The sequence below is a fragment of the Planctomycetaceae bacterium genome (genome assembly GCA_021371795.1).
In the GTDB taxonomy this organism is placed as follows: Bacteria; Planctomycetota; Phycisphaerae; order Sedimentisphaerales; family UBA12454; genus UBA12454.
Genome location: JAJFVK010000018.1, coordinates 1 through 54,105, shown reverse-complemented (window position 1 = coordinate 54,105; position 54,105 = coordinate 1). Strand labels below are relative to the sequence as shown.

Genomic DNA, 54,105 nt, shown 5'->3' with positions numbered 1-54,105 from the left:
GGTGCTTCGAGTGTCTAACGGTGCTCGGGTCGCTTCCCAGCGTTGCCCTATCCTCCGTCAGACGAGTACATTATAACGACATATGGTTTGTCGTGCAAAAAAAATACCCATTGTCGCGGGTATCCGATAGAATTTGATTTTGGAAAACTAAATTTTATACGGAGCCGGACAATGGGATATGGACATCTTAACATCGATGAGCGGGAAGTCATCTTAAAAATGAGAGCGCAACAGGCAAGTATGCAGATAATAGGCGACAGACTTGGCCGCAGCAAAGGTACGATTAGTCGTGAGCTGTCTCGTAATGTAAGTTCGACGCTCGATTACAGACCGCATCTTGCCCAGCGGTACTATGAGAAAAGACGCGATGCGTCCAAAGAGCCATATCGTATAGAAGAAGATTCGCTGCTGCGAAAATATGTTGAAAGGAAGCTGCGGCAATACTGGTCTCCAGAGCAGATAAGCGGCAGAATAAGCAATGACCACAAGATAGATATAAGCGTTATAACCATTTATAACTGGATATATCGCAATCGCGACGAAGGCGGCGAGTTCTACAAGTATTTGCGTCAGAACCACCGTCGGCGGCGTAAGCGACGAGGCAGTGAAGATTGCAGGGGTCAAATGCCGGACAGGCGTATGATCGACAAGCGTCCCGGAGTTGTCAATGAACGCAGGCGTATTGGCGATTGGGAAAGCGATACTGTCGAGGGCGGCAAAGGCAGCGGATTTATTGCCACACACGTCGAACGCAAGACGCGATATACGGTTGCGGTGAAAGTTGCTGACAAATCAGCCGACACAGTAACAAATGCGACGCTCGCGGCGATGCGGAAATTGCCGCCTGAAAAGATTAAGACAATGACGTTTGATAACGGCAAAGAGTTTGCGGGTTTTAAGGAATTGGAAGTCGGACTGGCAATGCGGAGTTATTTTGCCCATCCGTACCATAGCTGGGAGCGTGGCACTAATGAGAATACCAACGGCCTGTTGCGACAATTCTTTCCCAAGGGTATGGATTTTCGGGTGATTAGCGATTCAGATGTTGACAAAGCGGAAGGCTTATTGAATAATTGACCACGGAAATGTTTAAACTATCGGACCCCGACAGAGGTCTTCTGGAGCAAACCTGTATGTTGCGCTTCAGATTAAAATTTGGGTATAAAGCCAATCAGGGATTTTTAAATCTTTTTGCTGATACTCTTCCAGTGCCAAAGGCAGATTTCCCAATCCTGCCAGTGCTTGTGCGCGAACTCGTTTCAATACATCAGGGGGGAATTTTACAAAATTAAATTTACTAATCAGTTTTAATCTGTGTGCGATTTTCAAAACTTTTTCCCACTGATGCCAGTCTTTTGCCTTGTTTAGCTTGTCATAGTAAAGAGTTGGAAGGCTTATCCATGTGCGGAAAAACGGCCAGCCTATCATCAATATTATGATTGGGATGGGGAATTTACCATTAACCTGGTGATTTATTATAGTTGTTGAAATGCCTATCAAATAAATAAACCAACCCTGAATTATACTGCGAAGAAATGCACCTAATATCGTTCTTGGCCGTTTTAGATATTTTTTAAATAAGGAAGGCGTAAATTTTGTGTCCGATTTTTGAAAAACAAAATCTACGATTTCATCCGCTTGTAAATGTAAATCCGTGTATCCCTCGGCCTCTAATATCGCCTTTGATTCCCCAATAGTTTCAGCCGATATTTCTTTGACTACAGTATTTCCAGATTTATTTTTTACTGTCCAAACGAAATTTGCCATGTAACTTCCCAAAAGTTATGAATTTATTCTGGAGACCTCATTGCCGGCATCCTTTTTAATTTGATAAATTATCAGCCTGAATTTCCGGCGTTGCAGGATTAGGAATGACCGCAGCGGCAGCATGCATACTTTCAGCTTGTGCTCTTGCATTGATAAAGCCAAGGCCTCCGATAAGGCAATACAAGAAGAACGCATGAAACGCCAGACCCATCCATATTTTAAACACCAGAAAAATAAGTGTGTCCAGTGCGTACAATACCATTCCAATAATATATACTGTTTTGCTGCCCCTTTTGGAAAGGAACCAGATTAGAACGAAAACTCCGATTAAGATAAGATTAATCACAAAGCCGATGATTGTAATAAAATTTGCGATACCACCTTGGGTTTCCTGGCGTATGTGGGAAGCCAGGGCATCGATAAAGGTCGTTATACCAAGGCCGATTACAAAAGTCGTATCGCTTTTGGAAAAAGCCAGCACTGAATTGATAATTGAAAATATCGCGATGGCCCCAAACCATCCGCACGCTCTGTTCGCCTGATTGATTACTTCTATCGGCTCATACTGTTTCTTACCAATCTCAATACCCATAGAACCTCCTGAAAAAAAAGTTTATTTCTATCCCGGATACATAAATTCCGGCACGCGTCTTGGTTTACCGTTGTCATCGACGCAGGCCAGAATGCTTGAACCCTCGCAGAGCAAAAGGCCGATGCCCGGCCTGTAAAGTTTGTACGTATGTTCGATTTTTGCCGCCGTTACCTTCGTGCATTCAGTAACAAGCTCCAACTGCTCATCGTAAAGTGCCGGCCTGCGGTACTTGACGTGCAGCTCCGCAACCACCATATAAAAGCCATCGCGCTCAAGGTCTTTGTACGCCAAACCGTTAGCTCGGAGCAATTCGGTACGTCCCATCTCGAAATAAATCGGATAAACGCAGTGGTGAATCACGCCTGCCTGGTCGGTCTCGCAGTATCGAGGCACAATCGTGATTTTGTGCGATAAAACAGTAAGTTTTTCCGGATATTCCATAATGGTAAAAGAGCCTATCAAAATCCAAAAAAATTTCAAGTGAGAACACGGAATTAATCTACTGCGTCCGAAAAAATCGGCCTGTAAATTCACGGAACGAACACATTTTGGCGAATGTGAAGATAAACAAGATACCAAAAAATAAAAAAATTACCTAAATTGACATTTCCCCGGAAATTTGCTAATATATTGGTGTAACAACCATTTAGATTCGTATAAATAGTTGTTGTTAAGAACTGGAATTATTAGTATAAACTTTGTGAGGTAAGTATGAAAGTTAGAATTTTAATCAGTGTATTGCTTGCGGTGGTTCTCGTTGCGTTTGCGGTGTCGGTTTCCGGCTGCTCTGAACATGTCGGCAAGGCGACAGTCGGCACGCAGCGGGCGGAAAGTTCGATACTCGGCGGTCATGGTCTTGGCGAAACAGAGCATGAAAGAACCGACGACCATACAAGGCAGCTTCGTCTGAACGGCTCAATGATGATTGACGATATTGACGCCTGGATGATGACCGACAGAACAAGCAGACTTACAGAGTTCACTGTAAGATAAATACCAAATGGTATTATTGCTATCGCGTTGTGAAGTTTGTAACTTCTCTGCCGGCTTCGCTTTAACCCCACTGCGGGGACTGGCGCCGCGGAGAATATTGAGATAATTTATTAAATCAGTACTGTAGTTAAACACAACAGGCTTTAAAGGATTAATGCAAATGTGGATTGATGCGATTATAGAGTATCTTCAACGTGTCGCGACGTACAATCCATTTGTTGTCATTATTGAATTGCTTCTCATCGGCTTAGTCGTGTACTGGGCCGTAAATTTCCTCGAAGGTACTCGCGGCGAACGTCTGTTCAGAGGCGTTATCATTTTGCTGCTTGCCGGCTCAATGCTGCTCAAATTATTAGTCAACACTTTCGGTTTCGAACGGCTTCAGTATCTTTACAGCAGTTTTTTGATTCTCGTTTTGATTTTGGCTGCGGTCGCGTTTCAGCCTGAAATTCGCAGAATGTTAATCCGTATCGGCGAGACCGGCGGAAAATTCGGCACTTCGGGGCAGAGACAGCTTTCACAAACCGTCGAAGAAATCATCACCGCTGTTAATGAGCTTTCAGAAAAGAAAATCGGCGCGATTATTATAATCGAACGTCAGGTCGCTTTGGGCGAATTTATTGAAACGGGCGTGCGAATTGATGCGCAGGTGAAGTCTGCGCTGCTCGAATCTATTTTTTATCCCGGCGGTGCGCTGCACGATTTGGCTGTGATAATTCACGGCGACAGAATCGCCGCCGCAAGGGTGCAACTGCCGCTTGCTGAAATCGGAACAGTCAAAGGCGTACTCGGCTCAAGACACAGAGCCGCTATCGGCATCACAACAGGCAGCGATGCTTTCGCGATTGTCGTTAGCGAAGAAACCGGAATAGTCAGTATTGCCGAGGAGGGGAATTTAGACCGACACATTACCGAAGAAGAACTCCGAAAGAGGCTGACGAACATTATCGTGGACGCAGCAGGCATTGCCGCGAGATTAAAAAAACATAAAGAAGAAAACAAAAAAGAAAAATGTTAGCGAAGATAAAAAAAGCTGCGTTGGTAATTTTTATAACCTGTCTTATCTGGGTATGGGCAGACTTGTCTCTGGACAAAGACCTGACAGACCAGAGTATGACGATTGTCGCCAGCAAGGCCGACCCAAAGCGTTGGATTACAATTGAAGGCAAACCGGAAGCGATTATAAAAGTCGATTTGCGAGGACCCGTTGTCAAGATTAACGACCTGAACAAAAAAATCCAGGCAGGCGACGAAAAAATGGATGTCGTATTCGACCCCGTTAAGGAAAATATGGCGACTCCCGGCGATTATAGTTTGACGGACGTCAGAAAATTCCTTACCGAAAGCGACAAGATACGCGATTACGGTTTGCAGGTTAAATTCGCAAAGCCGGACAAACTGCAGAATATAAAAGTTGTGGCGCTTGCGGAAAAAACGCTTCCAATTAAATGCGTTGACGAAGCCGACAATGAAATTCCGGGTGCGAAAATGATGCCTGATATTATTACCATATATGCGCCGGATACCGTTACAGAGGCCAAGGTTAAACTGGCCTCAATTGCCGAGCGTAAACAGGCCAGAGGCGCACCGGTCACGAAAAATCCGTATATCGAACTGACAAAAACCGAGGTACGGTTTTCAGACGCCAATATCAAAATTGAATTACCTGCCGTCAGCGAAGATATGAAGCCTTATGCGATTAACGGAACGCTCGGCTTTATATTCAGTGCGAATCTTGCCGGCAGATACGAAGTTGAGTTTATTAAACGGCCTGAAGTCGGAAGCATTACGATACTTGCGACTCCCGAGGCCAGGGACGCTTATGAACTAACCCAATTCGAAGTGCTTTTGAGTATTCAGGATGACGACATCGGCAAACCGGAAGTTACCCGGCAGCTCATTTATAATTTCCCTGTGCAATATGTACGCGACGACAAAATACGTCTCAAGGGCGAGCCTGCTGAAGCCAAATTCAAACTTGTACCTGTTGCCGCCGATGTTAATCAGCCAACTCTTATTTTCAACCCGTAATTAAAGGAATATATCGTTATGGAGCCAGAAAAAATCATTCTGCATTTCAAAGAAGCGATAATTCCCTCAGCAGTTGTCGTGGTTGTTTTACTTGTCGGTTATATTGTTCGAGCAATCATATTTTCGAGAATAGCCAAATGGCCGGACAGTAAATTTGGCATTGGCAAACGTATAATACATATCATCAAATCCCCGATGTTGGTATGGTTTCTGATGCTCGGCATTTATCTTGCGCTGGAAATATCAAAATTGCCGCAGAACATAGTTGAGATTGCGGGAAAAACTCTGCTTACGCTTGGTTTGTTTTCGCTTACTCTTGTTGCCGTAAATATTTCGACGGCGTTTATTGCCAGGCATTCGGCTGCGATAGAAGGCGTTATGCCTATGACTTCGCTCACGCAGAACATCGCAAGGATAGTGATATTTGGCATTGGCATTTTAATTATTCTAAACACGCTTGGCATACCGATATCTCCAATACTGGCGACGTTGGGTGTCGGCGGCCTGGCAGTCGCGCTTGCGCTGCAGGATACGTTGAGCAATGTCTTCGCGGGATTTTATATTACTATAAGCAGGCAGTTGAGAATTGGCGATTACGTCAAATTAGATACCGGCGAAGAAGGATATATTGTCGACATAACCTGGCGAACGACTAAAATCAAGGCGTTGCCGAACAACATCATATTGATACCGAACGAAAAATTAACCAAAGCAATCTGCATAAATTATTATCTGCCTGAAAAAGAAATGTCTGTTTTGATGCAGGTTGGTGTGCATTATGGCAGCGATTTGGAAAAGGTGGAAAAAGTTACCTGCGAAGTCGGACGCGAAGTGATGAAGAATGTAACCGGCGGTGTTCCGGAGTTTGAGCCGTTCATAAGATTTCATACTTTCGCCGATTCGAGCATTAACTTTTCCGTCATTCTGCGGGCGAAGGAATTTACAGACCAGTATTTGATTAAGCACGAATTTATAAAGAGACTGCAAAAGCGTTACGCACAGGAAGGAATTACAATTCCATATCCAATTCGCGCGATTAATTACACGCAGGAAAAAGCCGCCGAGTAGTGTCGTTCCTGCGCCCACTTGTCACTCCCGCGAAGGCGGGAATCTATCCTGTTGTGCCGCTCTGTGCGTCAGGTACTCTCGGCTCTTATTAACTGAAATTATTATTAATCCTTATAGTCTTTTCTGCTTCTCGGTCTTACAAGCAGTCTGATTGGCACTTCCGCAAAACCCAGATAGTCGCGGAGTCTTCCTATTAAAAATCTTCTGAAATTCTCGTCGAATAATTCTATTTTGTTTACGAATAAAATAATCGTGATAGGATTTACAGAAACCTGTGTCGCGTAATAAATTTTTGGCAGACTTCCGCCCTTTGATTTGCCGCCCATTCGCTGCTCGGTAATCACTTCAATCGCCTTGTTTAATCTCGGAGTTGATACTTTCGTTACCGCCTGTTTGAAAAGTTCCTGCGCCAAATCGATGACAGCCTGAATATTTCTGCCTTCGCTTGCGGTTGTAAACGCTATCGGAGCGTAACTCAACTGCGGCAGCATTTTGCCCAGGTATTCGGTGTAATCGTCAGTTGACGCTTTGGCCTTGGCAAGGTCCCACTTGTTGACCACGAGAATACAGGCCTTGAATTCATCAGCGATAAACCCGCTTAATTTTTTGTCAACCTGCGAAAGCGGTTCGGATGCGTCGATTAAGAATAATACGACATCGGCTCTGGTAACTGATCTTTGTGCTCGTACAAAACTGTAAAATTCTATACTGTCGGCCATGCTGCCTTTTTTGCGAATGCCCGCGGTATCGATAACAATAAAAGTTTTTCCATCTTTTTGAAAGCGAACATCAATCGCGTCGCGAGTCGTACCGGGAAGTTCACTGACGATAACTCGGTCGCTTCCTGCGATTGCGTTGGTCAGTGTGCTTTTGCCGGCGTTGCGTTTACCGACGATCGCAAGACGCATTTCGACATCCTGCGGCCTTTCTTCTGCGTTTTCTTTTAGAAACTCAATAACTTTCTCGATAAGAATCTGGCTGTTGAGACTATTTGCCGCCGAAACGCACATCGCGTCGCCAAATCCGAGTTTGCCGAAATCAGCCGCGCGCGGAAACATTGGCGCTTCATCAGCCTTGTTGGCGACAAGCATCACGTTAAGATTATTCTTTCTCAAAAGTTTGGCTATCTGCTCATCGAGCGGCACAAGGCCGTCTCGAATATCTACGACAAAAAGTACAAGCGAAGCCATTTCGATAGCCTGATAAATCTGATTTTCGATATGGTCTTTAAGTGCGTCGGAATCGACAATACCATACCCGCCGGTATCGATTAGCTCGAAAAAACGGTCATTTCGTTCGATAATTGCGCTTACACGGTCGCGAGTAACGCCCGCTGTCGGCTCAACGATACTTATCATTTCGCCCGCCATTGCGTTAAAAAGCGAACTTTTGCCGACATTCGGCCTGCCTACTATTGCTACTACTGGTAATGCCATTGTATTTTAATCGACTAACCTCGGCCTTCGTGCCGAATCAACAATTTTGATATTTAAACTTTGACTTTTAATTTTAAGATGGGGATTATAACAGAATTGCTTAAACATTTAAACAACTATTGGTGAAAAAGAAAAGGGCAGGTTTTGCCTGCCCTTTTGACTGCTTTATGCGTTATTTCTGGAGTTCTTTTCCAGCTTTTTCCAACTCTTTGCCGGCATCTTCTTTTGCTGCGTCGGCATCTTTTGCGGCCTGATCAGCGGCCTGGTTGGCCTGTTCGGTTATTGATGTTGGTGTTGGTGCCGGTTCTTCTTTCTTGCAGCCAACGATTGCTATCATACTGACAAAAACGAGGACTAATAGAATTTTGCGTAACATTACCGATCTCCTTAAAAAAAATATGTTTCATTGTTCCATCATTATACACACGAATTACCTTAATTTACATCCTATTATTATTCTTTTTCTGGGACGTTGTCAACCCTTAATACTTATTAAAGTGTTTTGGTGCTATTTTACGATTGTCTGTTATAATACATATATTATACTATTTTTGTTGAAATAAGGACAATATAAGTACTAAATGACTGCGATTCCGACAAATGCGGAGAGAAAAAGAAGCCTCCCCTGGTGGCTGGCAGCCGGTATGCTGGACAATGTCAGGATTTCATTCGTTTTTGGCCCTGTACTCGTCCTTTTTCTGGATGCGCTGCAGTTCGGCAGGGGACAAATCGGTTTCTTATTAGCTTTGCCGCTGTTTTTCCAGGTATTGGCAATTTTTGTTGTGCCGATGATTGAGCGAATTGGCTACAAACTTTCGTGCATTATCTTTTTCGGAATGCGAACTACTATTTTGTTGGGACTGCTCTTCACACCTACGGTTGCAGCCGTCCACGGTACAAGCGGCGCGTTTTTATGGGTTGCCTTTGTAATGCTGGTGTTTTCATTTGCGCTAGTTGCCGGCCTGACCGCTGCGGGCCCATGGAGTCAGGAAATTCTGCCAACAAACATCCGCAGCAAAATCATAGCACTCAATACTTTCCTTTGCAGCCTTGTCGTTCTGACAGCTACCTGTTTTGCCGGCTTTTGGATAAAACGGTCTGACAATCTGTCAGGTTTTATGTTTCTTATCGGTACCGGCTCAATTATTGGTATTCTTTCAGTCATCTGCCACGGCTTTTTCCCCGGCGGCGGCAGCATAAAAAGAAAAGGCCACAGCAAAGAACATTTCCTGAATATGCTCAAAGCCTTTAAAGACAAAGATTTCGTCGGTCTGCTTTGGGGCATCGCGATTTTTATTTTCATTGTTCAAGGTGTCGCGTCTTTCATTCCGCTTTATATGAAGGACATCATCGGCATTGACGCCGGCGATGTTATTTATCTGACCATGTGGACTACCGCCGGAACTCTTATCGCCGTTTACTTTTGGGGCTGGGCGGCAGACCGCTTCGGCGGAAAACCAGTTTTCGTTACAGGTGTGATGTTCCATATTTTAATGCCGTTCCTCTGGTACGCGATTCCGCGCAACGCAGGCAATGCGAGTTTTTATTCCGCTGTCGTCGTCTCATTTATCGGCGGCATTCTTTGCGTCGCGTATTTAATTGGCATCGACAGATATTTATTCCTGACGATTTTCCCGCCGGACAAAAAAACTTCCTATCATTCCGTTTGGTTCGCATGGACAGGTTTCTTCGCGGGAATGGGACCTTTGGCTGTCGGCTTGGCTCTGAAATTTTTCCACGGACTCGATGCCTCGAACATTTCGCTGCTGCACATAAAGGTAAATTCATTTTTGCCGATATTTGCAGCTCACATAATAATGCCTGCCATCGCGATTTATGTTATCAGCAAAATAAAACAAGACAGTGAAACAACCGCAAAAACTTTTGTCGGCCAGTTATTCGAAAGTGTGCCGTTTGGTTTGTTTGGTTCGTTGAGTTCAATTATGCGTTACCGCTGGGCGGGCGAAGAGCAGGAACGCATCGAAACAACCCGCGACCTCGGCAGATTGGATAGTCCCTTCAACGCTGACGAACTTATCGAAGCGATTAAAGACCCCAGCTTCGATGTGCGATACGAAGCGATTGTCGCGATGGCATCAAGAAAGCCGAGCCATAGAACGGTTATGGCACTGACTGATGTGCTCAATGGCTTTGATATAGAATTGAGCGCAACGGCTTCGTGGGCGCTTGGTCAAATCGGCGACAAAGAGGCAATACCCGCATTGCGAAATCAGTTGGAAGCACCGTACAGAATTTTGCGAGCAAGAAGCGCACGCGCGCTTGCAGGTCTTGACGATAAGGAAATCGCGCCGCATCTGCACGAGCTTTTGAAAACAGAATCAGACCATGCACTCAAGACTGCGTATGCTTCGGCGCTTGGCACTTTGAAATATATGCCTGCTCTGCAGGATGTCCTTACGTTGTTGAGTGAAGCGAAAAATGAGACATTCAGAGGCGAACTGGCGCTTGCCGTCGCGAAAATCATCGGCAGCGAGCGGACGTACATAAAATTATACCGCAACGCTCAAAGCGACTGGTCAACAACCGTATATGAAGCTATGACGAAGATGAAAAAGCCTATGCAGAAATTAGATTTGAGCGAGGATTTGCTCGAACTGGTAACGATTTGTGCGGACTGCTTTGCCGCTGAAAAACCGAGTTTGAGCGATGAGCTGATGTGGCCGATTTTTGAAGCGCTGCAGAAAGATTCTATCGACAAAAATTTCAGACCGGTCTTTATGGAGTTGAGCAAGAGGCTCGAACAGTTCGGCACATCACGCCGCGAATATATTTTATTGGCGATTCACACCTGCGACGTCTGGCTGCGAACAAACATCGCGATAAGAACACGCGATAACTAAAATTATTGAAGAAGGAATATTGAAGATTTTAGATTGGCTGAATTCTTAATTTTGAATTTTAAATTTTTAATTAAAAATTAAACATTAATAATTTAAAATTAAATAAATCTTCAATCTTCTATCTTCATTTTTCAATTCTACGGATTACCGTATAGTTGGATATCATCGATATTCCAGCCGCAATACACGCTGTTGTCATCGGTTGTGCCCATCTGCCATCTCAAATAAACAGTCGGCTGATTATCAGCGACAGCGGAAATATCAATTTCAATTTTCTTCCATTCTGAATCAGCGGTTTCATCATTCGGATTTTGCCATACAGTCGTCCATTCGGTGCCGTCGCTGCTGACCTGAACAGTTGCGTGGTCGTAAGAATTTGACTCGACTCCCAGCCACCGCCGGAACGTAAGCTGCACATTGTACCATCCGCTGCAATCGATAGCGGTGCTGGTCAGATTTGTTTCCGCCAAACTGTTTGTGTAATCGCCGTCGAGATTATATCCATAAACGTTGTCGCCGGTAAATCCCGCTGTCGGGTCTGGTACGCCTGCTTCACTGCCGCCGCTGCCCGTTGGCTGTCCCCATTCCCACAATCCTTCTGTTGTCCAGCCCGGATTTGTGTCTAATGTTTCTTCGTAGAATTTTGACCATCCGAACGGATGATGAACAAAACCCGCCAGCCAGTCTTCGGCGAAAATCGCAAGGTCGAAAATATCCACGACAGTATCGTTATTCAAATCCGTTCCGCCGCAGAAATCAGGTCCCGTACAGGTGTCGAGCCATCTTGCCGCCAAAGCCGCGAAGTCGAAGAAATCGACATCACCGTCAGGCGACTGCGCAAATGAATCTCCGCAAATATCCGCCCATTTTTCGTTGAGAACCTGAACATCAACGTTAAGCTGTCGTGCGTAATACCCATCGCTGACCACTAACAAATAAGCGTCAATATCAAGATAATCGCCCGCCATCGCGCGAATATACATATTGCCGATGCCGTCAGATACCAGCGTGCCGTTGCGATAAACTTTAACATACGCCAATTCCGATGCGCCCAAATCCGTACCGCCGAGCACCGCAGCTATATGAACATAAGATGCTGAACCAATCGGTTTTGCAGGCGAAGGATTGATTTCGATGTGCATTTCCAATTTGCCGTTGGCATCGCCCGGCTCTTCGTATATATGCTGCCACTGGTCGCAATCCCACGTTACTTCGTTAACTTCAACGCATATTTCAGTATCGCAAATTTGACCGCTAACGCTGATTACGCCCTGATAAATCCCCGGCATCTCGGCCGCTGTCAGCGATACATTTGAATAAACGCCCTTATTGCCGTTTTTAGTTTCGCCGCCACCGGAACAGTATGTTTCGTTGATGTATGCCGATTCGTTCACGCCGACATCTTCGCCGAGTCTATTTGTCCACGCGGTCGCGACATAATCTATATTTAATAATGCCGATAACATTGGCGTATCTGTCTGCGCGAATTTCAAAACATAATTGTCTCCCATATGATAACTTATGCCCAGCGTATTATCCGGCATAACCGCAAGCGAAGAAAACATTCCGGCCTGACTGCCGTAATAGCCGTCAACGTCCATAGTTTTCCATGTTCCGTTATCATAGATTGCAAGTTTAAGACTTTCGTTGTAACCATCATAATATGAAATCGCTGGATTGCCGTTCGGCAGTATCGCAAGACTGCTGTATTTGCCGAAGTCGTTCAGGCTGTACGTTCCGTCATCGACGACTTGTATATCCCACGCATCCGTCTCGTTCAGAGCGGCATATTTCAAACGCTTGTAGGCCAGGTCATAATATGAAATCGCCGGCCGTCCAGAAGGCAGAATCGCCAAACTTGCGTATTGTCCGACTACCGCTGCGGATGAGTCCACGAGTCTTGTCTGCCAGATAGTTCCGTTGAACCAGGCATATCTTAATGTGTAATTATCATAATACGCAATCGCCGGATTTCCATCGGGCAGAGCGAGCATACTTGTATTCAAATTATATACGTTGGTTGCGATAGTTGTGAATTGCCACGCGCTTCCATCGAATCTTGCGTATTTGAGTTCTCGAGTCGTGCTGTTGTAATAACTTATCGCAGGTTGTCCGCCGATAATCGCAAGCGAAGTATATCTGCCGGTTACGCCAGTGCTTTCCAGAATTTCGTTGTGCCACGCCGCACCGTCGTACCAGGCATATTTTAAATTATCCTCCATATATTCCCAGTATGAGATTGCAGGATTGCCGTTGGCAAGCGCAGCCGGCGATGTGCTTTGAGCCCAAATGTTATTGTCATCGACAATTTCAATATTCCAACTGCTGCCGTTGTAGCGGGCGTATTTGAGTTCACCGTCGTCATCGCCCTGATATGATATTGCCGGCTGACCGTTGATGACAGCGAGTTTGGAATGTTCACCGCCGCCGTCGATGACATCAATGTTCCACGCTGCGAATACTGGGGAAATACAGAAAACAAGAATTGAAAATAAAGATATTGTGCGCCACATAATCCATCCTCCTAAAATGTTATATGATTAGATTGATTTTCACCGCAGGTAGTCTCTCATCTGAAAGTATATAAGATATACCACAATACCAGTTATTTGCAACTTTTAATAAACAAGGATTTACAGAAAAAAAGGGGACATTCTACTTTATTACTATACTAAATAAAGTAGAATGTCCCCTTTCCTGGGGTGGGGAATAAAAAATTTTACCACTTTTCACAAATTTACCTATTTTAACTAAAGTTTTAAGAAACGACGCTCCGATAGATAGTATATCTTAACTATCTTAACAAATTAACATTAAGATAGGGGAAATAGAAACGGATTTCTGAAGATACTGGTAAACAATGGTTAAATATTTTATTTTACGGAGAATATAAAATGAACAAAGAGACTTACATGCAACGTTATATGGAAGCGTTACTTATAGGCGACAGACACATTTGCCGCCAAGTCATAGAGGATGTTTTACATAATAATAACGCCTCGATTATCGGAGTTTACAGCGATATTATTTGGCCGATGATGCTCGAAATCGATAAACTCTTTAGAGCAGACACGATAACATCGATTCAGGAACACCTTGCCACACGTATTAACCGGACAATCGTTGACCAGCTACAGAACAAACTGCCCAAGCAGCCCGCAATTGAGAAAAAGGTTGTCGTATGCAGTTCAGCAAATGAAATTGGCGAACTGGGCGCACAGATGGTTGCCGATATGTTCGAGAGCAGCGGCTGGAACGTTCGATTCCTCGGCGGCGGCTTAACTAATGATGATATATTGTCTTACGTTAACGATTTCGCACCGGATGTACTGGTAGTTTACGGAACCGAACCATCGGATACGCCAATGGTTAGAAATATAATCGACCGGATTAAAGAAGTGAATGCCTGGCCGAATATGAAGATTATGCTTTGCGGCGGAGTCTTCGGCAGAGCCGACGGACTCTGGGAAGAAATCGGAGCCGACCTTTACGCTCCCACGCCGGCAAAAGCTGTCGAAACCGCTTCAGCACAGAGCGAAACTACTGAACCGGTAAGAACTATCAACCGCCGGAAACGCAAATATCAGCAGTTGGTTAAGGCCAAGAAAAAATAAAAAGCGATAATTTCTTTTTTGCGTTTAACATATCGAGAGAGCAAAAAAGAGGAGCAAGCCGGTCGAAAGACTGGTACCTTTGAATAGGGCGAAAAATCCATCGTACAACGGTGGATTTTTTGTAACTATACTTTTCCGTCACGAAATTTTTTGCCGATAAAAATAATGCGCAAGAAAAAATATTCGGCTCGAACGTAAAATAAAGACTTATATCAATTTTTCACGAAAACCAAAGTGCGCACGTTTCAGCGAAATTTTGACATAACCTCATATCAAAAAAACGATTATCAGAATTTTCAGTTTTCGTGTTTTTTGCAAAAAACAGCTTTAAAAGTGCGCACGTTTCAGTGAAAACACCCCAAAAACCTTTCAAAACCGTCCTAAAAATCAAATTTTTCGAAAATTCGCAAAATCGGCGCAGGTTTTCGCTTGCGCAAAATTTTAAATATACTACTAATAGTAGTCAGTAGCCAGTAGCCAATAGATAATGCGCGTTTTTACTTTAAATTTGCGCAAGGCGCAAGTTTTGATGGTAACAAAATGACACAAAAAGACAGTAAACGGCAGTAAAATCAACTGAAACGGTAGTAGATTGAAGTGAAATCGTCAGAAATCGTCAAAGCTGAAAATCGGCTCTTCAAAAACCTGCGGGTTTTTGAAAGTGAAGAACGAAGAGTTAAGAGTGAATAGTTTATGATTCGGCTTTCAGCCGAGGCTTTTTATCTTAAATTTTATGTGGGGATTATACTCTATTTCGTAGAAAAAATCAGATCGCAAATCGGCCAAAGACGGATACATTTAATGCGATAAAAATGGTTGTGATTGGAGGGAAGCGAGGTATAATCAGACAATCTGTTGAGTGCTGTTCAGGGAAATACAATCATATAACCGATACAGTAGTTATGAATTATGTTCTATTCAAAAACCTGTAAAAGGAATGAATCTTCTGCATGACATTATTTAATGACCCAATAAAAAAGCAAATAATCAAGGAAATAAGAGGTTGCGGTTATGGAGCCGGTCTTATAAAGGAAGATTATTGCTATTTTAATGGAAAAGATAATGTACCAGTAGATGTTGTTGGCTTTTACCAGTCAAATTATAATTCATCAACGGCCTGCATAGCTGCTATTGAAAGGACGAAGCTGCACAGTACACAATTTGAAGAAGAATTACAGCCCTATCGGTGGCTTGGCAGTCCCGTGTTGTTGGTCTATGACGATAACGAAATACAATTCTGGAAAAATTCAGGTATCAAAATAACACTTCAAGATAAGATTAAGCCGCAGAAGATAAATGTTCTTTTTTCTAAATACAAAAAAGAGTTTTCGCCGGAGAGCATATATAGAGCAAAAATAGGCAGTCGTGTCAAAAAAGATTATCAACTTTCGTTTGCTGATATTGGCGGCTTAATGGGAATTATTGAAGAAAAGGAGGGGCTGTATTTATCTGAGCTTGCTGTAAGGGTCATTAAATCTTTGAAGACATCCTGTAAAGGAGTAAAAGAGGATGAGAAGTATGGCAGGTGGCTTTTTCAATCGGCATTTTGGCTGATTGGCGCTAAAATATTAAAGGATAAACAAGTAGAGCGATTTAAAAGTCTCAAAATCTCAGATGTTGAGGATTTGATTGAGCGAGTGCAAAGACATTATAACGCATCTGAAACATTGGACGTTTCAAAGCCTATTCAAAGAAAAGCTTTTGCAAAAGCTGCGTTGGAAATTGTAGAACCTGTTTCAAGTTTTTCACATCTTACTACGGAGTCTCTTGCATACGTTTATGAAAATGCACTTGTAAGCAAAGAAACAAGAAAATTATTTGGTACTCATGCTACTCCATCATGGCTTGTAAATTATATCATATGGGAAATGATTGACTGGATCGAAGAAATACCGCAGGAAGACAGATTTGTTCTTGAGCCAGCATGCGGGCATGCTCCGTTTTTGACTGCTGCAACAAGGCTTTTGGGGTTTCTATACAAAGGGAGTGATGGTAATCGTCATGCATATCTTAAAAACCATTTGCAAGGAATTGAAAGGGATGGTTTTGCAGAAGAAATTGCCAGACTGTCGCTGACTTTGGCGGATATCCCGAATTCAAACGGATGGAAAATTGAAAATTCAGATATTTATGCAGATGAGGTTTTAAAAAGGGTAGCTCAAAAGGCAACAATACTATTTTGCAATCCGCCATTTGAAAATTTTAAACCAGAAGAAAACAAAATATACGGCAGTGAAACTGGAAATAAAGCAGCAGAAGTTCTCGCAAAAACATTACAATATATGCAGGATGGTTCAGTTTTTGGGGTTATTTTGCCTCAAGGATTGTTGCATAGGAAAAATATTGCAAAATTAAGAAAACTCATTTTGGATGAATTTGAATTAAGAGTTATATGTAATTTACCAGATAATGTTTTCGCCAAAGCTGGGCGAAACTCTACGGTATTGTTAGGTCGTAAGGTTAAATCCACAAAGGGTATTACATATTTAAACATAATCAAATCTGAACTTGAAAGTTTTAAGAATACATATCAGTCAAACAATAAAACGATTGTTTCGAAAAGGGAGCTTTACCAATCAAAATACTATAATTTTAGGACATTATCATTAAAGGAAATATGGGAATACTGTAGTAGCTTCCCTAAACTTAATAAGTATATAACGATCGATAGAGGTATTGAGTATAAAGCTGGTATAGGGATTGAAAAAAAAAGAAAATTTATAAAAACATCTGGATTTGAAAGAGGCTTTTATTCTTATGATGATAATGATTTAATCGAGCGAACGCCAAAACAGATATGGCTGAATGTTTCTGACAAATACATAAATAATCAAAGTTATAAAAATTTAACGAAACCGAAAATTCTTTTAAATTACATAAGAAGATCGCGTTCCCCTTGGAGGTTGAGTCCTTGGATTGACTCCAAAGGATATTACTGTACAAATGCATTTCTTTCTTTGACTCAAAAAGATAAAATGTCATGGTATTATTTATGGGCAATTCTTAATTCTCCAATGGCAAATGCATATATTGATGACCATTGCGCGAATCAGCATAATGATGAAAGTGCTATAAACGAAATACCGATCCCACCTGAAGGTCAAGATTTGTCCAAACTTGAGTCGTTGGTGCGAAATTATTTCGAATTTGATAATGCCGAATTCAAGTTAAAGGATGAAGAGGAACATAGGTTGGCTAAAAAACAATGCCTTTTGGAAATAGATGCAGAAATTTTGCGTTTATATGATTTGCCACCTCGTTTGGAAAAAAAACTTTTGGACTATTTTGAGGATGTTGAACGAAAAGGGGTGGATTTTGATTTTGACAGATATTATGAAAAGGGGTTGGGTTCGTATATACCCTTGCATATTTATATTTCGGATGAATTTAAAAACTCTACTGTTGAAAAAGTAATGAAATGGGTTGAAAAAAATAGAACTCCTGAAGTAATTGAAGCTTTAAAAAAGGCGGAAGAGGATTTTGAGGACGACTAAATGCAGGCATATCTTTTTGATACAAATATATGGTCTAAATGGTTTAGGTCTGAACCTTTTATATTAAACAAAATATGCCAGATAGATCAAAATTCACCGATATATCTCTCTGTTATAGTTTGGGGTGAAGTCATATATGGTGCTAAAGCCAGTAAAAAGTTTGATTTTAAATTGTATAGAGATTTTATAGATCAATCCAAACCGGTTATATTACCACTTGATAAAAGTGTTTCAGAGGTGTATGGAGAATTACGAGCATCTCTATATAAAAAGTACCCTCCTAATGGGAAAAATAAAAAACATCCTGAACAACTAATAGATACTGCAACTGCGACAGAGATTGGAATCGATGAAAATGATTTGTGGATAGTATCGCAGGCCATCGCCTATAATCTGACATTGATAACAAATGACAAAATGCAGAAGATTTTTAGTATAACCTCTAAAGAACTTAAATATGAAATATGGGCATAAAAAATGGAATATGCAGTAGGCAAAACTGGAAGGGTAGTTGCGGCGAGATTGTTTGAAGGTGAAAATCTATACGATTGCATTGAATCCATCGCTACAAAAGAGCAAATCAAATGCGCGGCTGTTCTAATCACCGGCGGTATCAGAAAAGCTGATGTTGTTGTCGGGCCGAAAACTGAAAAGCCGAAAATCGAGCCGAACTTTTTCAACTTTGTCGGCCCCGGCGAAACGCTTGGCGTCGGCACTATCTATTGCGATGGTGATAAGCCAAAACTTCATCTGCACGCGGGTATCGGCAGGGGTGATACGCATATTGTCGGCTGTCCAAGAGGCGGGGCTTCGATTTTCCTTATCCTTGAAGTTACCATAATCGAAATCGTCGGCATCAACGCAAGCAGAGAGGCTGACCCGGAAACTGGACTGAAGCTTTTACGAGTACGATAAAAATTAGCCACTAAGACACAAAGAAATTGAATATTGAATATTGTAGATTTTTATAAATATCACGCCGCAGGCGTTCCTTCTTCAATATTAAATATTAAATCTTTTTTATGCGGTGATGTTGATTTTTTCGATAACGCCGGGCAATTCTGATATTGCGGAGATTGTTGTAACGCCGGGCGGGGGAGTTTGATGTCTGTTAGCGCGTGTGCGTTTGAGTACCGGAATCATTCCTGCACCAATGCTTCCCTTAACATCATTATCAATCCTATCGCCGACATAAATAATTTCGTTCGGCGGAAGATTCAACTGCTTTGCGGCCGCCAGAAACATTTCAGGATTCGGCTTTCGTTTATTAAACAGATACGAATAATAAATGAAATCGAAAAACTTGAACATATCAAGCCGGCAAAGATGCTTGTTCAAAACCGCAGCGGAAACGAAAGTGTTTGATACTATCGCCAATTTTAAACCTCTGCTGCGAAGTGTTGTCAGCGTTTGATGGATGTCGTGCTCGATTGTAACCATGTCGGCCAGCGGTTCGTACCATAACCAGACGAGGTCTTCGTACTGCTGGTCGGTGAGCTGGTGTCCCATACTTTTGCCGAGGTTCTTCATGACCTGCATAGAATCGAAATCATGGCCGGTGAAGTGCGACCATACAATTCTTGAATGAATAGCCAGCAGACTTCGAACTGTATATAACCACTGGAAGCCAGTAACCTGTCCCTGTTCCTTGAGCCATTGCCAGGTTTTGGCGGCGGCTTTGAAAAACGGCTCGTGCGGGTCGATTTTCCCGTAGTTGAGAAGTGTATCGCCCAGGTCGAAGAGAACCGCTTTGATTTTGAATTCCGCCAATTTAAAATGCTCACCGTTAGAAAGTATAATTCGGTTTTTGTATCTCGTTATTCGTGAAGCGTGAAGCGGAAAAAAGCGTACAGCGTAGAGCGTTTAGAACTATACGCTATACGCTACAAGCTCAACGCTAAATACTGGCCAAGATGGGAGTCGAACCCATACGCCCTTATCGGACCCGGGATTTTAAATCCCGTGCGTCTGCCATTCCGCCACTCGGCCTACCAACTCAAATCAAATATCAAAATGCAAATATCCAATACCAACCCACCGAATGAATCAGCGGGCTAACAGTACAAATATTTACGAACCTTGATTTTAGTGGTAAAAAGGCGAAAAGTCAACTAAAGAAGTAAAATTGGCGATTCTGTATGTTAGGACTTGGAATTTGCGGCCGAAGCGGCTTGTTTGGCAATCTGCTTCCAGTCGCTGCGTCTCAAAAAGGCCAGCAATTTGTCAAAATGAGTCTGAATCTGCTGGTAAAGAGCAGTGTATTTGTCCTTTTCTTCGAGCCGTGCGGCGTTTTCGAGCTGTTTGCCCAGTTCGAATAGTATTGGGGAACCGACTGTTCCGCAGGCGCCTTTTATTGAGTGAGCGTAAAATTTGACTTCTGGTGAATCCTGTTTCCTCACAGCCTCGGCGAGCAGTTGTACTCTTCCCTCGTTGTCCTTGATAAAGACCGGTATGATTTCATCGACCAGCTCCTCATCTCCAATTCGTTCCATAAGAAGCGACCAATCAACCTCACATTCACTTGTTTGTACGTTTGTTTCAGCTAAATTCATTCTTGTTCCCTGTGTATTAGTAGTGTTATCTGTTTGCTCGCTCTGCTTGAGTTTGGCAGAGATATGTTTGGTTAAAGCAGCAAGAAGCTTCTTTCTGTCAACCGGTTTTGTGAGGTAATCATCACAGCCGGCAGCAAAACATTTATCATCATCGCCTTTCATTGCGCAGGCAGTCAGAGCGAGAACCGGTATTTCCGGATGCTTTGCTTTAATAAGCTTCGTCGCTTCGTAGCCGTTCATGACGGGCATTTGAATGTCCATAAGAATCGCGTCGAACTTTTGAGTCTCTACGCACTGCACTGCTTCATAACCGTTGTCAACGATTTTGGCTTTCAGGCCTGCCTTTTTCAGAATAAGCTCAATGAGCGTCTGATTTGTCGGGCTGTCCTCTGCGACAAGAATATTTCCGGTCAGCTTTGTATTGTCAGAAGCGGGCTTTGCATTGGCCGAGTTTGCAGAATCTTGCTTATTTTGCTGTTCGGCAGCGGTGCTTTCTGTCTGTGCAGCAGGCACAAATAATGAAAACGTAGAACCTTTGCCGTAAACGCTTGTTACAGTCAGTTTGCCGCCGAGCTTTTCAGCGATGTGGTGCGTTACCGCAAGGCCGAGGCCAGTGCTTGAAAACTGATGGTTAATCAGGCCGTCAGATTTTTCAATTTGTGAGAACGGCTCGAATATGCGAGTCAGGTTTTCCGTCGCTACTCCAATTCCGCTGTCTTCAATGTTAAACCTGATGAAATGTTTATTGTTTTCATGGTGATTCAGAACGCTGATTCTGACAAACCCCTTACGTGTGAATTTAATGGCGTTGCCGACGAGGTTCATAAGGCATTGTTTGAATCTTGAAGCATCAACGTTTATACATGCGTCATCGCTTATAAAGTCCGACGAACGGACGATTTCAAAGAGCAGGCCTTTTTCATTGGCGGCCTGACGCATAATAGAGTCGATTGACGAAAGCGCATTGTCAATGTTTACAATGGCGTTGTTATCAACTTCAAGTCTGCCTGATTCGATTTTTGAGAAATCAAACAGGTCGTTAATGAGGCGAAGCAGCGCTTTGCTGCTGTCTCGAATGATTTTGACCTGATTTTGCTGAACCGGCGTTAAATCGTCCTCGACCAGAATTTCGCTGAAACCGATAATCGCATTCATCGGCGTTCGGATATGATGGCTCATGCCGGCAAGGAACTCGCCTTTGGCTTTGTTGGCATCGGCGGCCTGCTGCGACATTGAGTTTGCGTATTTTACCGAAAGCTGGAGCTGTCGGTTAATCTGGTCGGCCTGAATCTGCGAAGTCTCAAGCTCGGAACTTAAATTTGAAATGTAACCCTTAAATTGTGTGAACTGCGATTTAATATGGCCGGATACAATCTGGAATATCGTAAGGCCGATAGAAATGAGGCATACGAATAAAACTATCAGGACAGATAAGTCAACGTTCGGGTTCTTTGCTCCGTTTGTAAACATCCACAGAACAAACATACCGCCCAACCCCAATACGATAGTAACTATCGTAATGATGTTCGAAGACTTTTTTGATATTTGGTACATTTTCAAAACTCCAATAAACTGCACAACCGGCAATTCTTGTCCATAACCCCTTATCGACAATGAATAAAGGTAACTTATTTTAAAGGGGCAATAAATAAAAAGCAAAACGGGCTGATTGTATAACTTGTGTAATAATAATGGGTTAGAGGGGGTGTGTCGGTTTACCGATTTTTTTAAAAATTAATTTTCGATTCTGTTCTTTGTGTTATGGGACGCAACAAAGGGTTGTCTAATTTGTGTTCCAATTCATTGACAGAAGAATGGTTTTAAATTACTATTCGGCGGTTAATATTAATTACGTGATATTTAGAAGGAAAGAAAATGCAGAATAAGGTAAATCCAGGTTTAAATGAGTTAGATGAACTTTGCGTTCAAACGATAAGATTCCTTTCAATGGACGGTGTTCAAAAAGCCAAGTCCGGCCATCCGGGTATGCCGATGGGTATGGCTCCGGCAGCATATACGCTGTGGACGAAATATATGAAGCACAATCCGACTAATCCGAAATGGCTCGGCAGAGACAGGTTCGTCTTGAGCGCAGGGCATGGAAGTATGCTTCTGTATTCTATGCTCTATTTGACCGGATATGATTTAAGTCTTGAGGATTTGAAAAACTTCAGGCAGTTCGGCAGCAAAACGCCGGGGCATCCGGAATATGGTCATACAGCAGGTGTTGAAGCGACGACAGGGCCATTAGGTCAGGGTATCAGTAACGGTGTTGGTATGGCAATCGCTCAGAAATATCTGGCTGCGTATTTCAATAAAGAAAATTATAATCTGTTCGATTACAATATTTACGTTGTCGCAGGCGACGGATGTTTGCAGGAAGGCGTTTCGTCCGAAGCTTGTTCACTTGCGGGACATCTTGGCTTAAATAAACTCATCGTTATATATGATGATAACCACATTTCAATCGATGGCAACACAAGTCTTTCGTTCAGTGAAGACAGAGCGAAAAGATTCGAAGCATATAACTGGTATGTTCAGGTTGTTGGCGGAGATGGCAATGATATGCTTTCATTTGAGAAAGCTCTCGAAAACGCACAGGCGGAAAAGAACAGGCCGTGCATTATCAATCTTCGCACACACATCGGTTTCGGCAGTCCACATTTTCAGGATACGCACACTGCACACGGCGCACCGCTGGGCGATGATGAAATTAAACTGATAAAGAAAAATTTCGGATGGGATACTGAAAAGACATTCCACGTTCCGGCTGAAGCTCTTGCTCATATGCAGAAAGAAAAAACAAAAGGCGCAGAGCTTGAGAAGAAATGGAACGAGATGTTCAAGAAGTATTCACAGCAGTATCCTGACCTTGCGAAACTGATTGAAAATCCGTATCCGGAAATTACGAATCTGCCGACGTTCGGCGCAGAGCCAATGGCGACAAGGTCGGCATCAGGGAAAACGCTCGATGCGCTTATGCCGAATATGTCGCTGATTCTGGGCGGTTCAGCAGATTTGACACCTTCGAATAATACGAAATTCAAAGGCGCTGAAGACTTCCAGAAAGATAAACCAGCAGGCCGATATATTCGCTACGGAGTTCGTGAGCACGCGATGGCGGCAATTATGAACGGTATCGCAACGAGCGATCTACTTCGCGCTTACGGCGGAACGTTCTTCTGCTTCTTTGATTATATGAAACCATCTGTTCGCGTTGCGGCGATGAGCGGTTATAAATCAATATTTGTTTTCACGCACGATACAATCGGTCTTGGCGAAGATGGGCCGACACATCAGCCTGTAGAACATATCGCTGCTCTTCGCGCAATCCCGAATATGCTTGTGCTGCGTCCCGCTGACGCGAACGAAACAGCATATTGCTGGAAAATCGCACTCGAACATAACGGGCCTTCCGCTCTGCTGCTGACAAGACAGAATCTGCCGACTCTCGACAGAACAAAATATCCGGCGGCATCGAGCATCGCAAAGGGCGGCTATGCTGTTGTAAAACAGGATAAGCCTGATGTCATCCTTATCGGCGTTGGTTCGGAACTTGAAATCGCGATGAATGCCGCGGAGAAACTCGCCGCTGAAAATATTAAGGCGCAAGTTGTGAATATCGTGAGCTGGGAACTGTTCGAAAAGCAGGACAAGGCATACAAAGATTCAGTTCTTCCGCCGAGCGTTAAGGCGAGAGTCGCGGTTGAAGCCGGTATTAAAATGGGCTGGGAAAGATACATCGGCGATTGCGGCGAATTTATCGGTATGACCGGATTCGGCATTTCGGCACCATATAAGATATGCTACGAAAAATTCGGCATTACGCCTGATGCGACAGTTGCGGCGGCGAAAAAGTCAATCGCAGCGGCGAAACGATAATTAACCACGAATTGACACGAATGAACTCGAATTGATTAAAATTTGATATGTAAATAGGCCCCGATGTGAGTCGGGGCTTTTTTTATGTAATTAGGAGTTGCAATGGAATTAACGAAAGCCGCTGAACTGGATTTAAGCAAGATACCTCTTTATCAGCCGAGGAAATTCGTGCCGGCCAATACAGATTTTTCCAAAGCACAGGAAGTTTGTGCTTTGTATCAGACGCTTTTAAAATTCTCCATCGATTCATGGGAGGCAATGGAAGTATTCATTTCGCAATGGTCTGAACTTGAAAGCGCAATCGGCGAATACAGTTCAGTGCTTTATATTCGAATGACCTGTCAGACCGACGACAAATCACGAAGCGAAGCATACAAACATTTCACACAGGAAATTCTTCCGGCAATCAAGCCGTTAGATTTCGAATTAAAGAAAAAACTTGTCGCGGCTTACAATTCAATCAAACCGAAGAACGATTATTATTTTGTGTATATCAGGAATATGCGGGCGGATGTCGAACTGTTCCGGCAGGAAAATGTAGAACTCGAAAAGCAGGAAAATCTTGCGATTCAGGAATATCAGACTGTATGCGGAGCGATGACTGTTGAATTTGATGGTCAACAACTGACGATGCCGCAAATCGGGCGGAAACTTTCCGAGCAGGACAGGGCCATTCGCGAAAAAGCGTGGCGGGCAATGATGGAACGGCGCAAGCAGGACGCTGAAAAGCTCGACGATATTTATGATAAAATGATTTCGCTGCGGCACAATATCGCAATCAACGCGGGATTCAAAAATTTCCGCGATTTTAGATTTAAGGAATGGTATCGATTTGATTATACGCCGGCGGATTGTTTCAAATATCATGAAGCGGTAACGCAGACGGTACGACCTGCGATGGAAAATATTTTTAAATCGCGGCGCGAAATTATGAAGCTTGATACGATTCGGCCGTGGGATTTCGATGTGCATCAGCCGGCAGACCCTTATGGCAGAAAGGCGCTGGCTCCTTACAAAACTGCGGCAGAACTTGTTCGCGGCATACGCAAAATGGTTGGGCGGGTTTGTCCAGATTTTGATAAGATAATCGCTGGAATGGATGCAGCGGGACTGCTGGATTTGGTCAGCAGAAAAGGCAAAGCGCCGGGCGGTTATCAATCGACACTACACGAGCGGCGAACGCAATTTATTTTCGGAAATACTGTCGGAAGCAACGGCGATATTTATCTGCTGCTGCACGAGGGCGGGCACGCTTTTCATTCCGAGGCGTGCAAGAATGAAAAAATTGTGATGTACAGGAATCCGCCGATTGAATTCTGTGAGGTGGCTTCGCAGACGATGGAACTGATAGGCAGCAGATACCTGACGGAATTTTACAGCGAAGCGGATGCCAAACGGGCATGGCGCGAACAGTTGGAAGGTGTTATTTATATTTTTGCCTGGATCGCGAACATCGACGCATTTCAGCACTGGATATATGAACATCCTGCGGAGAGCAAACAGGGACGGAGAAAAGCGTGGCTGGAAATTAACAGGCGATTCTTTGGCGAGCTGTACGACTGGTCGGGGCTGGCCGAATATCGTGAAATGATGTGGCACAAGCAATCGCACTTGTTTCAGTGTCCGTTATATTATATAGAATATGGGATTTCACTGCTTGGCGCGATAGGGATTTGGCTGCAATCACGAAAAGATATAAATCTGGCGGTTAATAATTATCACAAGGCTCTGTCGCTGGGCGGGTCAAGGCCGCTGCCGGAATTGTTCAAAGCAGCGGGGTTGAATTTTGATTTTTCAGTGCGGACGGTTGAACCGCTGGTTGCGGCGATAATGGAAGAATGGGAAAAAGTAAAATTGGCATAGTTGTTGCATTTTTATAATCGCAGATTACACTGATTAAACAACCCCGCCATAGTCCCCACAAGGGGGATTGTAATGTTGGCGGGGCTAAACAATTATTTGTGAAGGGTGAATAAATGGGTAACATCAAGACGATAGCGGTAATGACAGGCGGCGGAGATTGTCCGGGACTCAACGCGGTTATCAGGGCGGTAACGAAAACGGCAATCAATAAATATGGTATTAATGTCTGGGGTGTCGAAGACGGCTTTCTCGGCTTGATTGAAAATAGAATCAGGCCGTTGAGCTATAGGGATGTCAGCCATATTCTCGAAGTCGGCGGCACAATCCTCGGCTCGAACAATACGACAAATCCTACGAAGTACCCTGTGAAAAATAAAAATGGCGAAGTTGTATTCAAAGATATGTCGGCGTTTTGCTATCGTACGCTGCGGCAGAAAAAAATCGATGCGTTAATCTGTATAGGCGGCGATGGGACAATGACCAGCGCCGAAAAACTTGCCGGCAGGAATCTTTCGATTATCGGCGTGCCGAAAACAATCGATAATGACCTTTGGGGAACGGATTTTACTTTCGGATTCGATACCGCGGTTGCGACGGCAACAGACGCAATCGATAAATTACGAACTACCGCAAGCGCTCATCATCGGATTATGGTTGTCGAAGTGATGGGCAGATACGCAGGATGGATTGCTCTGTATGCAGGCGTTGCGGGCGGAAGCGATGTGATTTTGATTCCGGAAATTCCGTACAAATTGAAAAATGTCTGCGACTTCATCAATGAACGAAACAAATGGGGCAAGACTTATACTCTTATCACAGTTGCTGAAGGCGCAAAAGAGCTCGGCGGCGAAATGGTAGTTCGCAGAACTGTAGCGTACAGTCCGGAGAGTGTTCGACTTGGCGGAATTGCGAATAAACTGGCGGGGCAAATTGAAATGGGGCTCGGGCTCGAAGCTCGCAGCGTAACGCTTGGTTATATTCAGCGTGGCGGAAGGCCGACGGCTCACGATAGAGTATTAGCGACAAGTTTTGGACACGCGGCTCTGGAATTAGTTATGAGCGGCGCGAGGAATCGACTCGTCGTATTGAAAAATAATAAAATATCGAGTGTTCCACTTTCGCAGGTTGCAGGAAAGGTTCGTAAAGTGCCTGTCAATTCGCAATTGATTCAGGCCGCTCGCGAAGTTAATACGTGCTTCGGAGACTGATACGATTGAAAATTGAAGATTGAAGATTGAAGATTTGTGGAATTTCCTGTTTTAATAGATTTCCCTGCTGCGCTTCGCTTCGGTCGAAATGACAATGTCTGTTTTTTTTAATTTTTAGAGATTGCCAGAACGATTGAAAATTGAAGATTGAAGAATGAAGATTTTCAATCTTTATATAAGTAAAAGTGTATTTGGAAAATTTAAAGAATGCTCACGAGATAATCTCGCAGTTAAATGCCGCCCAGACAGGGGTGGTAAAAATTGCCGGGACGTGGGGATCCTTTGCGCCTTTATTAGCCCTGCATATTCATCAGCAAACCAATAAACCTATCCTATACATAAGCAGACATCTCGACGATGCAGATAATGCAGTCGATGATATTATCGCATTTGGCGGCAAAAATATTGAGACTCTGCCGGGCTGGGCGGGCGAGGAAATAGTCGACGCGACAGAGGAAACGTCATCCGCACGAGCAAGATTAGTTTTGAAAATCGTGTCGGATAAAGAACCCCGCCAAAGTCCCCGCAAGGGGGATTGTAATGATGGCGGGGCTAAACAAACTTGTAGGATAATTTCCACATCGATTCAGGCATTGATGGAGCCGGTGCCGAAGCCGGAGAAATTATTAGAGCAGGGGTTAACACTGGTTAAAGGGCAAGTCGTTGATATGGACGAAATTTGCCAGTGGCTTGCGGACAATGGTTTTGAAACTGTCGAGCGAATTGATATGCCGGGGCAGTTTGTGCGGCGAGGCGGCATCATCGATATTTTCGCGCCGGTGTCCCATTCGACAAGCTCAGGGCAGGCTGCGCATTCCAATCAGCCAATCGCGATAAGGGTCGAATTTTTCGGCGATGAAATCGAAAGCATTCGCACAATCGACCTCGACTCGCAGCGTTCGGCGACAAATATTGACAACATCACAATCACATCCGGCAACGCGGAAGAAACTAAAGAAAATCAAACGCTGTTTTTAAATATTCTTGAGCCGGACACGATTATTTTTATCGAAGAGCCGAGCGATGTGCAGGATGTCGCGGATGTTTTTATTCGCAGAGTTGTCGAGCCGGGGAAATTTTATAAGTGGGATGAAATTTGTAAAAAACTTTCCGAGTTCAAACAAGTACACATCAGCAGATTTGCTCAAGGCGAAGATAATATCGAACTGCGGATAAAAAGCACGCAGCAATTTGAAGCCAAAGGTGTGCCGGGGTGGACGGGACACAGGCAGTCTTTGCAGCAGTTGGCAGAACTTGCCAATGACGGATGGAATGTAAAATTATATTGTGAAACCGGCGCGGAAATAAAAAGAGTTCAGGAGATTATTGCGCACGAGATAAAAAAATTACCCCAAAAATTTTATCTTGTAACGGGATTTATTCATCGCGGGTTTATAATCGATGATACGAAAACGATTATCGCGACGCATCACGAGCTTTTCGGGCAGACGATTATTCGGCGGACGGTTCGGCCAATCAGTACTGCGGTTTCTATCGACAGCGCAGCGGATTTGAGCAAAGGCGATTACGTCGTTCATATAAATTACGGAATCGGGAAATTCAAAGGCATTGAGACGATTGAGAAAGACGGAAGCAAAAAAGAATTTCTCACGCTTCAATACGCTGACAATGTTTTGATTCATGTGCCAATGCAGAATATCGGGTTCGTGCAGAAATATGTCGGCACAACCGGACTGCGGCCGAAATTAAGTACAATCGGTACGAAAAAATGGGAACGGCAGAAAGAAAAAGTCGCACAGGCGGTGAACGACCTTGCGAGTGAGCTTTTGGATATGCAGGCGCGGCGGCAAAGTATGCCGGGGATTACTTACGGGCCGGATACGAACTGGCAACGCGAATTTGAAGAATCATTTCCTTATCAGCCGACGCCTGACCAGGAGACGGTGAACGAATATATCAAGACCGATATGCAAAAGGCTGTGCCGATGGACAGGCTGCTTTGCGGCGATGTCGGTTACGGCAAAACGGAGCTTGCGATGAGGGCGGCGTTTAAAGCGGTCGAGGCGGGCAAACAAGTCGCGGTGCTTGTGCCGACGACGGTACTCTGCGTTCAGCACGAGCGCACCTTTACGCAGCGGTTCGCGGATTTTCCGGTTTCTGTCGAATCCATTAATCGATTCAAAACCAAAAAGGAAGCGGCGGAAACTGTTCAGCGGGCAAAGCGCGGCAATGTCGATATTCTAATCGGTACGCACAGGCTTTTGAGCAATGATGTCGGATTTAAAGATTTGGGGCTGCTGATTATCGACGAGGAGCAGAGGTTCGGCGTTGAGCATAAAGAAAAGCTGAAAAAAATTCGCGTCAATGTCGATGTGCTGACTATGACGGCCACGCCGATTCCACGCACGCTGCATTTCGCGATGCTTGGTTTGCGGGATATTAGTTCGCTGACTACTCCGCCATTGGACAGACGCGCGGTTGTTACACACGTCAAAAAATTCGACAGGGAAACAATCAAACGCGCAATACTTTTCGAGTTGAACAGGCAGGGGCAGATTTTTCTTGTGCATAACAGGGTACAGACGATTAAAAAATTCGCCGACGAGATTCAGCAATTAGTGCCGGAGGTGCGAATCGATATTGCGCACGGACAAATGCACAGGCACGAACTTGAAAAGGCGATGGTGAAATTTGTGCTTGGGCAAACTGATGTTTTGATTTGCTCTGCGATTATTGAATCGGGAATTGATATTCCGAATGCCAATACAATTATCATAAACGACGCCGATAGGTTCGGTCTAGCGCAGCTTCATCAGCTTCGCGGAAGAGTGGGGCGGTTCAAGCACAAGGCTTACGCTTATATGCTTTTGCCGCAGCATCGGCCGATTACGCCGGTGGCGGTTAAGAGACTCAAGGCGATTGAGGAATATTCACAGCTTGGGGCGGGATTCAAAATTGCGCTGCGGGATTTGGAAATCCGAGGCGCGGGAAATATTCTGGGGCCGGAGCAGTCTGGGCATATCAATACCATCGGGTTCGAGTTGTTCTGTAAGCTGCTGTCTGATGCGGTACGGAGACTTAAAAATGAGCCTGTGGAAAAAGAGCCGACAGCGGTCATCGATTTGGGATTTTCAGTTTATATTCCGCGAAGTTATATTCAGGCGGATTCGCAGAGGATGAATGTTTATCGGCGAATCGCGGCGGCGCGGAACGATAAAGATTTGAAGATGCTCGAAGATGAACTCAACGACCTGTTCGGACGGATTTGTCCGGAAGTGCAAAAGCTGCTGGAACTGTCGGAAATACGGATTTTGGCTTCGGCGGCGGGAATTCGGGCAGTTACGCTACGCGGAAGCGATGTTGTTTTCTCCATAGAAAAAGACAATCCCAAAAAGGCTATCGATATTTTTGCCAAGGTGTCGGGGAATTTGCGGATTCCAGACCCGCTGACGGTATATATAGGGTTTGACAGGAAATATCTTGAGCCGGAGACGATATGCGCGGTGTTGAGAAAAATACTTCGCAAAAAGGTGTGAAATAGACTATATTTTAAAACAATTCGAACGATTGAGATTGCTTCGCCAACGGGCTCGCAATGATACCAAAAATACAAGGATGTAAGGAAATAAAATGGACATGAAAAAAATACTTATAGTTTCGCTTATAGCGGTTTTCGGGATGATGTTCTTTTATGGCTGTGAAGAGGCTGCCAAAGGGCCGGCGGTTGACCCGGCACGGTTAGATTCCATTACTCCGCCGAAGGAAATGCCGGATATGCCGGTGCCAACGGGAGGATTGGTGCTTTCGGTTGAATCGACGGCTGTTACCGCGGACGAACTTGTAGAGCCTGTTATCGCGAACTTCAGACAGCTTGCGAAAGAACAGGATTTTGAACATTTCAAAATCAGCGCACGACCTATGGTCGCGAATATGCTTTTGCAGAGAGTTGCGGATATTAAGTTATATCAAAAAGCAAAGGCTGCGCTGCCGGAAGGCGTTAGCGATGAAGTAATCGATAAAATCGTCGAAGAAGAAGTGCAGAAGTTTATCGCGCGATGCGGCGGGAATTATTCGGAAGTAGAAAAACTGCTGGCCAAGATGGGAACCAACTGGAAAGAATTTTATAGAGAACAGCGAAGAGCGATACTAATTCAGTCTTTCATTTCTGAAGAACTTAAAGATGAAAAGCCAATTACGCACTCTGAACTGCTGGCTTACTACAATAAAATAAAAGCTGACAATTACGAGCAGAAAGCACAATTGACTTTCCGTGTAATAGATATTTTGCCTTACAAATTATACGACGCCAACGACCCGAACGTAGGCGGTGATCAAAAGGCCGACCAACTTGCGGCGGAAATTATTGGTAAAATTAAAAACGGCGAAGATTTCAACGACCTTGCGAAAAAATATTCGCAGGATTATTCTGCTAAAGACGGCGGACTGTGGAAGCCGGTTGTGCCGGGGACGCTGGCGGCGCCTTATGATGTAATCGAAAAAGCGGCGGCTAATATGAAAGACGGAGACGTCAGCGAGCCAATTAAATCTTCAGGGCATATTTTTATCGTTAAACTCATAGATAAAAAAGAATCGATGAACAAGCCGTTCGAACAGGTGCAGGGCGAAGTCGAAGCGAGAATGCAGCTTGAAAAACGCAAGAAAGTCGTAAATGATATGATGGATAAAATTATTAAACAGGTCGATTTGACCTACGCAGACCAGTTTGTAGAATATTGTCTGGAAAAGGCATACAACGATTGCAGGGCACAATAACTTATAATGAAAATTTTACACGGTATAGATTTAGTTGATTGTCCGAGAATCGAGCAGATGCTTGAGCGGCACGAGAGCCGTTTTCTTGATAGAGTTTTCACGCCCGCTGAACAGAAGCAGGCGAACGAAGTGAAAAACCGTATCGAAAAACTTGCCGGCAGATTTGCGGCTAAAGAAGCAGTATTGAAACTATTGGGCACGGGTTGGCGCGGGAAGATTGCCTGGACTGATATCGAGATTGTAAATAATCCGCTCGGAAAGCCAATAGTAACGCTTAGCGGCGAAGTTAAAAGAATCGCCGACGAAATGAAAATCGGTGAAATAAATTTGAGTATCAGTCATACGGCGAATTTCGTTATGGCTTCTGCAATGGCACTGACAAAATAATTAACCACGAATGAACACGAATATACACAAAAAATGTAAGATTGAAGATTGTAGAATGAAGATTTGTAGAATACTGCATCAGATTTTTTTAATCGCTGATTACGCGGATTACACTGATTAAATATGTCTGGTGATATTAATAATTTTGATTGTATTGTTATTGGTGGGGGACACGCGGGGGCGGAGGCTGCGCATGCGGCGGCGAAAATCGGAGCGAAAACTCTACTGCTGACCATTAGCAAAGAAACCATCGCCAAGGCAAGCTGCAATCCTGCTATCGGCGGAATCGCAAAAGGCCAAATTGTAAAAGAAGTCGATGCGCTCGGCGGGATAATGGGAATCGCGACCGACGCGACCGGTATTCAATTCAGACTTCTTAATCGCTCTAAAGGCGCAGCGGTTCAATCGCCCCGCGCTCAAATTGACAAATATAAATATTCGGCCTGTATTATAAAACTTTTAGAACAAACTGAAAATCTTACAATCATCGATGGAATGGCTGCAGAAATCATCGTTGATGACAATCAGGTGCGGGGGGTTGTCTGCACTGACGGCAGAACGTTTAACGCAAGCACAGTAATCGTAACCGCAGGGACATTTCTCAAGGGCGTAATGCACACCGGTACAAAACAATGGCCGGGCGGAAGACTCGGTGAGCCGGCATCTAACGAGCTTTCGGATTGTCTGCGAAAACTTGGACTCGATGTGCAGCGATTGAAAACCGGAACGCCGGCGCGACTCGATGCAACGACAATCGATTATGACAAGACGCAGGTTCAATACGGAGATGAAAAGCCATCGCCGTTTTCGTTTTTAACTGATTCCATTACACGGCAACAGATTCCGTGCTGGATAACATATACTAATGAAAAAATTCATAAACTTCTGATGGATAATATGGACCGGGCACCGATGTACACGGGGCAGATTGCTTCAACTGGGCCGCGGTATTGTCCGAGTATTGAAACGAAGATTATGCGGTTTTCTGATAAGACGCGGCATCAGGTTTTTCTTGAGCCTGAAGATGAGGAGCAGCGCACGATTTACTGCAACGGAATAAGTACATCTGTGCCGGAGGATGTGCAGGAACAAATGCTCAAGCTTATGGCGGGGACTGAAAACGCGAAGATAGTTCATTATGCTTACGCGATTGAATATGATTATTGTCCGGCGATACAACTCAAACCGAGTCTTGAGACGCGAAAAATCAAGGGGCTGTTTATGGCCGGTCAGGTCAATGGAACGAGCGGTTATGAAGAGGCGGCCGGTCAGGGGATTATGGCGGGCATTAACGCGGCGAGACTTTTGGATAATAAAGAGCCGATAGTTTTGGGACGCGACCAGGCATATATCGGCGTTATGATTGACGATTTGCTGACACGTGAAATTGACGAACCTTACAGGATGTTTACATCGCGGGCGGAATGGCGAATGAGTTTGCGGAGCGATAACGCTGATAAACGGCTGACGCAAATCGGCAGAGATATCGGGCTGGTCGATGATTTGCGATGGAGCAGGTATCTGCAAACAGTTGAGCAAATTAAAACTCTGACGGAATTTTTGCAGAGTACTCGCAAAGGCGGTAAATCGCTTTGGGATTATTTGAAGCAGCCGCAGAATCCGATTCATCATGAAATTGCGGATATGCCGGAGCTGGCAGTGATGAATATTCGGGCGGATGTCGTCGAAAGCGTATTCACGGACGCTAAATATGAGGGTTATCTGGCGAAAGAAGCTAAAGAAGTTGTGCAGTATCAGAAAAATGAAAAATTAAAATTGCCTGAAAACCTTGATTATGATAAGGTTGAACACCTGCGAGCCGAGGCGAAAGAGAAATTGAGAAAATTCAAGCCCGCGACGCTTGGACAGGCAGGCAGACTCGGCGGTATTACGCCGGCGGATATTATGATTGTTCAAATTCATTTGAGAAAAGAAAATGCAAGACACACAGGCAATTGAGAAGTTAAAAGAGATTTCAAATCAAATCGGCATTAATATAAGCAACGCAAAAATCAGGCGAACATCTTCGCGTTTTTGTCTGGGCGTTGAGCACGGCGATTATAACGGCACCGAACTTTTCGGGGTCGGCACGGACAGATTTATCTGGTTCGCTTACAAGCCGAACGGCACAAATAAGAACAGACTTTACAGCGAGAATTTTCCCGATGACGGCGTTGTCGAATTCGAATGCGGAAATGTGCCCAGTCCTAAATCTGAAAAAAACGCGCACAAATGGTGCAGGTTTGCTTACGGCGTTGATTACATATTGAACAAGCAAGGGTACAAATTAAGCAAGGGCATCGACGGTATACTTTACGGCAATATTCCCGGCGGCGGGATGAGCCGGTCGGCTTCGCTTACTCTTAATCTGATTCTAACAATGCTTGAAGTGAACGGCATTAAGATTGGCGACGATTTTAAAATTGTAGATATGGCGCAGGCTGTTGAGAACGAATATATCGGTTCGCCGTGCGGACAGTTAGACCAGATTATGATTTTGTTTGCTCGTGAAAATATGGGTACGCATTACAATCCGACGCAGCGAAAAATAGATTATGTACCGCTTGGCAAAGGCGGCGAAGATTTGCGAATCGTTGTGATGGATACCGGCACGAACAGGCCGGGGCTTGATAAATCGACATACAAAATTAGAAGAGCTGAATGCGAAGAATTAGTCAAGCTTGCGCAGGCAAAGGGATTTAAAATTAAAAATCTTGCCGATGTGAAAGATGAAACGCTCTTTAATGAAATTACAAAGGCGTTTAAGTCAACGCATCCTGATATGTGCGACAGGCTAAACTATATTTATAAAGCGCAGAAAAGATTTTATAAAATGCTGGAAGCCTGGCGGAATGGCGATATTGAAACAGTCGGTTCTGTTTTCAGAGAAGACGGACTCGGGCTGCGGGATGAATATAAGATTTCCGGACCGGAACTTGAAGCGATGTGTGATATCGCCAGGGAAGTGCCCGGTGTGCTTGGTGAGCGTATGCTCGGCGGCGGCGATAGGGGAGCAAGCGGCGCTTTAGTGAAATCAGCAAGTGTTGAAAAATTAAAACAGGCAGTTGAACAGGATTATCCGAAGGCAAAACCGGATTATGCTAAAAAATTTGCGGTGCATACATGCAAAATAGTTGACGGCGTTAAAGTTTTGAGTTTAAAATTATGAAACAGGCAAAAATAAATAAGATTAATTGGTTTGTTTTTGCATCTGTCGTTTTTTTGATTACAGCTGCGATTGTCAGTTATTTCTTTTTTGATTCCTATGTGTCAGGTAAGATTTTTGATACTCATAGGGAATTAGATGAATCTTTTGTTGCGAAACTAATCAAGCCGCTGGGAAAGACTTATGTTCCGCTGTGGCTTGTGTTTGTGTTGGGATTCCTGAAAAAAAGAATTGAAATTATTCTTATTGGCGCTATCGCTCTGCTTTTGGTGCTTGCCGTTGTTTCTCCGGAAAAAATGATTTTTGACAGGCAGCGCCCGAATTTATATTTTGCAAATCAGACAAAATCGCAGCTTGGAGAAAAAACAGAAAAGGCTAAATCTTATTTCTTTGGCCTGCACAAACCTCTCAATCAGTCTTTTCCTTCAGGCGATACGGCGACAATTTTTGCAGTTGTCGCGGCTGCGACGTCGTTTGTTCCTGGATTTCCATTTGTGGTTTTGCTGCTTGCGGCATTTGCGGTTGGTTTTTTGCGTGTAATCGGGCTGGCTCATTATCCTTCGGATGTTTTGGTGGGCGCGGCTTTGGGGATTATTTGCGGCAGAATCGCGATATTGATTTGTGAAAAATGGCTTGAAAAAAATAAGTTCCCTTTGGGTGCGGGATGGCGTAGTATTGCTGTCGTCGGTATTTTTCTGATTCCTTCATTGGATGTGATGTCCAAAGGGTTTAAAGATTTATACATCTTTTCATTAAGCAGCGTTCTTTTGGCAGGATGCTTTTGTCTGGCAATGGCAATTCAGCAAATGCTGAATAAAAGTACAAAATTATTGTGAGGTAAGTTATGGGAAATGTTCCGCCGGTAGTTATTTCGACGGTCGTATGCGAACGAGTATTGTTCGATGCTCCAACCAAGACGTCGAGTCTGATAGGAATTATCGACAGGATTATTGCACCGCAGTATCCGATTCGTTTTCCGCGTCTTTTCTTTTTTGCTGAAATGACTAACGGGCACGATGTTACTGAAGTAGAGGTTCGGTTAGTAGATTCGCAAAACGATGAAAAAGTACTTCTCGCTCAAAAAGCGAAGATTAATTTTCCTGATGTTAAAAGCAATGTTTCAGTTGTGCTTGTTTTCGAGGGGCTGGCGTTTCATCAGCCGGGTGAATATTATTTTCAGCTTTTTGCGGCAGGACAATTGGTTTCGTCGAGAAGGTTAGTTTGTATTTTGGCACAAAGGCCGCCTGTCAATGATAATTCATCCCATTAGATTTTAAACGATAGCCACGAAGACACTAAGACACGAATGATTGAAGATTGAAGATTGCAGAATGAAGATTTGTGGAATTTTCTGTTTTTAAAAGATTTCTCCGCTCTGTCTTGCTTTCGCAAGACTCCGGTCGAAATGACAAAGTGTGCAAAAGAGCAAAAATAGGATGTTGAATAAAATTCAAATATTAGAAAATGAACTTGAGTTTCAAACGTCCAGAAGTTCCGGGCCGGGCGGACAGAATGTAAATAAACTTAATACCAAAGTCGCGGTTATAATCAATATTCCGACTTGCAGCTTTTTGACGGATGCACAAAAAGAAATCATACTTAAAAAACTTTCATCAAGACTCACAAAGGATAACAGGCTGATTGTCGAAAGCCAGCGGTTCAGGACACAAAGGGCTAATCGTGATTTTGCAATCGAGAAATTAACAGATGTAATCGAAGCTGCGTTGCGTGTGCCTAAAAAACGAAAACCAACAAAGCCAACTTATTCTGCGGTTCAAAAACGATTGAAACACAAGAAGATGAGAAGCGATATTAAGAAACACAGAGAGAAGAATTTTACAAGTGAATGATTTTACTTAAATGTATAGATTCCCGCCTGCGCGGGAATGACACAAGATGTGTCACTTTTTGTTTTGGGTGACAGCGTTGGAATAAAAATTCTCTCTTGTAAGTAATTCTGCCGGCGAGCCTTGTTCGGTAATTTTGCCATTCTTTAGGATTATAACTTTGTCAACATTTCTGGTCGTTGAAACCCTGTGCGCGACGACAAATGTTGTTCTATTTTTTACGAGCTTATCTAACGCTAATCTGACTCGTTCTTCTGATTCGACGTCGAGTGAACTGGTGGCTTCATCGAGAATCACAATTTTTGGGTCTCTGATAATCGCACGGGCAATCGCGAGTCTCTGCATTTGTCCGCCGGAGAGTTTCAAGCCGTCAGAACCGATGTTTGTGTAAATGCCTTCCGGCAAATTCTCCACGAAATCCCACGCATCGGCGGCTTTTAATGCTTCGATTACTTCGTCTGGAGTTGTGTTTTTGTCGCCGTACGCGACGTTTTCATAAAGGCTGCCGGAAAAGAAAATGCTTTCCTGTGTAACAACGCCGACAAATTTTCGGTATGTTCGTAAATCCATTTCCATAACGTCTCTGCCGTCGATTAGCATTTTACCGCTGTTTGGACGAATAAAGCCGAGTACGAGCGAAAGTACGGTAGATTTTCCGCTTCCGCTTGGACCGACAAACGCGACGGATTGGCCGGGTTCGATTGTAAGCGAAAAATCTTTCAGTGCGTGGCGGGTTGTTTCAGGATATCGATAAGTTACGTTTGTGAATTCAAATTTTCCATCAATCTTATCGAAAGGTTTTTTGCTGCTGTTTTCTTCCAAATCCGGCGACGTCAGCACTTCGTAAATCGAATTGACGGACTCTCCGGCCTGGCTCAACTGCGGAAGCGTGCTGATAATCATAAGTGTCTGGCCGGTTAACACGAGGAACATCGAATTGAAAAGCACAACGTCTCCAATACTGATGTGTCCTTTCATTGTGGCGTAAACAGAACCTGCGATAAACAGGATATGCAGCATTGTCATTGCCGCCCATGCGGAAGAACCGAAAATCGCGACGAGTGTATCGAACTGTTTGCCTCTGCGGAACACAGCGGAAATTTTGGCGTCGATTTCTTTTACTTCGTATTCCTCAAGGCCGTGCGCTCTGGTAATGGGAATCATATTCAGCATATCATTTATCGATGAACTCATATTCTCCATCGCATAGCGATAACTCTTTGCGCTTTTTCTGACCCTGTTTTCAAATATTTTTTTCATAAATACTGCAATCGGTACGGCAATTAAAAAGAATAATAACGCAATTGGTTTGCGAATCGATATCGCGACGACAGCGATTGTTACCTGACATATAAAGTTGAATACCTGTTCGGTAAGGATTCGAGGCGTTTGCTCGACTATCTCGATGTCACGGATAATCTTCGAGTGCAGTTTGCCGATGTTAGATTTGTGATGATACAAAATACTCAACCGCTGAAGCTGGCGGCAAAGTTCTCTGCGAAGATAAAGACTGATGCCTCGCATTACATCGCTTAACATTCTGGCATAAATAGTATGCGTCGGGACGTTTTGCGCGATGAGCACGAGCATAAAAATAGTATAATACGCAAGTTTCCTGATTTTTTTTGGGTCATCGCCGGTGGCCAGGTCAATCATCATCGCGGTAACAATAGGCATGAGCCAGGCGGGACTTGCTTTTATCAAATTGAAAAAAAATGTAAGCGCAAGTTTTCCCCATTGGTGTGAAAGAAGAATTTTGTAACTTTGAAACAAATTTCGTTTTGGAGTTGTCTTCATTTAATTTTAGAGTGCGATGCCGAAATCCTCATACGATGTGTTCACGTCGGCGTCTTTGATTTCCACATCTCTGATTGTAAAGGACTGCTTCAAATCTTCAATGCAATCTTCAATATCTTCCGGCTCGCCCTGCAGGTGCATTTCAACTTTGCTTTCTTCGAGGTTGCGGACATAGCCGGTCAACTCGTAACGGCGAGCGATGTTCTTGGCGGTGAAGCGAAAGCCGACGCCCTGAACGTAACCACTGAAAATTATGTACTTTGCGATTGTCATTGAAATTACCCTGCTTGTAAGTATAATATATCCCAGCCAATTTGGCAATTGTAGGAATTTTTACCTTAAAGGGGGAAAAATACAATAATAAAAAAAAGATATTCTTAATTTAAAATTAATATAAAGGGTGTTATAATACCCAGTTAAAATAAAGATATGAAAATACTTGGAAAGAATAAGCGTGAAGAGCAGTTATATCAGTTAATCACACTGGTAGCGGGTGGTTTTGCGCTCGGCGAAGTGCTCGATAAACTGGCACGGGCGGCGGTGGAAATTACCGGCGCATCGGCCTGCTCACTAAGATTATTGGATGATGATGCCGGCGACTTGAAAATGCGCAGCACTTTCGGCCTTAGCGAAGAATACAGGAATAAAGGGCCGGTTACGCGCGAAGACCCTGTAATTCAGGCGGCATTTGCGGGCGAAGCGGTCATCATCGATGATATGAGCAAAGATGAACGAGTTAAATATAAAGACGCTTCTGAAAAAGAAGGCATTATCAGCCAACTTACAGTTGCGATGCTATTCAAGAATACACCTGTCGGCGTACTGCGGCTTTATCGGCCAAGAGTCGGCGGATTTACTGAAGATGATATTTCACTGGCACGTTCGGTTGCTTCGCAGTGCGCAGTTGCTATCACAAACGCAAAATATTATTCCAGAGCTTTGGCCGGCGAGCAGGTTGCGCAGCAGGTTCGGCTTGCGAGTATTATTCAGCGGCGAATGATTCCCGATGCGGCGCCGAAAATCAAGGGACTTGAGATTGCGGCGGCATACAAACCATGCTTCGGCGTCGGCGGCGACCTTTATGATTTTATCAGACTCGATAATGATTGTCTTGCAATCGCTATCGCTGACGTTATCGGCAAAGGTATTCCGGCGGCGATTATGATGAGTTCGTTTCGCGGTATGATACGCGCTTATGCCGATGGCGGACACATGCGTCATTCAATGACGGAAATTATTCGCAAACTAAATAACAACGCCTGCGACGAATGCAGGGATGGCGAATTTATTACGCTGTTCTACGCGATTTTAAACGCCAAAGATATGACAATGACCTACTGCAGCTGCGGGCACGAACCGACACTGCTTTATCGCGGCGGAAAAATTCGTGAGTTGTCTAAAGGCGGTCTGGTTCTGGGTGTGATGAAAGATGCCGAATACGAAATTGAAAAAATCGCACTCAAAGACGAAGACAGAATTCTTTTTTATACCGATGGTTTGATTGACGCGGTGAACTTCGATGGGAAAATCTGGGGTATCGAAAATCTGTTTAAAACTTTTAAGCAGTGTGTTTCCGGTACAGCGGCGGATATTGTAAATAATACGCTGACGCTGCGAAGAAGATTTATCGGCCTTGCACGTCAGACTGACGATACGAGTATTGTTGCCGTCAGAGTATCGGATAGAAATTAAATCAAAAATTAAAAATCAAAAATCAAAATTATGGATTCGGCTAAATGCCGAAATTGTTTTAATAAAAAAATCAACTTTATGATTCTATATAGTTTTCAAAAGATTACCATTTAATGAATCGACTTATAATAACAATCGATGGGCCGGCGGGCAGCGGGAAAAGCTCGACGGCGAAACTCCTTGCAGCAAAACTTAACGCCTTGTTTCTCGATACCGGCGCGATGTATCGGGCGGTAACGCTTGCGGCAATGCAGAGCAACTGCGATTTCAATGATGTCGCTCAACTTGAAAATATCATCGACAGTACCAACTTCGAGTTTAAAATCCAAGACGGCGTGATGGTCGTAAAGATAAACGGCATTGGCGCGACAGAAAAAATACGCGACCCGAAAGTAACTGCTAACGTTCATTATATTGCTTCGCAGGCAAGTCTTCGCGGGCGGCTCGTTAAGCTTCAAAGAGAGTTTGCCGCGTGCAGCGAAAAAATCGTAACAGAAGGACGAGACCAGGGCACGGTAGTTTTTCCGGATGCGAATTTGAAAATATTTTTAACTGCTGATAACACCCAACGCACAAAAAGAAGGGCACTGGAACTTGCTCAAAACGGTTATAAAGTAGATATAGGCAGCTTGCAGAAGGAAATAGAAAATCGCGATTTACAGGATACTTCAAGAAAAGTTGCTCCGCTGACTCCTGCCAAAGACGCGGTTTTATTGGATACTACAAATTTGACGCTTGAGCAGGTGGTTGAAGAAATTTTAGGACTTGTGAAAAAACTGAAATGAAAATATTAAAGTTTCTGCAATATATCTGGTATTTTATCTGTGGCTGGCCGTGCAGATTTTTCTGTATGCTGTTTTTCAAAATCCGCTTCTTCGGCGTTGAAAATGTTCCGAAGCGCGGCGGATTTATTCTGCTGTGTAATCACCAGAGTTGGCTCGACCCGATGTTTGTTGTTGTGCCGGTTAACAGGAGAAGTGTATTCGCGGCGCGCGACAACCTTTTCAGGATTCCGTTTGTTGGATTTGTGTTTCGTGTATATAACTGCATTCCCATAAAGAGGAATCACGCGGATATCGGTGCGATAAGGGAATGTATCGAGAAATTGAAACAAAATTGCGGACTGGTTCTCTTTCCCGAAGGCACAAGGACTCGCGACGGCAAAATCGCACATCTGAAACCCGGCTTTACGCTTCTTGCGAAAAAAGCTAATGTGCCAATTATTCCAGTTGTTATTGACGGCGCATTCGAGTGCTGGCCGAGAACGCAGGGTTTTCCCGCGCTGGACGGAAAGATATGCATTCAATACGGCGAACCTATCGACCCTGAAAAAATCGCACCCGAATCGGATAGAGAGTTTATGTCCGAATTGACGGAAAAGATGCGGCAAATGCAAACCGAACTCCGCTTGAAAGTCGGCAGAAAACCATTTGTTTATAACCAGGAAGAAGCAGCGAAATCGCCTGTCGTTGAGACTGCTCCGGCCGTGCAGACGCCAAAGTCATTTATTGAAACAATGAAACGAAAAATTAATTTCTACTGGTATTGTCTGTGGCGGCAGGGATGCAGAATTGTCTGTAGACTTTATTTTAATCCGACAGCTTTCAATAAACATTATGTTCCGGATGAAGGAGCGTTTTTGCTTTTGTCAAATCATCAGAGTTTTCTGGACCCAATGATAAACGCAGACCCGCTGAAGCGTCAGTGCTGCTTTGCGGCAAGGGATACGCTCTTTACGAGTCCGGTGTTCGGCAAACTTGTGCATTCGTTTAATGCTATACCGATTAAAAGAGGCCAGGCAGACTTGACGGCAATCAGAGCGTTTATTGAAAAACTTAACAAAGGCTATGGCCTTGTGCTTTATCCTGAAGGGACACGAACAGAAGACGGCAAAATAGCGGAAATGAAACCCGGTTTTGGACTGCTTGCAAGAAAAGCAAATGTTCCTATTATACCTTCTGTAATTGATGGCGCTTATGAAGCCTGGCCGAGGCATCGCAAATATTTCTCTTATGGAAAAGTTTATGTAACTTACGGCGAACCTATCCCGGCTTCTAAAGTTGCAGAAATGGGCGACAGAGAATTTGCTCACTATCTGACGCAGGTTTTGAGAGAAATGCAAAAAGAATTGCGGTTGATGGTTGGCAGAAAGCCGTTTGATTATGGAAATGACTCCTGACACCTTTTTTAATTTAGGTAAGATTTTATGAAAGTAATAGTAGCGAAAAGCAGCGGATTTTGTCCCGGAGTCAGAAACGCCATTAATATGGCTGAAAAAACTCTGGCCAAAGAGAAAAATGTTCACAGCCTCGGCGAAATCATCCATAACAAAGACGTTGTTCAAAAACTGGCTGACGCAGGTTTGAAAATCGCTGAAAAAGTCGAAAAAATCAAATCCGGCACCGTTATCATCCGTTCACATGGTGCAACCGCCGCACAAATTCAAAAAATAGAGGACAAAGGTCTTAAAATTGTAAACGCAACCTGTGTTCTCGTAAAAAGGGTACAAAAAATCGCCAAACTGCTTCACAATCAAGGTTATAAAGTTGTTATAATAGGGGACAAAGGACATCCTGAAGTGCAAGCGGTTCTCGGCTCGGCACCGGATATCGCAGTAATTGGCAGCAAAAGTGATATATCTAAGTTAAGCAAACAGAAGAAGTTAGGCGTTATTTGTCAGACTACGCAAAGCCCTGAACATTTCGCTCAAATGCTGGCTGAAATTGCGCAAACTGACTTTACGGAGCTTAAAGTTATTAACACTTTATGCAAAGAGGCAATCAAACGGCAGAGCTGTGCGGTAGAGCTTTGCAAGAAGGTTGATATTATGTTTATCCTCGGCGGGCTGCACAGTGCTAACACGAGGAAGCTGGCGGAATTATGCCAAAAGTACAATAAAAAAACCTTTCATTTGCAAAACTGGAAAGAACTTGATAAAACTATCCTTTTCGGTAATAATGTTGCCGGCATTACGGCTGGCGCATCTACGCCGCAATGGGTTATTGACGACTTTGTTGAAAACTTACGGAGATTCGATAACAAGAAAATAAGAAAATAGCCAATTTGTTTTCAGGGATTTAGATACGCGTTGGCGATGTAGTCAATGCGTTTTTGTTTTACTAAAGGTTTCGCGTTTAAAGCGTGATGTGGAGGACGCGAAAGCCGGATTAATATACTCCACGAAAAAGGAAAAAAATGGTAGATAGAAATATAGTTAGAAAATTAGGATTCACCCCAGAGGAAATCGAGAGCAAAATCAATGAATTGTTCACCGATGCAGACAGTAAACTACTGGCTGAAGCTCTGGAGAAAAAAGTTGACGCATTAACCCCTGGTACAATTCTCAAAGGCAGAATTATTCAGCAGATTGGCAACGATGTCATTCTCGAAATCGGTCTTAAAAGCGAAGGCGCTGTCGAAGCATCAGAATTTGACGACCCGTCAGAAATTCAGCCGGGCCTTGAAATCGAAGTATTGCTCGAAGAAGTTGATTCCGGCGGTCTTATCATTCTTAGCAAACGCAAAGCAGACAGAATCAGAGGCTGGGAACGTCTTATCACATCACACAAAGAAGGCGATATGGTTACCGGCAAAGTTATCCGCAGAATCAAAGGCGGTTTGCTTGTCGATATCGGCGTACCTGTCTTTTTGCCTGCGTCACAAGTTGACATCCGTAAGCCGGGCGATATCAGCAGATTCATCGGACAGGATGTTACCTGTGAAATTCTCAAGATTGACCAGGAAAATAAAAACATCGTTATATCACGCAGGAAAATTATCGAAGACCAGAGATCGGCAGGCAAAGAAAAACTGCTTGCTGAAATCGAAATCGGTCAGACCCGCAAGGGCATTGTCAAGAATATCGCTGACTTCGGTGTATTCGTTGACCTGGGCGGCTTAGACGGTCTGCTGCATATATCAGATTTGAGCTGGGGCAGAGTAACGCATCCATCTGAAGTCGTTCATCTCGATCAGGAAATCGAATGTGTCGTTATCGGCGTCGATAAGGAAAACGAAAAAGTTTCTCTCGGTCTCAAACAGAAGAGTTCAAGTCCGTGGGAAAATATCGAAACACGTTATCCAATCGGCTCGAAAGTAAAAGGCACAGTCGTCAACGTGATGAACTACGGCATTTTCGTCAGACTCGAAGAAGGCGTAGAAGGCCTTGTTCACATCAGCGAAATGAGCTGGACAAAGAAAATCAATCATCCGGGCGATCTGTACAAGCTCGGCGACCAAATCGATGTTGTTGTACTCGATGTTAATAAAGACAAACAGGAAATTTCTCTCGGCGTAAAACAGCTTGAGGCTAATCCGTGGGCTGTCGCTTCACAGAAATATCCGCAGGGCACAATTGTCAACGTCAAGATTACAAGTCTTACAAACTACGGCTCATTTGTTGAAATCGAGCCGGGCATTGACGGCCTGATTCACATTTCAGATATAAGCTGGACTAAGAAATACAATCATCCGGGCGAAGCGCTCACAAGAGACCAGCAGATTAAATGCGTTGTTCTGGAAGTCGATGAAGACAAACAGAGAATATCTCTTGGCATCAAACAACTGACAGAAGATCCGTGGGTTCACGCGATTCCGGAAAAATATCTGCCGGGTCAGATTGTCAGAGGCGTTGTTACAAAGATTACGAACTTCGGCGTTTTTGTCGAACTCGAATCAGACCTCGAAGGTTTGCTGCACATCTCTGAAATAGCAGACCACAAAATCGACAACCCGCAGGATGTTGTAAAGGCCGGTCAGGAAGTCGAAGTAAAGATTCTTCGCGTTGACAGCGACTCGAGAAAAATCGGTCTTTCAATGAGAAGAGTAAAATGGGCAGAAGAAGATTCAAAGGCTGTTCCAGCACCAGATATGAACGAGCCGACATCTTCATCTTCTACGGCATCTCCACGCAGAGGCGGACTTGACGGCGAAGGTTTGATGATTCCTCCAATTCAGCCTAAAGAGTAAATAGTTTAAGTTTTAACACCCAAAGGCCGTTTTCGATGTCGAGAACGGCCTTTTTTTTGTGCGATGTTCGTTATCCACCCCCCATTTTTAGTCGATATTGTCATCAGTAAAGATGTATGAACTTAAAGTCCTATAATAGGAATCTTACAATGACTATATTTGACACAACGATAAAAGAGTATTTGACAGAGATTGATGAATCGCCTCTTCTTACCTGGGAGCAGGAATGTGAGTTTGCCAATCGCATTATTGATTGCGATGACCCTGAAGCCAGAGATATTCTTGTTCGCAGCAACTTACGTCTTGTAGTCAGTATCGCAAAACGATTCGCTACGGGCAAATTATCGCTGGGCGATTTAATAGAGGAAGGAAATCTCGGTCTGATTCGCGCGGTTGATTCTTTCGACCCGGAGGTTGGAGTTCGCTTCAGCACTTACGCGGCGTGGTGGATTAAGCAGACAATTAAACGTGCTTTGCTTATGGACGGCGGGCCGTTGTCGATTCCAACTTATATGGTTGAACTTGTAAATCAGTACAGGCAGGTTGTTACGGAATTACAGAAAAAACTTTCGGAGACGCCGAGCGTAAATCAAATTGCAAACGAAATGAAACTGCCGGTGAAGAAAATAATTGCGATAAAAGAAATCGCGGATTCTGTTCACACGGCTTTGGATAATGATAACGATTCAGAAAGCACATCAGTTCAGGAAAAAGTTCCACAAGTCAGCGAGGAATTACCGGAAGACGAACTTGCCAACGCAGAAGAGCTCCGCAAAGTCGTCAAAATGCTGGATAAACTACCCGGCAGATGCGGCGAAGTGCTCAAATTGCGGTTCGGCATTGAAGGCAGAGAACCGTTGACTTTAAAGCAGATTGGTGCTAAACTTAACCTTACTCGTGAGAGGGTAAGACAAATTCAGCAGCAGGCACTCGGCGCCCTCAACGAATTAATGAATTGCCAATAAAAATTACAATTTTAGTTGAGGCACATAAATGGATTTAAAAAAGCACATTCGCACAATCCCCGATTGGCCGAAGAAGGGTATTTTATTTTATGATATTATGCCTTTGCTGGCCGACAAAGACGCTTTCGCCGCTTCTATCGAAGCCATTTCGAACAGATACAAAAATCAAAAAATCGATTATGTCGTCGCGATTGACGCACGAGGTTTTATTTTGGGCGCAGCAGTTGCATTAAAACTGAACGCAGGTTTTGTACCGGTCAGGAAAAAAGGCAAACTGCCGGGCAAGACAGATTCTATGTCGTATGACCTTGAATATGGTCAGAGTGTTCTTGAAATGCAGGCCGATGCGATAAAAAAAGACTCAAAGGTTTTGATGGTCGACGATTTGCTCGCGACCGGCGGGACTATGGCTACGGCGTGTGAATTAATCGAAAAGCTTGGCGGAAAAATTCAGGCTATCGCTTTCCTGATGGAACTGCAAGAACTGGCAGGCAGGAAGAAAATAGAAAAATATAATATTTCCACCGAAATGATATATTAAAATGCCAAAGCTTAAAGTCAAAATTCCTGCAATATCAGCCGACAATTACACAATAACAATCGGCTCAAATTTTTTGGCAACAGTTCTTTCGCAAATTAAAAAAATCTTTCCGAATAAAGAATTGTTCGTAATCACAGACGCGAATGTCGTAAAAGCAAAACATATCAAAACTTTGCTTGGCAAAGAAAATATTCCGCGATTCATAATCAGGCCGGCCGGCGAAAAATCCAAACATATAAATACCGTTATTAAAATTATCGAGACGATGGAAAAACGCGCTTTGGGCAGAGACACCGCTGTAATCGCAATCGGCGGGGGAACTGTCGGTGATATGGCGGGGTTTGTCGCGGCGATTTACAAACGCGGCATTAATGTTGTTCAGATTCCAACAACTACAGTCGCGCAGGCGGATTCGTCTGTAGGCGGCAAAACAGGAGTCGATTCGCTAATCAGCAAAAACGCGTTCGGAGCGTTTAAAAATCCTGCGGCTGTTTTTATAGACGTCAGCACATTGAAAACACTTGATAAAAAACAATTCAACGCAGGTATGGTCGAATCAGTAAAACACTCGCTGATAGCTGATGAAACATATTTCAAATTTCTGAACAAAAATCTAAAAGACATACTTGCCCGCAAGACCAAACCGCTGGAATACATCGCATTAAGAAATTGTAAAATAAAAGCGGATGTTGTCGAGACAGACCCTTATGAGAAAAACAAACGCAGAATTTTAAATTACGGTCATACAATCGGGCACGCAGTGGAATCGGCCAGCAACTATAAAATTCTGCACGGACAGGCTGTTGCGATTGGGATTATAGCTGCGAATATCATCGAGCAAAAACTCGGGCTCGGCGGTGAAAAAAGAATTCAGGCGATGAAAGATATATTCGCCAGGCTGGAAATAGATTTAAATATTCCGAAATCAATTACTAAGAAAAAAATTCTTGATATTGTCAGCAGAGATAAAAAGGCTGTGCAGAAATGGCCGAGATTTGTGCTGCTCGAAAAGACAGGGAAAGTTTTATGCCGCAATGGAGAGTATGCGCATAAAGTAGAACGCAAAATTGTTGAGGATGCGATTGATATTTTGTTGAAGAAGAAATATTGAGGGAAAAATGTTCAGAGAAAAAATCAAAGTGCTGGATTGTACGATACGCGACGGCGGATTAATCAATAATCATTATTTCACAGATGAGTTTGTGCGTGCGGCTTACAAGGCGATTTCAGACGCAGGCATTGATTATATGGAGATGGGCTATCGTTCAAGCAGAACACTTTCCCCTGAAGCGAAATATGGGCCGTGGAAATATTGCGACGACGATAAAATCAGCAGAATCATCGACGGCATCGAATCCAAAACGAAAATTTCCATAATGGTTGACGCTCATCGAGTCAAGGAACAGGAATTTCAGCCGAAGGAAAAAAGTCCGGTCGATATGATTCGTATGGCAACTTATGTCAAGGATATCGACAAGGCAATCGCGATGGTAAAAATCGCAAGCGACCTGGGGTATGAAACAACAGTAAATATTATGGCGGCTTCGATAGAAATTGAAAAAGATTTAATTGAAGCTCTCGACCAGCTTGCGGAAACGCCGGTAAATGTTGTTTATGTTGTGGACAGTTACGGTTATTTTTACTGCGAGCAAATCGAATATATGGTGAATCTGTACAGGCAGCATTTGCCGGCAAAAATGGAAATAGGTATTCACTGTCATAATAATCAACAGCTTGCATTTTCCAACACAATCGAAGCGATAATTCATAATGCCAACTATGTCGACGCATCACTCTACGGCATCGGCAGAGGTGCAGGCAACTGTCCGCTGGAGCTGATTATGGGCTTTTTGAAAAATCCCAAATTCAGCCTGACGCCAATTTTGAAAGTTATCGAAGATTATATGATTCCAATGTGCAAAGAACTGGAATGGGGCTATTTAATTCCGTTTATGGTTACAGGTATTCTGAACAGGCATCCGGAATCGGCGATCAGCGTTCGTAAAACACCAGACAAAGATAAATACGCAGAATTTTATGAAAGAATGCGTGAGTCTTTCGATAATTTGTAAAATCATCGCAATAAAAAAGGGTTTGGTTTAATTGCTCGGATATTTTTTGGCGGCATTTTTAAATTAATTTCCGAAGACAATTTGCGAAAAGGTAATAACCAGCGAGATTATACACGCGGCAAAAAGTCCCCACCAAAGTATCACACCTTTGTACCATCTGTCGCCAAGTTCGCCGAAGATGTTCATTTTCTTCCAGTCCATCGCCAGATTGCTGCCCAGACAAGATGTGGTAATAAAGGATAGAAAAAATACAATTTTAGGATGCTTTGGATTCAAAAAAAACATTAGCAATACCTTAAAAATATAATATGATTCTAAAAACACCTTAATAGACTTCAAGAGAAAAAGATTGATTGTTTTTCTTATTTAATTTAGTATGCACAATGGTTTGCGTAAAGGATATTTTGCAATGTTTCAGGGCTTTGGTAAGATTACACGAAGGTCATTTCTCGGCGGTTCAATTGCCGCTATAGCCGGCCTGTCTTCGTGCAACGGATTCGAGTTTAATAAAAACGGTGAAACAGGGGCGGCCAGAGGAAAGAGAAGCCTGCGATTTGCACATATGACCGATATTCATTTGAGGTCGGACAAAAATGCTCCTGAAGGTTTTGCTCTTGCGCTGAAGCATATACACTCGCATAAAGATATGCCTGAAATGATTATTACCGGCGGCGACCATCTAATAGATACTATCGGCGAGAATGACCAGACGACCGAGATGTATTGGACACTCTTCAAAGACATAATGAAAAAAGAATGCAGGCTGCCAGTCAAGTATTGCGTTGGCAACCATGATTACTGGGGAATAAATAAAAAGAAAAGCGGAACAACAGGTAATGAGCCCAATTGGGGCGTTAAGCGAATGCTCCAGGAGCTTGATATAACCGACAGATATTACAGTTTTGACAAAGGCAACTGGCGATTGATTGTGCTCGATAGTATTGTTCCTACTGATACATATTGCATTGGCAAAATCGAGGCTGATCAATTTGCCTGGCTTGAAGACCAGATTAAATCAGCCGGTGAAAAATACATTGCGATTTTTACTCACATACCAATCGTTTCCGTCGGCGCATATTTTTACGGTGGCAATAATGAAAAGACTGGCGACTGGATTGTTCCCGGTTCGAGAATGATTATCAACGCAAGGCAGCTCAAAGACTTATTCTGGCAGCATAAAAATGTAAAGCTTTGCGTTAGCGGCCATATACATCTTCTAGAGCATATAGTATATAATGACGTACATTATATTTCTGACGGCGCAGTCTGCGGCCGATGGTGGAAGGGGCCACATCAGGAAACACAGGAAGGCTACGGTCTTTTCGATTTATATGATGACGGCACTTTCGAACATCAATACATAGATTACGGCTGGAATATAAACGAATCTGATTAGTGAAGGTTAGTGAAATGTCTGGTAATGATATGAAAATTTCGCGACGCGGCCTTATCAGCGATTCTTTGGGAGCCGCGGCAGGTCTTTTCGCTGGGGTAAATGTTTTTACGCCGGCAGTTTTGGCTGCACAGGCAGCGGGAAATTATCTTGCGGCCTGTTTTCTGTTGGAAACGGCGTTTCAGTGCATTTTCTTAAAAGGCTTGACAATAATTGCATCAAGTGGTTATACTACAAAGACTTAGACCTTCAAGCACCCGTAGCTCAATTGGATAGAGTCACGGACTTCGAATCCGAAGGTTACAGGTTCGAGTCCTGTCGGGTGCGTTTGTAAAATCATAATTAGTAGGCAGTTATGGTTGTCCATTTTTTGCTTACTACTCGAAAGAGGGTTACTGCAACAAAACTGCAACAGAATCTGACTTTGGCATCTTATCAAAAGTTGCTCGGGCACGGTCAACAAGGTTATTATTGACAGCCAGATAAAACTTCCTTGTGGTTTCAAATGTTGAATGCCCCGCCAAATTCATAACCTCAAATTCGCTAAGCCCTCGTTCAAGCCACCTGCTTAAACAAGTTCTTCTAATGTCATGAAATTCAAAATCTTTAAGGCTAGCCATTCTTAATATGTCCTTGAACTGGCGAGTAAAATTATTTATTGGACATTTACCATGTTCTTCAGACCATTCGCCTGCCTTGCGTTTGATTTGAATATGGTCATACCTTTCAGCAGGAACGAATACATAAGGATAACCTTCGGGTGCGATACTTTGCAATTCAGCCAACATTGTTACAACCTGATCAGTCAAAGGTAGCTTTCGCCTGTCTGTATCCTTGATTTGCCATAACCAGGTAAAATCAGAATCTGGTTTCGGGGAAACTTCAATTGTCTTTTTATCAAAATCGATATCACACCATGTGATATTCAGAAGTTCGCCTCGTCGCATTGCGGTACACAAAGCCAATCGGATGAGTAAGTCCCATTGCAGATAATTTTTAGTTGCCTGATACTGTGTTGCCGCTTTTATCAGCATTTCACAATCTTTCGGACTTAGAATACGCACCAGTTTTTTAGCTACTTTAGGCTGCTTGACAAAATGCAATGGATTTTCTTCAAGTTGTCTACGTTCTAATGCTAACTGAAATATCCTCTTAAGATGTCGTAGTTTTTTGCCAACAGTTGCTGGCGAATTTCCTTTTTCCAAAAAATGCTGTAAAAAGCATTCGCCATCCTGATGTTTGACTTTCAAATAATCAATGTCGCCGATGCACTTAATAAAATCTCTCATAGCAATAGCGGCTTCTCGAAGAGTGCTTTGTCTGACTTGATGCTTTGTTCTCTTGGTATAATCCTCGATAAGCTGACTCAATTTCATTGTTTCTATTCGAACATAATTATTTGTAAGTTCATTTTCCAGTTCGACACATTGTTTTAAAGCTTTTCGCTTGTCGGCATGACCCAAAGATTTTTGTTTTCTTTTGCCGTTAGAGTCAAAATAAATCATATAATATGTGAAAGAGCGGCCATCGGAAGATGGCCTCTGCCAGAGCGTTACCAGCTTTTTCATATTGTCATTCCTTTCCGACTTATGATGCTGGTTAGGCTCGGATTAACCCAAGCCGGATTATACCGCATTGTCTGAATCAGCGCAAGTATTATTTTTCGGTAATTGTTTTGGCTCTGACCCATTCCAAAATAGCCTCTCTCGGATAAATTACTTTTCCACATATATGAATTCTTGGCAGCCCGTGCATACGTTTGAGATTTTCAATAACATTGTGATAATCTTCCGAATTACTAATTTCTGGAATTCTTAAAAATATTATTAATTCTTCCTCTGTCATTAAGTCGGCGAAAATGCTTGGTTTTTCAGCAAAACAGAAATTAGATGGTCGTGTTTCCATATTCATTGAATCAAAATTTTTAGTCTCACTCTTCAAAGACTTCACCATATTTGTTAATGCGATATTGTTTTTCAGCACCTTTGCTTTTTACCTTAACATATTTATCCTGCTTTGATGGTCGTTTATGTGAGAACAAACTGTATCTATAGTCGTCGTTGCAGTTATCGCTCTGGTTATTTGCTGAGGATAAGATAATTGATTTAAATATATCTAAAAAACTCATTATGATTTTCCTCCAATTTCAACTGATATTTCAACATTCCCGCAAACAGGACAATTTTCCCGTGGCCCGCTCAATGGTTGATAATAAATGTCAAACGGTTTTCTAAATCGATAAAATCCTTCCGACATCATACCGCCTATAAGCAGAAAATTTCTCTTAACATCAATCATCCTGGCAAGTTCAGAACTTGTACTTCCTCTAAGGAGAATACCCAGGCATATCTGCACTTCAATCGATGTTATAAAATTAACCGCTGAATGTAGACCGGGCTGACCATGATAATCTTCCGGTCCTTTGGCGGTACTGTAATCTATATCTTTATTCCTTTGCGGCTGTTTCAAGCCGCCTCGAAGACAGGCCAGACATGGCATATTTTCACTTGGCAAGGTAAAGAATATCTCTCCACCTCGTGCCTCTTCATAGCAGCCACCAAACACACAGGCAATACCAAGCTTGTGCATAATTTCATTGATAACCAGTTGAATGGCGGTATTGTCGGTCGCGGCTATGGCAAGGTCATGGCCAGATACGATTTCGGTTACCTTTTCTTGGGACTTATCGAATATATCTTCTGGATACGTCGTGATTTTTATAGCAGGATTGATCCGGCTGATTCTTTCTGCGACTATCTGCGTCTTTAGTTTGCCGACATCCAACAAATCGCCTTCATGCCGTGAAATATTAGCCAACTCAAGTCTTTCAGGATCGCATAGTGTTATGCTGCCTACTCCCGCTCTTGCCATCTCAAGTGAAATTAAACTGCCGCCAGTGCCACAGCCCAATATAATAACCTTCTTGTTCCAAAGTACTTTTACCTCTGTTTTGTCGAATGGCGTTCTCTCATAGCATCTGGACGCATAGATTATCTCTACTGGCAGTTCTAAAAGAGCGTTGTTAACAAATCACCTTACTTTATGTCGTCAGCAAGAATGGCACAAAAGAAGCTCTTTTCTAAGAGAGCTTTTTCGGCTCAACAACGCTCATTCTACTATTAACTTTTTTTCTTTCAACCATTGTTTTATGTTTTAATTCGGCTCGGTGTTTTAATATCTCA

46 protein-coding genes and 2 tRNA genes are annotated in these 54,105 nt (G+C 43.5%); 33 read left to right on the top strand and 15 right to left on the bottom strand.

Going from position 1 to position 54,105, the window contains the following annotated elements; all coding sequences use genetic code 11:
* Window positions 1–171: 171 nt before the first annotated feature.
* Entirely contained in the window at window positions 172–1,077 is a 906-nt protein-coding gene (locus LLF92_08665) for an IS30 family transposase (protein MCE5341180.1), read from the top strand.
* 66 nt (window positions 1,078–1,143) lie between these two features.
* On the opposite strand, the gene LLF92_08660 is transcribed toward LLF92_08665, so the two are convergent.
* The 3 genes from LLF92_08660 to LLF92_08650 are packed head-to-tail and all read right to left on the bottom strand — an operon-like array spanning window position 1,144 to window position 2,800.
* Window positions 1,144–1,767 carry a hypothetical protein gene (locus tag LLF92_08660; GenBank protein ID MCE5341179.1) on the bottom strand — a complete coding sequence of 208 codons (624 nt, stop codon included), beginning with the start codon at window positions 1,765–1,767 and terminating at the stop codon, window positions 1,144–1,146.
* Between the two features lie 55 nt (window positions 1,768–1,822).
* Window positions 1,823–2,359 (bottom strand): hypothetical protein, encoded by a 537-nt coding sequence (locus LLF92_08655; protein MCE5341178.1) that lies wholly within the window; start codon window positions 2,357–2,359, stop codon window positions 1,823–1,825.
* 27 nt (window positions 2,360–2,386) lie between these two features.
* A complete protein-coding gene (locus tag LLF92_08650; GenBank protein MCE5341177.1) occupies window positions 2,387–2,800 on the bottom strand; it encodes an acyl-CoA thioesterase in 414 nt (137 codons plus the stop codon).
* Window positions 2,801–3,070: 270 nt separating this feature from the next.
* Between LLF92_08650 and LLF92_08645 the strand changes: the two genes are divergently transcribed.
* The 4 genes from LLF92_08645 (at window position 3,071) to LLF92_08630 (ending at window position 6,451) form a co-directional block, all read left to right on the top strand.
* Complete coding sequence (locus tag LLF92_08645; GenBank protein MCE5341176.1) at window positions 3,071–3,352, top strand: hypothetical protein; 282 nt, start codon at window positions 3,071–3,073, stop codon at window positions 3,350–3,352.
* Window positions 3,353–3,512: 160 nt separating this feature from the next.
* Window positions 3,513–4,370 (top strand): diadenylate cyclase CdaA, encoded by an 858-nt coding sequence (cdaA, locus tag LLF92_08640; GenBank protein ID MCE5341175.1) that lies wholly within the window; start codon window positions 3,513–3,515, stop codon window positions 4,368–4,370.
* Window positions 4,364–5,383 carry a hypothetical protein gene (locus tag LLF92_08635; GenBank protein ID MCE5341174.1) on the top strand — a complete coding sequence of 340 codons (1,020 nt, stop codon included), beginning with the start codon at window positions 4,364–4,366 and terminating at the stop codon, window positions 5,381–5,383. Before cdaA ends, LLF92_08635 begins: the two co-directional genes overlap by 7 nt.
* Window positions 5,384–5,401: 18 nt before the next feature.
* Window positions 5,402–6,451 carry a mechanosensitive ion channel family protein gene (locus LLF92_08630; GenBank protein MCE5341173.1) on the top strand — a complete coding sequence of 350 codons (1,050 nt, stop codon included), beginning with the start codon at window positions 5,402–5,404 and terminating at the stop codon, window positions 6,449–6,451.
* A 104-nt stretch (window positions 6,452–6,555) separates the two neighbouring features.
* Here LLF92_08630 and der read toward each other — a convergent pair whose 3' ends face one another.
* Both der and LLF92_08620 read right to left on the bottom strand, forming a co-directional pair.
* Window positions 6,556–7,887: a ribosome biogenesis GTPase Der gene (gene der / locus LLF92_08625; GenBank protein MCE5341172.1), complete on the bottom strand. Its 1,332-nt coding sequence runs from the start codon at window positions 7,885–7,887 to the stop codon at window positions 6,556–6,558.
* A 172-nt stretch (window positions 7,888–8,059) separates the two neighbouring features.
* Window positions 8,060–8,263: a hypothetical protein gene (locus LLF92_08620; protein MCE5341171.1), complete on the bottom strand. Its 204-nt coding sequence runs from the start codon at window positions 8,261–8,263 to the stop codon at window positions 8,060–8,062.
* Window positions 8,264–8,468: 205 nt separating this feature from the next.
* On the opposite strand from LLF92_08620, the gene LLF92_08615 reads away from it, so the two are divergent.
* Entirely contained in the window at window positions 8,469–10,748 is a 2,280-nt protein-coding gene (locus LLF92_08615; protein MCE5341170.1) for an MFS transporter, read from the top strand.
* Window positions 10,749–10,885: 137 nt separating this feature from the next.
* Here the strand turns inward: LLF92_08615 and LLF92_08610 are convergent, their stop codons facing one another.
* Entirely contained in the window at window positions 10,886–13,261 is a 2,376-nt protein-coding gene (locus tag LLF92_08610) for a hypothetical protein (GenBank protein MCE5341169.1), read from the bottom strand.
* A 381-nt stretch (window positions 13,262–13,642) separates the two neighbouring features.
* Between LLF92_08610 and LLF92_08605 the strand changes: the two genes are divergently transcribed.
* From LLF92_08605 to LLF92_08590, 4 genes are all read left to right on the top strand, one after another.
* On the top strand, window positions 13,643–14,362 hold the full coding sequence (locus LLF92_08605; protein ID MCE5341168.1) for a cobalamin-dependent protein: 720 nt from the start codon (window positions 13,643–13,645) through the stop codon (window positions 14,360–14,362).
* Window positions 14,363–15,312: 950 nt separating this feature from the next.
* On the top strand, window positions 15,313–17,856 hold the full coding sequence (locus LLF92_08600; protein ID MCE5341167.1) for an SAM-dependent methyltransferase: 2,544 nt from the start codon (window positions 15,313–15,315) through the stop codon (window positions 17,854–17,856).
* On the top strand, window positions 17,857–18,330 hold the full coding sequence (locus LLF92_08595) for a PIN domain-containing protein (GenBank protein ID MCE5341166.1): 474 nt from the start codon (window positions 17,857–17,859) through the stop codon (window positions 18,328–18,330).
* A 3-nt stretch (window positions 18,331–18,333) separates the two neighbouring features.
* Window positions 18,334–18,771 (top strand): DUF296 domain-containing protein, encoded by a 438-nt coding sequence (locus LLF92_08590; protein ID MCE5341165.1) that lies wholly within the window; start codon window positions 18,334–18,336, stop codon window positions 18,769–18,771.
* 105 nt (window positions 18,772–18,876) lie between these two features.
* Here LLF92_08590 and LLF92_08585 read toward each other — a convergent pair whose 3' ends face one another.
* The 3 genes from LLF92_08585 to LLF92_08575 form a co-directional block, all read right to left on the bottom strand.
* Window positions 18,877–19,626: an HAD-IA family hydrolase gene (locus tag LLF92_08585; GenBank protein MCE5341164.1), complete on the bottom strand. Its 750-nt coding sequence runs from the start codon at window positions 19,624–19,626 to the stop codon at window positions 18,877–18,879.
* Window positions 19,627–19,761: 135 nt separating this feature from the next.
* Window positions 19,762–19,845 (bottom strand) — tRNA-Leu (locus LLF92_08580).
* A gap of 152 nt (window positions 19,846–19,997) precedes the next feature.
* The gene (locus LLF92_08575) at window positions 19,998–21,962 is read right to left on the bottom strand and encodes a response regulator (protein MCE5341163.1); all 1,965 of its coding nucleotides are present in this window, start codon (window positions 21,960–21,962) and stop codon (window positions 19,998–20,000) included.
* A 321-nt stretch (window positions 21,963–22,283) separates the two neighbouring features.
* Between LLF92_08575 and tkt the strand changes: the two genes are divergently transcribed.
* The 11 genes from tkt (at window position 22,284) to arfB (ending at window position 37,498) form a co-directional block, all read left to right on the top strand.
* A complete protein-coding gene (tkt, locus tag LLF92_08570) occupies window positions 22,284–24,290 on the top strand; it encodes a transketolase (protein ID MCE5341162.1) in 2,007 nt (668 codons plus the stop codon).
* Between the two features lie 102 nt (window positions 24,291–24,392).
* Window positions 24,393–26,153 carry a M3 family oligoendopeptidase gene (locus tag LLF92_08565; GenBank protein ID MCE5341161.1) on the top strand — a complete coding sequence of 587 codons (1,761 nt, stop codon included), beginning with the start codon at window positions 24,393–24,395 and terminating at the stop codon, window positions 26,151–26,153.
* A gap of 113 nt (window positions 26,154–26,266) precedes the next feature.
* On the top strand, window positions 26,267–27,361 hold the full coding sequence (locus LLF92_08560) for a 6-phosphofructokinase (protein ID MCE5341160.1): 1,095 nt from the start codon (window positions 26,267–26,269) through the stop codon (window positions 27,359–27,361).
* Window positions 27,362–27,552: 191 nt separating this feature from the next.
* Window positions 27,553–30,858 carry a transcription-repair coupling factor gene (gene mfd, locus LLF92_08555; GenBank protein ID MCE5341159.1) on the top strand — a complete coding sequence of 1,102 codons (3,306 nt, stop codon included), beginning with the start codon at window positions 27,553–27,555 and terminating at the stop codon, window positions 30,856–30,858.
* Between the two features lie 94 nt (window positions 30,859–30,952).
* Window positions 30,953–32,095, top strand: a complete 1,143-nt coding sequence (locus LLF92_08550; protein ID MCE5341158.1) for a peptidylprolyl isomerase — start codon at window positions 30,953–30,955, stop codon at window positions 32,093–32,095.
* Window positions 32,096–32,101: 6 nt separating this feature from the next.
* Window positions 32,102–32,482, top strand: coding sequence for a holo-ACP synthase (acpS, locus tag LLF92_08545; GenBank protein MCE5341157.1), 381 nt, complete (start codon window positions 32,102–32,104; stop codon window positions 32,480–32,482).
* A gap of 123 nt (window positions 32,483–32,605) precedes the next feature.
* Entirely contained in the window at window positions 32,606–34,441 is a 1,836-nt protein-coding gene (gene mnmG, locus LLF92_08540; protein MCE5341156.1) for a tRNA uridine-5-carboxymethylaminomethyl(34) synthesis enzyme MnmG, read from the top strand.
* Window positions 34,419–35,651, top strand: a complete 1,233-nt coding sequence (locus tag LLF92_08535; protein ID MCE5341155.1) for a hypothetical protein — start codon at window positions 34,419–34,421, stop codon at window positions 35,649–35,651. Before mnmG ends, LLF92_08535 begins: the two co-directional genes overlap by 23 nt.
* A complete protein-coding gene (locus tag LLF92_08530) occupies window positions 35,648–36,484 on the top strand; it encodes a phosphatase PAP2 family protein (protein ID MCE5341154.1) in 837 nt (278 codons plus the stop codon). Before LLF92_08535 ends, LLF92_08530 begins: the two co-directional genes overlap by 4 nt.
* Before the next feature lie 8 nt (window positions 36,485–36,492).
* Entirely contained in the window at window positions 36,493–36,918 is a 426-nt protein-coding gene (locus LLF92_08525; GenBank protein MCE5341153.1) for a hypothetical protein, read from the top strand.
* A gap of 166 nt (window positions 36,919–37,084) precedes the next feature.
* Entirely contained in the window at window positions 37,085–37,498 is a 414-nt protein-coding gene (arfB, locus tag LLF92_08520) for an aminoacyl-tRNA hydrolase (GenBank protein ID MCE5341152.1), read from the top strand.
* Window positions 37,499–37,549: 51 nt separating this feature from the next.
* Here the strand turns inward: arfB and LLF92_08515 are convergent, their stop codons facing one another.
* Both LLF92_08515 and LLF92_08510 read right to left on the bottom strand, forming a co-directional pair.
* On the bottom strand, window positions 37,550–39,292 hold the full coding sequence (locus LLF92_08515) for an ABC transporter ATP-binding protein/permease (GenBank protein ID MCE5341151.1): 1,743 nt from the start codon (window positions 39,290–39,292) through the stop codon (window positions 37,550–37,552).
* A gap of 6 nt (window positions 39,293–39,298) precedes the next feature.
* Entirely contained in the window at window positions 39,299–39,565 is a 267-nt protein-coding gene (locus LLF92_08510) for an acylphosphatase (protein MCE5341150.1), read from the bottom strand.
* Window positions 39,566–39,721: 156 nt separating this feature from the next.
* Between LLF92_08510 and LLF92_08505 the strand changes: the two genes are divergently transcribed.
* The 9 genes from LLF92_08505 to LLF92_08465 all read left to right on the top strand — a co-directional run bounded on the left by LLF92_08505 (window position 39,722) and on the right by LLF92_08465 (window position 49,530).
* Window positions 39,722–40,984 (top strand): SpoIIE family protein phosphatase, encoded by a 1,263-nt coding sequence (locus LLF92_08505; GenBank protein ID MCE5341149.1) that lies wholly within the window; start codon window positions 39,722–39,724, stop codon window positions 40,982–40,984.
* 113 nt (window positions 40,985–41,097) lie between these two features.
* On the top strand, window positions 41,098–41,769 hold the full coding sequence (gene cmk / locus LLF92_08500; GenBank protein ID MCE5341148.1) for a (d)CMP kinase: 672 nt from the start codon (window positions 41,098–41,100) through the stop codon (window positions 41,767–41,769).
* Window positions 41,766–43,163 (top strand): 1-acyl-sn-glycerol-3-phosphate acyltransferase, encoded by a 1,398-nt coding sequence (locus LLF92_08495; protein ID MCE5341147.1) that lies wholly within the window; start codon window positions 41,766–41,768, stop codon window positions 43,161–43,163. Before cmk ends, LLF92_08495 begins: the two co-directional genes overlap by 4 nt.
* A 27-nt stretch (window positions 43,164–43,190) precedes the next feature.
* Window positions 43,191–44,042, top strand: a complete 852-nt coding sequence (ispH, locus tag LLF92_08490; GenBank protein ID MCE5341146.1) for a 4-hydroxy-3-methylbut-2-enyl diphosphate reductase — start codon at window positions 43,191–43,193, stop codon at window positions 44,040–44,042.
* Window positions 44,043–44,179: 137 nt separating this feature from the next.
* Window positions 44,180–45,952, top strand: coding sequence for a 30S ribosomal protein S1 (locus LLF92_08485; GenBank protein ID MCE5341145.1), 1,773 nt, complete (start codon window positions 44,180–44,182; stop codon window positions 45,950–45,952).
* A gap of 149 nt (window positions 45,953–46,101) precedes the next feature.
* Window positions 46,102–46,917, top strand: coding sequence for a sigma-70 family RNA polymerase sigma factor (locus tag LLF92_08480; protein ID MCE5341144.1), 816 nt, complete (start codon window positions 46,102–46,104; stop codon window positions 46,915–46,917).
* Between the two features lie 28 nt (window positions 46,918–46,945).
* Window positions 46,946–47,458 carry an adenine phosphoribosyltransferase gene (locus tag LLF92_08475; GenBank protein ID MCE5341143.1) on the top strand — a complete coding sequence of 171 codons (513 nt, stop codon included), beginning with the start codon at window positions 46,946–46,948 and terminating at the stop codon, window positions 47,456–47,458.
* Between the two features lies 1 nt (window position 47,459).
* On the top strand, window positions 47,460–48,569 hold the full coding sequence (gene aroB / locus LLF92_08470; GenBank protein MCE5341142.1) for a 3-dehydroquinate synthase: 1,110 nt from the start codon (window positions 47,460–47,462) through the stop codon (window positions 48,567–48,569).
* A 7-nt stretch (window positions 48,570–48,576) separates the two neighbouring features.
* Window positions 48,577–49,530 (top strand): aldolase catalytic domain-containing protein, encoded by a 954-nt coding sequence (locus LLF92_08465; protein MCE5341141.1) that lies wholly within the window; start codon window positions 48,577–48,579, stop codon window positions 49,528–49,530.
* Window positions 49,531–49,593: 63 nt separating this feature from the next.
* On the opposite strand, the gene LLF92_08460 is transcribed toward LLF92_08465, so the two are convergent.
* Entirely contained in the window at window positions 49,594–49,815 is a 222-nt protein-coding gene (locus tag LLF92_08460) for a hypothetical protein (GenBank protein MCE5341140.1), read from the bottom strand.
* Between the two features lie 124 nt (window positions 49,816–49,939).
* Here LLF92_08460 and LLF92_08455 point away from each other — a divergent pair, with 124 nt between their 5' ends.
* The 3 genes from LLF92_08455 to LLF92_08445 all read left to right on the top strand — a co-directional run bounded on the left by LLF92_08455 (window position 49,940) and on the right by LLF92_08445 (window position 51,250).
* Entirely contained in the window at window positions 49,940–50,926 is a 987-nt protein-coding gene (locus tag LLF92_08455; protein MCE5341139.1) for a metallophosphoesterase, read from the top strand.
* Between the two features lie 14 nt (window positions 50,927–50,940).
* A complete protein-coding gene (locus tag LLF92_08450; protein ID MCE5341138.1) occupies window positions 50,941–51,168 on the top strand; it encodes a hypothetical protein in 228 nt (75 codons plus the stop codon).
* Window positions 51,169–51,176: 8 nt separating this feature from the next.
* Window positions 51,177–51,250, top strand: a tRNA-Arg gene (locus tag LLF92_08445).
* Window positions 51,251–51,315: 65 nt separating this feature from the next.
* Here LLF92_08445 and LLF92_08440 read toward each other — a convergent pair.
* From LLF92_08440 to LLF92_08430, 3 genes are all read right to left on the bottom strand, one after another.
* On the bottom strand, window positions 51,316–52,491 hold the full coding sequence (locus LLF92_08440) for a tyrosine-type recombinase/integrase (GenBank protein ID MCE5341137.1): 1,176 nt from the start codon (window positions 52,489–52,491) through the stop codon (window positions 51,316–51,318).
* An 88-nt stretch (window positions 52,492–52,579) separates the two neighbouring features.
* Entirely contained in the window at window positions 52,580–52,864 is a 285-nt protein-coding gene (locus tag LLF92_08435) for a hypothetical protein (GenBank protein MCE5341136.1), read from the bottom strand.
* Between the two features lie 186 nt (window positions 52,865–53,050).
* Complete coding sequence (locus LLF92_08430; protein MCE5341135.1) at window positions 53,051–53,914, bottom strand: ThiF family adenylyltransferase; 864 nt, start codon at window positions 53,912–53,914, stop codon at window positions 53,051–53,053.
* Window positions 53,915–54,105: the final 191 nt, after the last annotated feature.

What these genes read in the sequence shown, in the direction of transcription:
- LLF92_08665 (MCE5341180.1), top strand. Translation starts at nt 172, where the DNA reads ATGGGATATGGACATCTTAACATCGATGAGCGGGAAGTCATCTTAAAA.
- LLF92_08660 (MCE5341179.1), bottom strand. Translation starts at nt 1,767, where the DNA reads ATGGCAAATTTCGTTTGGACAGTAAAAAATAAATCTGGAAATACTGTA.
- LLF92_08655 (MCE5341178.1), bottom strand. Translation starts at nt 2,359, where the DNA reads ATGGGTATTGAGATTGGTAAGAAACAGTATGAGCCGATAGAAGTAATC.
- LLF92_08650 (MCE5341177.1), bottom strand. Translation starts at nt 2,800, where the DNA reads ATGGAATATCCGGAAAAACTTACTGTTTTATCGCACAAAATCACGATT.
- LLF92_08645 (MCE5341176.1), top strand. Translation starts at nt 3,071, where the DNA reads ATGAAAGTTAGAATTTTAATCAGTGTATTGCTTGCGGTGGTTCTCGTT.
- cdaA (MCE5341175.1), top strand. Translation starts at nt 3,513, where the DNA reads ATGTGGATTGATGCGATTATAGAGTATCTTCAACGTGTCGCGACGTAC.
- LLF92_08635 (MCE5341174.1), top strand. Translation starts at nt 4,364, where the DNA reads ATGTTAGCGAAGATAAAAAAAGCTGCGTTGGTAATTTTTATAACCTGT.
- LLF92_08630 (MCE5341173.1), top strand. Translation starts at nt 5,402, where the DNA reads ATGGAGCCAGAAAAAATCATTCTGCATTTCAAAGAAGCGATAATTCCC.
- der (MCE5341172.1), bottom strand. Translation starts at nt 7,887, where the DNA reads ATGGCATTACCAGTAGTAGCAATAGTAGGCAGGCCGAATGTCGGCAAA.
- LLF92_08620 (MCE5341171.1), bottom strand. Translation starts at nt 8,263, where the DNA reads ATGTTACGCAAAATTCTATTAGTCCTCGTTTTTGTCAGTATGATAGCA.
- LLF92_08615 (MCE5341170.1), top strand. Translation starts at nt 8,469, where the DNA reads ATGACTGCGATTCCGACAAATGCGGAGAGAAAAAGAAGCCTCCCCTGG.
- LLF92_08610 (MCE5341169.1), bottom strand. Translation starts at nt 13,261, where the DNA reads ATGTGGCGCACAATATCTTTATTTTCAATTCTTGTTTTCTGTATTTCC.
- LLF92_08605 (MCE5341168.1), top strand. Translation starts at nt 13,643, where the DNA reads ATGAACAAAGAGACTTACATGCAACGTTATATGGAAGCGTTACTTATA.
- LLF92_08600 (MCE5341167.1), top strand. Translation starts at nt 15,313, where the DNA reads ATGACATTATTTAATGACCCAATAAAAAAGCAAATAATCAAGGAAATA.
- LLF92_08595 (MCE5341166.1), top strand. Translation starts at nt 17,857, where the DNA reads ATGCAGGCATATCTTTTTGATACAAATATATGGTCTAAATGGTTTAGG.
- LLF92_08590 (MCE5341165.1), top strand. Translation starts at nt 18,334, where the DNA reads ATGGAATATGCAGTAGGCAAAACTGGAAGGGTAGTTGCGGCGAGATTG.
- LLF92_08575 (MCE5341163.1), bottom strand. Translation starts at nt 21,962, where the DNA reads ATGTACCAAATATCAAAAAAGTCTTCGAACATCATTACGATAGTTACT.
- tkt (MCE5341162.1), top strand. Translation starts at nt 22,284, where the DNA reads ATGCAGAATAAGGTAAATCCAGGTTTAAATGAGTTAGATGAACTTTGC.
- LLF92_08565 (MCE5341161.1), top strand. Translation starts at nt 24,393, where the DNA reads ATGGAATTAACGAAAGCCGCTGAACTGGATTTAAGCAAGATACCTCTT.
- LLF92_08560 (MCE5341160.1), top strand. Translation starts at nt 26,267, where the DNA reads ATGGGTAACATCAAGACGATAGCGGTAATGACAGGCGGCGGAGATTGT.
- LLF92_08550 (MCE5341158.1), top strand. Translation starts at nt 30,953, where the DNA reads ATGGACATGAAAAAAATACTTATAGTTTCGCTTATAGCGGTTTTCGGG.
- acpS (MCE5341157.1), top strand. Translation starts at nt 32,102, where the DNA reads ATGAAAATTTTACACGGTATAGATTTAGTTGATTGTCCGAGAATCGAG.
- mnmG (MCE5341156.1), top strand. Translation starts at nt 32,606, where the DNA reads ATGTCTGGTGATATTAATAATTTTGATTGTATTGTTATTGGTGGGGGA.
- LLF92_08535 (MCE5341155.1), top strand. Translation starts at nt 34,419, where the DNA reads ATGCAAGACACACAGGCAATTGAGAAGTTAAAAGAGATTTCAAATCAA.
- LLF92_08530 (MCE5341154.1), top strand. Translation starts at nt 35,648, where the DNA reads ATGAAACAGGCAAAAATAAATAAGATTAATTGGTTTGTTTTTGCATCT.
- LLF92_08525 (MCE5341153.1), top strand. Translation starts at nt 36,493, where the DNA reads ATGGGAAATGTTCCGCCGGTAGTTATTTCGACGGTCGTATGCGAACGA.
- arfB (MCE5341152.1), top strand. Translation starts at nt 37,085, where the DNA reads ATGTTGAATAAAATTCAAATATTAGAAAATGAACTTGAGTTTCAAACG.
- LLF92_08515 (MCE5341151.1), bottom strand. Translation starts at nt 39,292, where the DNA reads ATGAAGACAACTCCAAAACGAAATTTGTTTCAAAGTTACAAAATTCTT.
- LLF92_08510 (MCE5341150.1), bottom strand. Translation starts at nt 39,565, where the DNA reads ATGACAATCGCAAAGTACATAATTTTCAGTGGTTACGTTCAGGGCGTC.
- LLF92_08505 (MCE5341149.1), top strand. Translation starts at nt 39,722, where the DNA reads ATGAAAATACTTGGAAAGAATAAGCGTGAAGAGCAGTTATATCAGTTA.
- cmk (MCE5341148.1), top strand. Translation starts at nt 41,098, where the DNA reads ATGAATCGACTTATAATAACAATCGATGGGCCGGCGGGCAGCGGGAAA.
- LLF92_08495 (MCE5341147.1), top strand. Translation starts at nt 41,766, where the DNA reads ATGAAAATATTAAAGTTTCTGCAATATATCTGGTATTTTATCTGTGGC.
- ispH (MCE5341146.1), top strand. Translation starts at nt 43,191, where the DNA reads ATGAAAGTAATAGTAGCGAAAAGCAGCGGATTTTGTCCCGGAGTCAGA.
- LLF92_08485 (MCE5341145.1), top strand. Translation starts at nt 44,180, where the DNA reads ATGGTAGATAGAAATATAGTTAGAAAATTAGGATTCACCCCAGAGGAA.
- LLF92_08480 (MCE5341144.1), top strand. Translation starts at nt 46,102, where the DNA reads ATGACTATATTTGACACAACGATAAAAGAGTATTTGACAGAGATTGAT.
- LLF92_08475 (MCE5341143.1), top strand. Translation starts at nt 46,946, where the DNA reads ATGGATTTAAAAAAGCACATTCGCACAATCCCCGATTGGCCGAAGAAG.
- aroB (MCE5341142.1), top strand. Translation starts at nt 47,460, where the DNA reads ATGCCAAAGCTTAAAGTCAAAATTCCTGCAATATCAGCCGACAATTAC.
- LLF92_08465 (MCE5341141.1), top strand. Translation starts at nt 48,577, where the DNA reads ATGTTCAGAGAAAAAATCAAAGTGCTGGATTGTACGATACGCGACGGC.
- LLF92_08460 (MCE5341140.1), bottom strand. Translation starts at nt 49,815, where the DNA reads ATGTTTTTTTTGAATCCAAAGCATCCTAAAATTGTATTTTTTCTATCC.
- LLF92_08455 (MCE5341139.1), top strand. Translation starts at nt 49,940, where the DNA reads ATGTTTCAGGGCTTTGGTAAGATTACACGAAGGTCATTTCTCGGCGGT.
- LLF92_08450 (MCE5341138.1), top strand. Translation starts at nt 50,941, where the DNA reads ATGTCTGGTAATGATATGAAAATTTCGCGACGCGGCCTTATCAGCGAT.
- LLF92_08440 (MCE5341137.1), bottom strand. Translation starts at nt 52,491, where the DNA reads ATGAAAAAGCTGGTAACGCTCTGGCAGAGGCCATCTTCCGATGGCCGC.